General features: G+C 36.6%; 62 protein-coding genes and 6 tRNA genes (1 of these 68 only partly in view). 28 read left to right on the top strand and 40 right to left on the bottom strand.

Annotated features, from left to right (window positions below; translation table 11 throughout):
• Positions 1 to 167: the 5' portion of a hypothetical protein gene (locus BLS89_RS06670; protein WP_092736813.1), read on the bottom strand. Its footprint begins 70 nt before the window's first position; only the first 167 of its 237 coding nucleotides appear in the window; it begins with the start codon at positions 165 to 167; its stop codon lies off the left edge, out of view.
• A 348-nt stretch (positions 168 to 515) separates the two neighbouring features.
• Between BLS89_RS06670 and BLS89_RS06665 the strand changes: the two genes are divergently transcribed.
• The 4 genes from BLS89_RS06665 (at position 516) to BLS89_RS06650 (ending at position 4,270) form a co-directional block, all read left to right on the top strand.
• Positions 516 to 1,868, top strand: coding sequence for a tyrosine-type recombinase/integrase (locus BLS89_RS06665; RefSeq protein WP_092736811.1), 1,353 nt, complete (start codon positions 516 to 518; stop codon positions 1,866 to 1,868).
• A gap of 4 nt (positions 1,869 to 1,872) precedes the next feature.
• A complete protein-coding gene (locus tag BLS89_RS06660; protein ID WP_092736809.1) occupies positions 1,873 to 2,949 on the top strand; it encodes a Fic family protein in 1,077 nt (358 codons plus the stop codon).
• 95 nt (positions 2,950 to 3,044) lie between these two features.
• Positions 3,045 to 3,839 (top strand): hypothetical protein, encoded by a 795-nt coding sequence (locus tag BLS89_RS06655; protein ID WP_092736807.1) that lies wholly within the window; start codon positions 3,045 to 3,047, stop codon positions 3,837 to 3,839.
• Positions 3,840 to 3,988: 149 nt separating this feature from the next.
• On the top strand, positions 3,989 to 4,270 hold the full coding sequence (locus BLS89_RS06650; RefSeq protein ID WP_092736805.1) for a helix-turn-helix domain-containing protein: 282 nt from the start codon (positions 3,989 to 3,991) through the stop codon (positions 4,268 to 4,270).
• An 81-nt stretch (positions 4,271 to 4,351) separates the two neighbouring features.
• Here the strand turns inward: BLS89_RS06650 and BLS89_RS06645 are convergent, their stop codons facing one another.
• Positions 4,352 to 4,606, bottom strand: coding sequence for a helix-turn-helix domain-containing protein (locus BLS89_RS06645; RefSeq protein WP_092736803.1), 255 nt, complete (start codon positions 4,604 to 4,606; stop codon positions 4,352 to 4,354).
• A 148-nt stretch (positions 4,607 to 4,754) separates the two neighbouring features.
• Here BLS89_RS06645 and BLS89_RS06640 point away from each other — a divergent pair, with 148 nt between their 5' ends.
• The 5 genes from BLS89_RS06640 (at position 4,755) to BLS89_RS06620 (ending at position 7,750) form a co-directional block, all read left to right on the top strand.
• Positions 4,755 to 5,027, top strand: a complete 273-nt coding sequence (locus BLS89_RS06640) for a hypothetical protein (RefSeq protein ID WP_092736801.1) — start codon at positions 4,755 to 4,757, stop codon at positions 5,025 to 5,027.
• 12 nt (positions 5,028 to 5,039) lie between these two features.
• Positions 5,040 to 5,348 carry an SH3 beta-barrel fold-containing protein gene (locus BLS89_RS06635; protein ID WP_092736800.1) on the top strand — a complete coding sequence of 103 codons (309 nt, stop codon included), beginning with the start codon at positions 5,040 to 5,042 and terminating at the stop codon, positions 5,346 to 5,348.
• 7 nt (positions 5,349 to 5,355) lie between these two features.
• Positions 5,356 to 5,730: a hypothetical protein gene (locus tag BLS89_RS06630; protein WP_092736798.1), complete on the top strand. Its 375-nt coding sequence runs from the start codon at positions 5,356 to 5,358 to the stop codon at positions 5,728 to 5,730.
• A gap of 90 nt (positions 5,731 to 5,820) precedes the next feature.
• The gene (locus BLS89_RS06625; protein ID WP_245688907.1) at positions 5,821 to 6,333 is read left to right on the top strand and encodes a winged helix-turn-helix transcriptional regulator; all 513 of its coding nucleotides are present in this window, start codon (positions 5,821 to 5,823) and stop codon (positions 6,331 to 6,333) included.
• Between the two features lie 76 nt (positions 6,334 to 6,409).
• Positions 6,410 to 7,750 carry a hypothetical protein gene (locus BLS89_RS06620; RefSeq protein ID WP_092736796.1) on the top strand — a complete coding sequence of 447 codons (1,341 nt, stop codon included), beginning with the start codon at positions 6,410 to 6,412 and terminating at the stop codon, positions 7,748 to 7,750.
• 670 nt (positions 7,751 to 8,420) lie between these two features.
• Here the strand turns inward: BLS89_RS06620 and BLS89_RS06615 are convergent.
• The 3 genes from BLS89_RS06615 to BLS89_RS06605 all read right to left on the bottom strand — a co-directional run bounded on the left by BLS89_RS06615 (position 8,421) and on the right by BLS89_RS06605 (position 13,244).
• Positions 8,421 to 8,492, bottom strand: a tRNA-Arg gene (locus BLS89_RS06615).
• A gap of 5 nt (positions 8,493 to 8,497) precedes the next feature.
• Positions 8,498 to 10,258 carry a TonB-dependent receptor gene (locus tag BLS89_RS06610; protein ID WP_092736794.1) on the bottom strand — a complete coding sequence of 587 codons (1,761 nt, stop codon included), beginning with the start codon at positions 10,256 to 10,258 and terminating at the stop codon, positions 8,498 to 8,500.
• A 19-nt stretch (positions 10,259 to 10,277) separates the two neighbouring features.
• A complete protein-coding gene (locus tag BLS89_RS06605) occupies positions 10,278 to 13,244 on the bottom strand; it encodes a tetratricopeptide repeat protein (protein WP_092736792.1) in 2,967 nt (988 codons plus the stop codon).
• 451 nt (positions 13,245 to 13,695) lie between these two features.
• Here BLS89_RS06605 and udk point away from each other — a divergent pair, with 451 nt between their 5' ends.
• The 3 genes from udk to rsgA are packed head-to-tail and all read left to right on the top strand — an operon-like array spanning position 13,696 to position 15,638.
• Positions 13,696 to 14,319 (top strand): uridine kinase, encoded by a 624-nt coding sequence (udk, locus tag BLS89_RS06600; RefSeq protein ID WP_092736790.1) that lies wholly within the window; start codon positions 13,696 to 13,698, stop codon positions 14,317 to 14,319.
• On the top strand, positions 14,319 to 14,693 hold the full coding sequence (locus BLS89_RS06595; protein ID WP_092736788.1) for an FtsB family cell division protein: 375 nt from the start codon (positions 14,319 to 14,321) through the stop codon (positions 14,691 to 14,693). The genes udk and BLS89_RS06595 overlap by 1 nt, the downstream gene beginning before the upstream one ends.
• Before the next feature lie 12 nt (positions 14,694 to 14,705).
• On the top strand, positions 14,706 to 15,638 hold the full coding sequence (gene rsgA, locus BLS89_RS06590) for a ribosome small subunit-dependent GTPase A (protein WP_092736853.1): 933 nt from the start codon (positions 14,706 to 14,708) through the stop codon (positions 15,636 to 15,638).
• A 61-nt stretch (positions 15,639 to 15,699) separates the two neighbouring features.
• Here the strand turns inward: rsgA and BLS89_RS06585 are convergent, their stop codons facing one another.
• From BLS89_RS06585 to BLS89_RS06540, 11 genes are all read right to left on the bottom strand, one after another.
• Positions 15,700 to 16,239 (bottom strand): hypothetical protein, encoded by a 540-nt coding sequence (locus tag BLS89_RS06585; RefSeq protein ID WP_092736786.1) that lies wholly within the window; start codon positions 16,237 to 16,239, stop codon positions 15,700 to 15,702.
• A gap of 56 nt (positions 16,240 to 16,295) precedes the next feature.
• Positions 16,296 to 16,487, bottom strand: a complete 192-nt coding sequence (locus tag BLS89_RS06580; protein ID WP_092736784.1) for a hypothetical protein — start codon at positions 16,485 to 16,487, stop codon at positions 16,296 to 16,298.
• Between the two features lie 456 nt (positions 16,488 to 16,943).
• Entirely contained in the window at positions 16,944 to 17,594 is a 651-nt protein-coding gene (locus tag BLS89_RS06575; protein ID WP_092736782.1) for a metal-dependent transcriptional regulator, read from the bottom strand.
• Positions 17,595 to 17,776: 182 nt separating this feature from the next.
• The gene (gene cmk, locus BLS89_RS06570; RefSeq protein ID WP_092736851.1) at positions 17,777 to 18,448 is read right to left on the bottom strand and encodes a (d)CMP kinase; all 672 of its coding nucleotides are present in this window, start codon (positions 18,446 to 18,448) and stop codon (positions 17,777 to 17,779) included.
• A gap of 9 nt (positions 18,449 to 18,457) precedes the next feature.
• Entirely contained in the window at positions 18,458 to 19,456 is a 999-nt protein-coding gene (porQ, locus tag BLS89_RS06565; RefSeq protein WP_092736780.1) for a type IX secretion system protein PorQ, read from the bottom strand.
• 128 nt (positions 19,457 to 19,584) lie between these two features.
• Positions 19,585 to 19,821, bottom strand: coding sequence for a hypothetical protein (locus tag BLS89_RS06560; protein ID WP_143017740.1), 237 nt, complete (start codon positions 19,819 to 19,821; stop codon positions 19,585 to 19,587).
• Between the two features lie 32 nt (positions 19,822 to 19,853).
• A complete protein-coding gene (locus BLS89_RS10425; RefSeq protein ID WP_143017739.1) occupies positions 19,854 to 20,105 on the bottom strand; it encodes a hypothetical protein in 252 nt (83 codons plus the stop codon).
• Between the two features lie 134 nt (positions 20,106 to 20,239).
• Entirely contained in the window at positions 20,240 to 21,184 is a 945-nt protein-coding gene (locus tag BLS89_RS06555; RefSeq protein WP_092736776.1) for a transporter, read from the bottom strand.
• Between the two features lie 12 nt (positions 21,185 to 21,196).
• The gene (locus BLS89_RS06550; RefSeq protein WP_092736774.1) at positions 21,197 to 22,249 is read right to left on the bottom strand and encodes a cytochrome-c peroxidase; all 1,053 of its coding nucleotides are present in this window, start codon (positions 22,247 to 22,249) and stop codon (positions 21,197 to 21,199) included.
• Between the two features lie 71 nt (positions 22,250 to 22,320).
• Complete coding sequence (locus tag BLS89_RS06545) at positions 22,321 to 23,142, bottom strand: MbnP family protein (RefSeq protein WP_092736849.1); 822 nt, start codon at positions 23,140 to 23,142, stop codon at positions 22,321 to 22,323.
• A gap of 93 nt (positions 23,143 to 23,235) precedes the next feature.
• Positions 23,236 to 23,604 (bottom strand): hypothetical protein, encoded by a 369-nt coding sequence (locus BLS89_RS06540; protein ID WP_143017738.1) that lies wholly within the window; start codon positions 23,602 to 23,604, stop codon positions 23,236 to 23,238.
• Positions 23,605 to 23,782: 178 nt separating this feature from the next.
• Between BLS89_RS06540 and BLS89_RS06535 the strand changes: the two genes are divergently transcribed.
• The 4 genes from BLS89_RS06535 (at position 23,783) to BLS89_RS06520 (ending at position 24,758) form a co-directional block, all read left to right on the top strand.
• Positions 23,783 to 23,864, top strand: a tRNA-Leu gene (locus BLS89_RS06535).
• Positions 23,865 to 23,869: 5 nt separating this feature from the next.
• Positions 23,870 to 23,942 (top strand) — tRNA-Gly (locus BLS89_RS06530).
• 39 nt (positions 23,943 to 23,981) lie between these two features.
• Positions 23,982 to 24,065: transfer RNA gene (locus tag BLS89_RS06525), tRNA-Leu, on the top strand.
• A gap of 120 nt (positions 24,066 to 24,185) precedes the next feature.
• Positions 24,186 to 24,758, top strand: coding sequence for a YceI family protein (locus tag BLS89_RS06520; RefSeq protein ID WP_092736770.1), 573 nt, complete (start codon positions 24,186 to 24,188; stop codon positions 24,756 to 24,758).
• A 68-nt stretch (positions 24,759 to 24,826) separates the two neighbouring features.
• On the opposite strand, the gene BLS89_RS06515 is transcribed toward BLS89_RS06520, so the two are convergent.
• From BLS89_RS06515 to BLS89_RS06500, 4 genes are all read right to left on the bottom strand, one after another.
• Entirely contained in the window at positions 24,827 to 26,827 is a 2,001-nt protein-coding gene (locus BLS89_RS06515) for a S9 family peptidase (RefSeq protein WP_092736768.1), read from the bottom strand.
• Between the two features lie 73 nt (positions 26,828 to 26,900).
• Positions 26,901 to 27,680, bottom strand: coding sequence for a zinc ribbon domain-containing protein (locus BLS89_RS06510; protein WP_092736766.1), 780 nt, complete (start codon positions 27,678 to 27,680; stop codon positions 26,901 to 26,903).
• Between the two features lie 4 nt (positions 27,681 to 27,684).
• Positions 27,685 to 28,782: a Nif3-like dinuclear metal center hexameric protein gene (locus BLS89_RS06505; protein WP_092736764.1), complete on the bottom strand. Its 1,098-nt coding sequence runs from the start codon at positions 28,780 to 28,782 to the stop codon at positions 27,685 to 27,687.
• A 95-nt stretch (positions 28,783 to 28,877) separates the two neighbouring features.
• Entirely contained in the window at positions 28,878 to 29,882 is a 1,005-nt protein-coding gene (locus tag BLS89_RS06500) for a peptidylprolyl isomerase (protein WP_245688905.1), read from the bottom strand.
• A 513-nt stretch (positions 29,883 to 30,395) separates the two neighbouring features.
• On the opposite strand from BLS89_RS06500, the gene BLS89_RS06495 reads away from it, so the two are divergent.
• From BLS89_RS06495 to rpsB, 6 genes are all read left to right on the top strand, one after another.
• The gene (locus tag BLS89_RS06495; protein WP_092736760.1) at positions 30,396 to 31,523 is read left to right on the top strand and encodes a DegT/DnrJ/EryC1/StrS family aminotransferase; all 1,128 of its coding nucleotides are present in this window, start codon (positions 30,396 to 30,398) and stop codon (positions 31,521 to 31,523) included.
• Between the two features lie 12 nt (positions 31,524 to 31,535).
• Complete coding sequence (gene galE, locus BLS89_RS06490; protein ID WP_092736758.1) at positions 31,536 to 32,564, top strand: UDP-glucose 4-epimerase GalE; 1,029 nt, start codon at positions 31,536 to 31,538, stop codon at positions 32,562 to 32,564.
• On the top strand, positions 32,565 to 33,200 hold the full coding sequence (gene rsmG, locus BLS89_RS06485; protein ID WP_092736756.1) for a 16S rRNA (guanine(527)-N(7))-methyltransferase RsmG: 636 nt from the start codon (positions 32,565 to 32,567) through the stop codon (positions 33,198 to 33,200).
• A gap of 881 nt (positions 33,201 to 34,081) precedes the next feature.
• On the top strand, positions 34,082 to 34,537 hold the full coding sequence (rplM, locus tag BLS89_RS06480; protein WP_092736847.1) for a 50S ribosomal protein L13: 456 nt from the start codon (positions 34,082 to 34,084) through the stop codon (positions 34,535 to 34,537).
• Between the two features lie 5 nt (positions 34,538 to 34,542).
• A complete protein-coding gene (gene rpsI, locus BLS89_RS06475; RefSeq protein WP_092736754.1) occupies positions 34,543 to 34,929 on the top strand; it encodes a 30S ribosomal protein S9 in 387 nt (128 codons plus the stop codon).
• Between the two features lie 167 nt (positions 34,930 to 35,096).
• A complete protein-coding gene (rpsB, locus tag BLS89_RS06470; RefSeq protein WP_092736845.1) occupies positions 35,097 to 35,855 on the top strand; it encodes a 30S ribosomal protein S2 in 759 nt (252 codons plus the stop codon).
• Positions 35,856 to 35,931: 76 nt separating this feature from the next.
• Here the strand turns inward: rpsB and BLS89_RS06465 are convergent, their stop codons facing one another.
• The 6 genes from BLS89_RS06465 to BLS89_RS06440 all read right to left on the bottom strand — a co-directional run bounded on the left by BLS89_RS06465 (position 35,932) and on the right by BLS89_RS06440 (position 40,632).
• On the bottom strand, positions 35,932 to 36,789 hold the full coding sequence (locus BLS89_RS06465; protein WP_092736753.1) for a YicC/YloC family endoribonuclease: 858 nt from the start codon (positions 36,787 to 36,789) through the stop codon (positions 35,932 to 35,934).
• Positions 36,790 to 36,886: 97 nt separating this feature from the next.
• Complete coding sequence (locus BLS89_RS06460) at positions 36,887 to 37,687, bottom strand: enoyl-CoA hydratase/isomerase family protein (protein WP_092736751.1); 801 nt, start codon at positions 37,685 to 37,687, stop codon at positions 36,887 to 36,889.
• Positions 37,688 to 37,703: 16 nt separating this feature from the next.
• Positions 37,704 to 38,561 (bottom strand): glucose-1-phosphate thymidylyltransferase RfbA, encoded by an 858-nt coding sequence (gene rfbA / locus BLS89_RS06455; RefSeq protein ID WP_092736749.1) that lies wholly within the window; start codon positions 38,559 to 38,561, stop codon positions 37,704 to 37,706.
• The gene (gene rfbB / locus BLS89_RS06450) at positions 38,561 to 39,640 is read right to left on the bottom strand and encodes a dTDP-glucose 4,6-dehydratase (protein WP_092736747.1); all 1,080 of its coding nucleotides are present in this window, start codon (positions 39,638 to 39,640) and stop codon (positions 38,561 to 38,563) included. Before rfbB ends, rfbA begins: the two co-directional genes overlap by 1 nt.
• Positions 39,641 to 39,649: 9 nt before the next feature.
• Positions 39,650 to 40,195, bottom strand: a complete 546-nt coding sequence (gene rfbC / locus BLS89_RS06445) for a dTDP-4-dehydrorhamnose 3,5-epimerase (RefSeq protein ID WP_092736745.1) — start codon at positions 40,193 to 40,195, stop codon at positions 39,650 to 39,652.
• Complete coding sequence (locus BLS89_RS06440; RefSeq protein WP_092736743.1) at positions 40,195 to 40,632, bottom strand: adenylyltransferase/cytidyltransferase family protein; 438 nt, start codon at positions 40,630 to 40,632, stop codon at positions 40,195 to 40,197. The genes rfbC and BLS89_RS06440 overlap by 1 nt, the downstream gene beginning before the upstream one ends.
• Before the next feature lie 147 nt (positions 40,633 to 40,779).
• Between BLS89_RS06440 and BLS89_RS06435 the strand changes: the two genes are divergently transcribed.
• From BLS89_RS06435 to BLS89_RS06425, 3 genes are read left to right on the top strand one after another with little or no spacing between them, the layout of a single operon-like run.
• On the top strand, positions 40,780 to 42,117 hold the full coding sequence (locus BLS89_RS06435; protein ID WP_092736741.1) for a UDP-N-acetylmuramate--L-alanine ligase: 1,338 nt from the start codon (positions 40,780 to 40,782) through the stop codon (positions 42,115 to 42,117).
• A gap of 31 nt (positions 42,118 to 42,148) precedes the next feature.
• Complete coding sequence (locus BLS89_RS06430; RefSeq protein WP_092736739.1) at positions 42,149 to 42,799, top strand: hypothetical protein; 651 nt, start codon at positions 42,149 to 42,151, stop codon at positions 42,797 to 42,799.
• Positions 42,800 to 42,838: 39 nt separating this feature from the next.
• Positions 42,839 to 44,257, top strand: coding sequence for an L-serine ammonia-lyase (locus BLS89_RS06425; protein WP_092736737.1), 1,419 nt, complete (start codon positions 42,839 to 42,841; stop codon positions 44,255 to 44,257).
• Here the strand turns inward: BLS89_RS06425 and BLS89_RS06420 are convergent.
• The 6 genes from BLS89_RS06420 to BLS89_RS06395 form a co-directional block, all read right to left on the bottom strand.
• Positions 44,254 to 45,030 (bottom strand): alpha/beta fold hydrolase, encoded by a 777-nt coding sequence (locus tag BLS89_RS06420; protein ID WP_092736735.1) that lies wholly within the window; start codon positions 45,028 to 45,030, stop codon positions 44,254 to 44,256. The two genes, BLS89_RS06425 and BLS89_RS06420, sit on opposite strands and share 4 nt — an antisense overlap.
• A 16-nt stretch (positions 45,031 to 45,046) precedes the next feature.
• Positions 45,047 to 45,460: a type II 3-dehydroquinate dehydratase gene (aroQ, locus tag BLS89_RS06415; RefSeq protein ID WP_092736733.1), complete on the bottom strand. Its 414-nt coding sequence runs from the start codon at positions 45,458 to 45,460 to the stop codon at positions 45,047 to 45,049.
• A 57-nt stretch (positions 45,461 to 45,517) separates the two neighbouring features.
• Positions 45,518 to 45,589: transfer RNA gene (locus tag BLS89_RS06410), tRNA-Glu, on the bottom strand.
• Between the two features lie 17 nt (positions 45,590 to 45,606).
• Entirely contained in the window at positions 45,607 to 45,864 is a 258-nt protein-coding gene (gene rpsT, locus BLS89_RS06405) for a 30S ribosomal protein S20 (protein WP_092736730.1), read from the bottom strand.
• An 81-nt stretch (positions 45,865 to 45,945) separates the two neighbouring features.
• Positions 45,946 to 46,017: transfer RNA gene (locus BLS89_RS06400), tRNA-Glu, on the bottom strand.
• Between the two features lie 50 nt (positions 46,018 to 46,067).
• Entirely contained in the window at positions 46,068 to 47,375 is a 1,308-nt protein-coding gene (locus tag BLS89_RS06395) for an N-acetylmuramoyl-L-alanine amidase family protein (protein ID WP_092736728.1), read from the bottom strand.
• Positions 47,376 to 47,420: 45 nt separating this feature from the next.
• On the opposite strand from BLS89_RS06395, the gene BLS89_RS06390 reads away from it, so the two are divergent.
• The 3 genes from BLS89_RS06390 to BLS89_RS06380 are packed head-to-tail and all read left to right on the top strand — an operon-like array spanning position 47,421 to position 50,881.
• A complete protein-coding gene (locus BLS89_RS06390; protein ID WP_092736726.1) occupies positions 47,421 to 50,015 on the top strand; it encodes a putative LPS assembly protein LptD in 2,595 nt (864 codons plus the stop codon).
• A gap of 50 nt (positions 50,016 to 50,065) precedes the next feature.
• Positions 50,066 to 50,446: a RidA family protein gene (locus BLS89_RS06385; RefSeq protein WP_092736843.1), complete on the top strand. Its 381-nt coding sequence runs from the start codon at positions 50,066 to 50,068 to the stop codon at positions 50,444 to 50,446.
• A complete protein-coding gene (locus BLS89_RS06380; RefSeq protein WP_092736724.1) occupies positions 50,447 to 50,881 on the top strand; it encodes a hypothetical protein in 435 nt (144 codons plus the stop codon).
• 46 nt (positions 50,882 to 50,927) lie between these two features.
• Here BLS89_RS06380 and BLS89_RS06375 read toward each other — a convergent pair whose 3' ends face one another.
• The 8 genes from BLS89_RS06375 to BLS89_RS11210 all read right to left on the bottom strand — a co-directional run bounded on the left by BLS89_RS06375 (position 50,928) and on the right by BLS89_RS11210 (position 56,509).
• On the bottom strand, positions 50,928 to 51,398 hold the full coding sequence (locus BLS89_RS06375) for a DUF6702 family protein (protein WP_092736722.1): 471 nt from the start codon (positions 51,396 to 51,398) through the stop codon (positions 50,928 to 50,930).
• A gap of 45 nt (positions 51,399 to 51,443) precedes the next feature.
• Positions 51,444 to 52,157 (bottom strand): LOG family protein, encoded by a 714-nt coding sequence (locus BLS89_RS06370; RefSeq protein ID WP_092736720.1) that lies wholly within the window; start codon positions 52,155 to 52,157, stop codon positions 51,444 to 51,446.
• Between the two features lie 5 nt (positions 52,158 to 52,162).
• On the bottom strand, positions 52,163 to 52,882 hold the full coding sequence (locus BLS89_RS06365) for a nucleotidyltransferase family protein (protein ID WP_092736718.1): 720 nt from the start codon (positions 52,880 to 52,882) through the stop codon (positions 52,163 to 52,165).
• Complete coding sequence (gene coaBC / locus BLS89_RS06360) at positions 52,882 to 54,078, bottom strand: bifunctional phosphopantothenoylcysteine decarboxylase/phosphopantothenate--cysteine ligase CoaBC (RefSeq protein ID WP_092736716.1); 1,197 nt, start codon at positions 54,076 to 54,078, stop codon at positions 52,882 to 52,884. The genes BLS89_RS06365 and coaBC overlap by 1 nt, the downstream gene beginning before the upstream one ends.
• 288 nt (positions 54,079 to 54,366) lie before the next feature.
• Complete coding sequence (locus BLS89_RS06355) at positions 54,367 to 55,275, bottom strand: hypothetical protein (RefSeq protein ID WP_092736714.1); 909 nt, start codon at positions 55,273 to 55,275, stop codon at positions 54,367 to 54,369.
• A complete protein-coding gene (locus tag BLS89_RS10825; RefSeq protein WP_221403656.1) occupies positions 55,265 to 55,582 on the bottom strand; it encodes a hypothetical protein in 318 nt (105 codons plus the stop codon). Before BLS89_RS10825 ends, BLS89_RS06355 begins: the two co-directional genes overlap by 11 nt.
• Before the next feature lie 130 nt (positions 55,583 to 55,712).
• A complete protein-coding gene (locus tag BLS89_RS10820) occupies positions 55,713 to 56,384 on the bottom strand; it encodes a hypothetical protein (RefSeq protein ID WP_221403655.1) in 672 nt (223 codons plus the stop codon).
• Positions 56,381 to 56,509, bottom strand: a complete 129-nt coding sequence (locus BLS89_RS11210; RefSeq protein WP_262501482.1) for a hypothetical protein — start codon at positions 56,507 to 56,509, stop codon at positions 56,381 to 56,383. The genes BLS89_RS10820 and BLS89_RS11210 overlap by 4 nt, the downstream gene beginning before the upstream one ends.
• Positions 56,510 to 56,838: the final 329 nt, after the last annotated feature.

The raw sequence follows: 56,838 nt of genomic DNA, 5'->3' as shown, positions 1-56,838 counted from the left end.
TGGCGTTTTATCGTGCAGAAAGGATTTGCAGACACGCTTAGAATATTGGCACTTAGTATCTTATTGAGCTTTTCTTTTCGCCTGTTTTCCAAATAGCCCCGTACCAGCTCGGTACTCTCCCCTTTCTCTATATACAGCAGAATAATCTCATATTCGTCTATGTACATTTCGTTTTGCGGGTTATAACATAATTTAATTTTTTAGATTAAATGAATTTATACAAAATGGGGGTGAAAATGGAGGTGAAAGTAAAAAACCGCCCTATTTAAAGGCGGTTTGTAGCCCCATGAGGACTGTAAATAGTGCAATTTGGTACTTTTAGCAAAATTCCATTTTATGGGGTTTTTATCTTTGAGTGCCTTTCTATAAAGGGTTTTGGGTGTTTTTACCTCATCTTATTAAATTGTATAAGATTTCAGTATATTGCAGTTCGGTGGTTACAACGGTGGTTACAAGTTTTGGATTTGTAACCACCAAAGTATATCTTTGCTTTGTCAAATCGTAACTGCTGAATAATGGCAAATATCATTTTCTATTTAAGGGGTAATAAAGAGCCTAAAAAAATATATTTGAGGTATAGACCCAATAGGGATTTTAATTTATCTATATCTACGCCTTTCTCTATTCTTTCTGATAATTGGAATGACAAATCAAAAGAATGGGATACCTCAAAAATCATAAAAGGGGCTAAGACTACCGAAACAAAAAAACATAATGCAGAAATTGCTAATTTCAACAAACGCCTTAATGCCTTTAAGCTGGAAATATCCAATCTGATAGATGATAATTTGAATTTGTCATCTTTGGAACTAAAAGATTTTTTGAAAAAATATATCCTGATAAATTACTTCGGGCATAAAATAGATGCGGACAAAAAATATACTATCCCTATAAAGTTTGATAGTCTTATTGATTACTATATTCAATACAGAAGTATTGAGGATAAAACACAAAATAAAAAACCTATTTCTGAAAATACAATCAAGAAATACAAAGGGCTTAAAAATACTTTACACAAATTTGATAGGCAACTGAAAGTAACGGATATAAACAACGCCTTTCGTAATAAGTTTGTGGAATGGCTCAATAAACAGAGTTACTCTGTACAAACGCAAACTAAGTATTTGAAAGATATAAAAATGTTGTGCAGGTTTTCGGAAACAGAGCATAATATCAGCAAAGAGGTACTTAATTGGAAAATAAACCGCAACCCTGACAACATAACCAAAGGCTTGTATTTTAGCTTTATACAGTTATCTATATTGGAAAATTTACCCCTTACAGGCAGTTTGGACAACGCCAGAGATTGGCTAATAATTTCGTGTTATACAGCCCTGAGGGTATCGGAACTGCTGAGCCTTGATGTTAATAATATTATTGAGGTAGATAAAAGAAAGTATATCAAAGTAATAGAACGCAAAAATATAAATACCGCAACAGGCGGGGTAAAATACACACCTTTAATTCCTAAAATACTCAAAATAATGGACAAAAGAGGCGGTAAATTCCCTGAGGCAGTAAGTGAACAATACTATAACCGACAAATAAAAAAGGTTTGTAAGATTGCGGGGTTTGATAAAATGGTAGAAAGTGCAAAAACCAAAAACACAGGTAACGGAAATAGAAGAATAGAGGGCAAATATCCGTTTTATGATTTGGTAACTTCTCATATAGGCAGGCAAACTGCAGTAACGCTATTTAGCCAATATATAGCCCCTGAAACCTTACAACTGATGACCAACCACCAAAGTATGGAAATGCTGAACCATTACAACAAAACGGATATAGACACACGACAACAGCAAAAAGCGATAAAACTATATCAGGCACTAGAAGACATAGAGTTTAACCCAAATCAATTAAATTAATACTATGAATACGAAATTACCCCATTTACCGCCTCAGGAAGAAATAGAGACCTTAGTGGTACTAAAACAGCTTACGAAGTCACACCGATATTTAGCGGAACTCAAAGGGACGGTAAAGACCATTCCAAACGAGCATATCCTCATCAATACCCTTGCACTGCAAGAGGCAAAAGATAGTAGCGAAATAGAGAATATTGTAACTACGCACGACGACCTTTATAAGGAAAATATTTTAATAGAAACCAAAAACCCTGCTACAAAGGAAGTATATAATTACGCCCAAAGTTTGAAATTAGGCTTTGAAATCGTCCGTAAAGAGCAATTATTACTAAATAAACATATCATAGCTATACAGCAGAAATTAGAGCAAAATAAGGCAGGATTTAGAACGCAGGCAGGGACAAAATTGGTTAATTCGTTTGGTGAGGTGGTTTATATACCTCCGCAAGATAAAGACGAGATTTTAAGCCTTATGGCAAACCTTGAGAAGTTTATTAATGATAATGACTTTTCAGGATTAGACCCATTGACTAAGATGGCGGTTATACACTATCAGTTTGAGAGCATACACCCTTTTTACGATGGAAACGGCAGGACGGGTAGAATTGTTAATATACTATACTTGGTATTGCAGGGGCTTTTGGATTTGCCCGTATTGTATTTAAGCCGTTATATCATCAGAAACAAACAGCAGTACTACCAAGTCTTGCAAGGGGTAAGAAGTAATAACGACTGGGAAAGTCTTATCTTGTACCTCATCAAAGGCGTAGAGGTTACGGCAAAACAGACCATTGATTTAGTCCAAAATATAAAAACCTTAATGCAGGATACTAAACATAGACTTCGTGAGGATTTGCCTAAAATATACAGCCAAGATTTGCTGAACAATCTCTTTAAAAATCCATATACTAAAATAGAGTTTTTAGAAAAGGATTTAGGCGTAAGTAGAAGAACTGCACAAAATTATTTAGATGTTATTTCAGATATAGGAATATTAGAAAAGGTAAAAATAGGAAAGTCTAATTATTACATAAACAATAACCTTATAGATGTTTTAGCGGGAACAACTAACGGCAAATAATTGTGGTTTTTTGCCATAAGTGAAATTACACGGCAAATAATTATCTTTTTTTGCCATATGAAAATAAACTTGTCAAATCATAAAAATACGGAACTATGGATTTACCTTTTTATACTACTTTCAAAGGATTTAAGGATAATTACGATAAAGATTTAGAGGAATGGCTACAAAAATATCCTGACGGCGACAAAGACGATTTTTTACGAGAAGTAAGGGATTTATATTTGTCATTTTTATACAGAAGGGGGGATAGATATGTTTTAAGAGAAGTCCAATCAATAGGCAAAGAGGTTGGATTAAGTGTAAAGAGAACTAAAAACCCATATATAGAAAATTATAAAATCTATGAAGAGGAAGAGCCGCTTTATCTACTAGAGGTGGATGCGTTCAAGAGGCTAAAATACAGCTTACCCAAAATAGTAGAGTATGTAAATAACATTATCAATCTTAGAAAATCCCGAAATGTTCATTTTGTTGGATATGTAGACCCTGAAACAGGTGAGGTAATACCAGTAGAGGGCGACCCTCCATATACATGCCCGCCCCAAGTTCAGCAAGCTTCAAAAGAAAGTAATCCAATAACACCCGAGCCGACAATAAACAACAGGCAACCCGAAAAAATAACCATAAACGGTAGTTTGCAACTCATAGGGCATATATTTACAGAATTGATAGAAAAGGGCTATATAGAGCCTAAAAGAAAGAACGGTAAAGCCAATGCAAGTGCAACGGCAGAAATGCTACTCAACCACTTTAATTTTACCTATAACACCAACGGTACACAACCAACAAAGGAATATCTAAAAAAGACCCTATTTGAGCAAAATAAATTAAGTGCAGATAAAACAGACCTCATCAAAATACCTCATCTTAAAAAACTAATAGACTGATGAGGTTCTACCCAATGTTTAACCGTCTTTAAATAGGGCGGTTATTTTATTTTTAGGATACTGCAACGGACAAACTGGATACTATTCAGGATAACCACCGCCTTGTGCAACGCTATACCTTTGCCCCGTAATCATTAAACAAAATTATTATGGAAGCAATACAATTCATAGGAACGCACCCCGATGCATTGGTGCAGGAAATCAAAGAGGCTATTATCCCTGAACTGGAACAAAGACTATCAAAACAATTTCAACCTAAAGAACCCACCCAATACCTCACACGCAAAGAGGTATGCGAACTATTGGATATAAACCTATCAACACTGCACAGGTGGATGAAAAAGGGCAAAATAACGGCTTACGGTTTAGGAAACAGGGTGTATTTCAAACGCAAAGAAATAGAGGATACAATAAACGCAAACAGGATATAAAAAAGAGAAGCCTAAAAACTTCCCTTTTATTGTCAAATCGTAAAAATACCGATAGGCATTTTCTTACGGCAAATATAGGGATTATTTTTTGATATATCCGATAGAGCGATATGTATCACCTACTTTTTCAAATAGTTCCCTGTATTGGTTTGGTTTAGATGATTCTATAAGTTCCAATACATCAACATCTAAAACTGAAGCTATTTTTAAAAGTGTTTCAAGGGTAGGATTACCATTTATAGTTTTACTAAATCCTACTGGACTAATCCCTAACTTTTGGGCTATTTCACCCATTGATATGCCTTTTTCTTTAGCAATTTCTTTAATCCTTAACATAGTTATATGTATTTATAATCAGGTGCAAATATACATATAGCTATAAAAATATAAGATAAATTATAAATAAGAATATAAAAATATTTGCTTAATTAAAAATATATCTATAAATTTGCACAATAAAATTAAACATATACATATAAAAAATATGAAGCTGTACATAGACATCCCCAGCTTTATAAACTACGGCAAAGAAACGATAACGCAAACCTTTGAATGCGTATACCTACCCAATGGTTACACTGCAGATGTAGAATTAGAGGCGGTACTATACACCAGTAGCGAAGAATGGGGCAAAGAAACCACGCTATGGGGTTGGAAGATTACAGGAGCCAGTTTGTTTAACGAAGCAGGCGAAGAGATAGAGCCACAAAAGGCACTAATAGATGAGTTAATCACAAAAATAGAGGTAGAAATATAAAACAAAAGAAAAATGGAAAATTTCAGAACCCAAGTATTTAAAAGAGCCTACGAAATAAAAAGAGAAACAGGCAAAGTGTGGGCGGTATGTTTATCCAAAGCGTGGCAATTGTATAGCCTTGCTAAAAAGATGAAGAATAACATCATTACTTTCTACTACGAAAAGAAAGACGGCACACTAAGAAAGGCAAAAGGGACACTAAAAGATGAGGTAATAACCTACACCTCAAAGGGTGGGGTAAGTAGCCCAAAAGTATTCACTTATTATGATATAGAAGTGGGCGATTTTAGAGCCTTTAAAGTAGCGAATTTTATCAAATAATACCATTATGAACACAACCAACGCAGTAAATAGGCTTATAGAGTTACTAAGCCCATACACAAATGAAAAAATAGCCAAGTACAGAAAGGCACTACAAAGGTGGACGCTAACAGAGCAATTACCACCATTGGACTTTAGAGAAAAGTTACATAAGATATTCCCAATTCAAATTACCAGTTTAATATCAGAGATATATTACCCACTTATAGAAACTATACTATACACTAATGGCGATAAATATAGAGTAAAACTAAAGCCTGCTATCCATATACAAGACGGTACAGATATGATAATGATAGAGGGTAAACCTTATATGGTGGTAGAGCGTGTAAAACTCAATCAGATGTATATTCAGCCTTATGGAAAAAGAGATAAGCTATAACGAGTTTAGAGAAAGAGTAAAAGGAATTAAGATAAAGCCCGAATAAAACAAGGGCTTACGGCTGAGGTAGATATATGAAAAGTGAATTAAATGAATACACTTAAACCCAAAAAACCCAAGCCTTTTTTGAAAAACCCACCGAAACCCAAACAAAAAAACATAACCAAAACCATTACAACTGTGAACGCACAAAAAGAAGCTTATAAAGCAATCGTAAATGAACTTCCTGAGAGGATGTTGTCAGTATTAAAACTTATCGAAAAGTTAAACGGGTGTACTTATTCCGAACTTGCAAGAGTTTACGGCATAAGTGCCAATTTGGTCACCAACCGAGTGAGCGACTTGCAAAAGGTGGGGCTGATAAAGAAGATAGGAACTAAAGAATATAACGGACGAATGCAAACTATTTTCAAAGTATGTACTGCAGATGAGGCTCGAAAGATACAACAGGACTTGTACATAGAGTACAGGACTAAAAGAGAAGAATTGGAGAGGGATTTTTTAACCCTTGCGGATAAATCGGAAACCACCAAGGATTTAATCAAATCACGGATAAATTACTATAAAACAAAAATAGATTTGCTGATGAGGTTTGTGGTTTAATCATAGATGAGGTTAAGGGCTTATATATGGTTTTTAACCTCATCATCTTAACACAAACACCTAATAACACCGAAATATGATAGACTACATTAGAGCAAGATATGAACCCCCTTATAATCTACCTACCGAGATAATAGATTTTAGCACTCAGGTAAATGTCGCAACAGGCGAAACAGACGGTAAAATGATAGGCAGGTACAGGAATATGAAGATAATACAGTACCCGTCTAAACAGGTTTATATAGAGGGCAGTCTGCATAAGTTTTTTAACAATGCGGATTTTAACGGCAACGATTTTAATCGTGATGACTTAGCCGTATCACTTTATGAGATAGAGCGAGTATTGGGACTGATACCTCAACGCCTGAAATTAACCAATTTGGAATTTGGGGTTAATATTGTACTTCCGTTTAACCCTCAAAAGGTACTGAATAATCTTTTGTTCTACAGGGACAAAGAATTTACCAAGAGCATAACGGCAGGTAACTTTAGAGAAGTAGAGCAAACGCAGTATTTTATCAAGGTTTACGACAAATGGCTACAATATAATGAATCACCACTTATAAACGCTAAAAAGGGGCAAAATAACAATGATATAGAGGTAATCATAAGTAACACTATTAAACCTAACACGCTGAGGTTTGAGGTTAAATATAAGCGTATGCAGAGGCTTAATGATATGGGCGTGGTTTACTTGTCCGACCTCATCAAAGACAACACCACCGAAATACTAAAAAGAAAGTTATTAGAATGTTTTAACGGGTTGTACTTTTATGATTTTACTATAGATACAAAGAAAATGACCGAAAGAGAAAAGGCGGTTATAAAAGATTATTGCAATCCTAATTTTTGGAGCAATATTGAACACAAACAGAAAAGGCATAAGAAGAGAAAAGATTATGATAAAATCGTCGTGAAACATAGCCAAAATATCAAGGCAAAAATATCGGATTTAATCACTAAAAAATGGGACGAACTTTCCACCAAAAAGGGTGACCAAATTACACAAATTGGAAACCCCAAAAAGGTGACCAAATTACAACTAGTATATAGGCGAAATAAGTCACCTTATTCCTCACCTCAGGAGCAGGGTAAAAAAGAGGGGGTAAAATCGTCGGCGACGGCGACGGAAAAAACGAGGCTTTGTGAGGTGACGAAATTGGATATTTCTATGCAGAAGAAAGGGAGTAAATTTTTATGTTTCACGGGGCTGAAATATTATTGGAAAAACGAGCGTTCAGTTTTCGAGGAATTGGAGCGTAAATATTTGCCGGTTAAGAAGCGAGGAGTAAATTTGGAGGACAAGATGTACTACATAGCCCACAATATTCGGAATAGTCGTTTTAATGCGAAACATAACAGGCTGAGGTTTGAGAATAGAAATTACCCACCTCATCAGATGTTTTTTGATTTTTAGGGTGCAGTACCAAGACGATATATGCCATATTTAACTCATAAACCTATCAAAAATTGATTTAAAATTGTCTATAATAGGTTTTGTTGTGTGGAAAGAAATTAATGAAATTTAGAGGGTTTAAAATCGTTTTTAATAAATCAACTGCTAAGGCTACCTTTGGCAGTTTTTTTTATTTGGCGTTAAACTGTATCAGAAACTGCATCAAAAACCGTGTTAATATTTGATACAGTTGTAAGTAAAATTTAATCCATATTTTCAATATTAATTTAAAGTAATAGCGAGGGTAAAGTGTAATAAAGTGTAATGTTAATAGTTGTGTCCATAATACGGACGCAAATGGTAACGCCAAAGGTACGCAAACGATAACGCAAATACATTAATCCTGAGTTATAGTTTTTTATCTCAATCATTGCAAAGCGATAGAGGAAATATATAGCGATAAAATAATAATACTTTATGACACTCTAAAAAAAAGAGGGTAAATATGGGGTGAAATGGGGTAAATAAAACGCTATATTTCTATTACGCTACTTCGGGGTGTATTTTTTACACCCCATTTTTTGTTTGATAAAATGATATAAAAATAAGTAAAACGGGTCTCGGTGGTTACAACGGTGGTTACAAAATAAATAAAACAACACTTAACTATCTGATTGCTAAGTGTTGTTTGTAGCCCCATGAGGAATCGAACCTCAACCTAAAGAACCGGAATCTTTAATTCTATCCATTAAACTATAGGGCCGTTTATTAAAATGTAAGTTTTATCCCTCCCAAAACTTGTGCTCCCAAAACCTTGTAACAATTGAATGTTTGGTACTTGGTGTTGAGAAGATTGTTTCCGATGGCAAAAATACTAATATTTTTCGTTATTCTATAAGATGCGGATAAATTTAGATCTGCATAGCCTCCAATTTTTTTGTTGGTATTTTCTGTGGAGATGTAGTCGTTGGGGTAGAAGTTTTCTTGAGAAACCTCAAATGCATTTGTGGTTCTATCACTCACGAAAATGCCTGTAAATCCAAGTTTTAGCTTTTTGTCCAGAAGTGTATATTGGGCATTTATCGTGGCCTGTATCAGAGGTCTGTAATAAGGTTTCTCCTTATCGTTAAGCAAATATTGTTGGAATTTCAGTTCTCCGTTTAATATCATATTTTCCAAAGGGAATACAGATATTTGCCCCTCAATCTCGCTCAGAGAAGCATCTCTGTAATAGGTGGAGAAAGCATTGTTGTAGTCATACGCCAACCTATTTTCGTCAGTATTTCTGTTGATTAAACCAATGGAACGGAAGAACAGCATATCGCTAATTTTTCCAAATCCGGCACGAACATTATACTTGATAAATTGGTCATAATCTCCTTTTATACCAAAATAAAAATGGTATTTTGTACGGGTAGGATTAAGCTCCAAATCCGGTGTCAAGTAAGGGTTTTCGGATAACAAGTCCGTGTAAGTGTTGAGTTTCAATCCTCCGTCTATACCACCGAAAAATTGCAGCTCGTCGCTTGCAGAAAATAGAATTTCTGCTTTTGGGAACCAATAAACCTTTTGTTGATTGGTCTGAGACATTAGAAGAGAAGAACGCTTATTATTGTAAAAAACAACATCAGAGCCTAAGCTAAGGTAAGAACGGCCGCTAAAAAACTGCAACTTAGGTTCTAATGAGCCGCTAAAAGTGTTGTATTTGTGATGGTCTAATGCATCAAACTCCGTAACGATAGTGTTTGCACCAAACCCCAAGTAGGCGTTTATAGAGATGCTTTGTCCTAATGACAGATTAAGTTTGGACAAATTCAGTTTTATATCGGCTTGGCTTTCGGAGCTGTTGAGTTTATCTTTCAATACGGAAGATTTTACCTTTACATTATCCAAATAATTATCGGAATAAAAATCGTAATAGCCATTGATATGGAACTTAGAATAATTCTGTTCTATATTCTTTACCAAGTCAGAGGTAAATCCCGAGATACCGTAGTAGTTGTAATTGTTCAGGGTAGCTCCGGCATCTACATTTAGTTTTCCGAAATCTCCGAAATAATTGAGAAATGCAGATACATTTCCATACCTCTGATGAGAGTCCCAAGCGTAGTCCTTTTTCAGTCCGGAGGTAGAAAGATAATGTACCACTGCACCTAATTCTACTTTGTCATTGAGTATTCCGGAGATCGCACCATCTGTTAAAATTTTGTTGTAATTCCCATAGCCGATTCGGAAGTAATTTTTTTGGTAATTTTCGGAAAAGTCCGGAGAAACATCTGTGCCTTGTATTGTCGAAGGTTTGAAATCCGGTACCGGTGGTCTATTGACGATTTGATATTTGAGGGTTTCGTTGGATTTTTCTTCGGGTGGAAAATTTTTCTCCACGACTACGGAAGTTTTTTTCTTTTCAATGCGTTTTACCTCCGGTTCTCTTTTTTTATTGAGGATAAGCCTCTCTTCTTTTATCTGAGAGAATGCTAACGAGGTACCACCTGCCAAAAATATAATGATTATTCTTAAAGGATTCATATTGGAAATATAATATCTGTTACTTAATTTCTTTTTTTACGGATTGAGCTTCTTGCACCACATCAGGGAAATCTTTATAATTCGCAATGATTTGGTCGCAGGTGTAGCTCGCTTGGTATTTGTCTTTCAGGGCAAGATAGTTTTTCGCCATTATCACTAAAGCTTTAGCCCCCCAATATTGTTCAGACGAGTAATTGTTTGCCAAGCGGAAAATAGTCTCATTACTGCTCTTAAATGCTTTGACTTTGTTTTGATAGTAGGCTTTTGCGTATAGAGCTTCTGCTGCTACACTTGGGTTGGACGATTTCTCTAATGCCGAATAAGCCGTTTTGGCATCTTTGTCTTGTCCTTTTCTCATTAGGTTGCGGGCTTTGATGATTTTTGCTTGTTCCCGTACAGACTCCGAATTTTTAGAGTTAGACAATACGATATTCGCGTATGCCTCTGCCTTGTCCAAATCTTTTTTCTTCGCATAGTACTTCATTAGCTCTTGGTTTGCGAAAGATCTTATTTTGGCATCGGTAGAATTGGCTGTGCCGAGAAGATATGGCAGTGATTTCTCTGATTCTTTTTTCTTGATTAAAATTTGGGCAAGTCTTACTTGTGCATCTTCTTGATAATCGTTTTGTGCGGCTGCTACCGATTGGAACACTAGAAGTGCTTTTGTGTCATCATCATTTTGATAACAGCTTTCGCCTAACTCATATTGAGCTTGGTACCCCCTCTCGCCATTAGGGTTTTCGCTAAGGTATTTTTCGTAATAAGGTATCGCCTTTGCGTATTCTTTTTGGGCATAGAGTTGTTGGGCATTAGTAAGATTGATTTCATCAATATCCGATTGTTCTAAATTTATACCTAAGTTTTGGGCAAATGATTGATAGCCTGCGGTATCTCCATTTTTCGCAAATATGGAACGGGCAACTTGCACAATCTTACTGGCATAAGCCGTATTCTTATACTTTAATCCTAATTTTTTGAGTTCGGAAAGTGCCTTGTCATTTTGGTTTTCATCTGCTAAATTTTGAGCTTTGTAAATTTCGGCATTAGCAATGATATTTTTATCCTTAGCCTCTTTGATTACTTTGCTCAGATAGTCGTTAGATTCTTTATATTGCCCGTTTGCAGCGTATGCAGAGGCTGTTTCGTAGAGTGCTTCGTCTTTGTATTCGGATTTAGGATATTGGGCTAAAAGTTTCTTCAGTGTGGCTATTTTAGCCTCTGTGTCGCCTTTAAAACCTAAGGCTAAAGCTTTTTGGTAAAGAGTATAGTCATCTGCCGTATCTGCTTTGTCGTAGATAGAAATGGCTTCGTTGAGTTGATTGTTGGCGTAATGGGTATCCGCCAATCTAAGCTCGGCATCTTTCTTAAACTTTTCTTTTGGGTGGGTTAAATAATCTTTGAAATAGTTTTGAGCTTTTTGGAAATCCTTGTTTTTGAAATAAGCATAGCCCAAATCGTATCCCAGCTGTTCTTTTTCTTCATAATCTCCGCTCTGTAGTTTAAGACTTTCAAATGTCGCGATGGCTTTGTCGTAGTCCCCTTGTTGATAATAAGATTGCCCCAGCCAATACTTGGCTTTTAGCTCAAATTTTTTATTAAAATTATATTTAAGGCTTTTCTGGAAATAGGCTTCTGCCTCTTGATAGTTCCCTTTGTTGTAGGCTTCTACCCCCAGCATATAGGTAACCTCTTGCTCTATTTTTTGGGTTTCTTCCGTCGGTTTATCCATTTTTTTTAGGGCTTCTAAAGTCTGTTTATAATCTCCGGAATAGAGGTAAGACTTTGCGAGTAATTTTTTCATTTCCGCATTAGAAGAACTACGAGGATAGCGGTCTATAAACCCTTGGAGTACCTTAGGTGCCGCCTCGTAAGGATTCCCAATATCGTAACTTAGTTTGGCATATTTAGCTCCGGCTAATTCTTTGATTTGAGCATCGTAATTCATTTGATAAGCCGAACGGTACGCCGATAATGCTTCTTGCTTCTGATGGTTTTCTAAATAAGCATTCCCCAGTTGATAATAAGCATTTTGGGCTAATGCTGATTTCTCGTTCAGGATTTGGCTGTAATAATAAACCGCTTCTGTATAGCGTTGCAGTTGTGCCGTTACAAATCCCATTTCGTAGAGATCATTCATCGTAGGATTTTCCTTGGCGTCCAAATATTTTTTGAGATAAGGATAGGCAGAGTCGTAATCTTTTTTCATAAAATAGCATTCCCCTACGATTTTATTGACTTCTGCTCTGTATTCCGTGGTAAGCTGGTCATCTGCCAATAAATCTTGCCCTTCCGAAATAGCTCTATCGTAATCTTTTTGACTGAAATAAAGCTGTACATAATAAGGTTTTACAAGGTTCTTGTACTTTGGCCGAGTCTTTATCATATCAAAATATTCAAATGCTTTTGCATTATCCTGCTGCTGATAGTAGAGATGCCCCAGCATATAGGCTATATCGTTCTTTTCAGACAAATCAGCAGAACGATACGCTTCGTTGAGTGTTTGCGTAGCATTTTGTAAATCTCCGAGCATAAATTGAGCATAGCCTAATTTTAGTACATACTTAGTGTTTTCTTTTGAAGAAAGCCCTGCTTGGTTTACTTTTTTCAGAGAAGCAATAGCTTTTTGAAAGTCTTTTTTTCTAAGATAATAATCTGCCAGAGGAGCATTAGCTTGCTCCATAAAGGCGCTGTTGGGGTGGGATTTCATATATGCCTCCAATTGCTTATCGGCATAAGGTTGTCCAAGAATAACACCAATGACATTGTCAAAGAAAAGTGCTGCTTCTCTTCGGGTTTCACCGAGATTTTGATTATAGAAGTATTGTCTTGAATACTCATACTGAGAGGCATTATATACCTTTGTTTGGTAAAGGTTTTCGGCTAAATGATACCGAAAGTTTTCTTTATCGTTGAAATACAGAGACTGCTGTGCCTGAATGCTATAGCCGAAAAGTATCGTGGTGAGTAAAAGTTTATTTCTGTTCATTCCTAAAAATAATAGTCGTTCAAGGAGGATGTTAAATAATCAACGAAAATAATGAAAACTTATTGTTTGAGCAAATAATTTATTATTGTGGTGCACTATTGGTGGGTTAGAATAATGGAAGCAGTGTGGAGGTAAATAATAGAATTGCCTGTTCGGTATCAGAAATCTAGATAATTCCCACAATATCATTTTTCAACAATACTCTATGAGCCTTAGATAGAGGGCGTATTTTGCTCTTAGGGAGAACCTTCATAAAGAGCTAAAATCAAAACCTAAATTTAGGTTTATAGGAACGTTTGAATTTATTATAAAATTAAATAAAATTGATACAGATACATTCAAAAGAAATGTTTGTTTGTACAGAGGCTAAATAATGTGGGAATTCTATTTTTTTTAGTCGTAATATATTTTCTTTTGGATAAGAATATGTATCTTTGTCAAAACTAAAAATATGCTCGTTATCGGTATCGCAGGTGGGACCGGATCCGGGAAAACCACTGTAGTTAATAAGATCTTGAAAAACCTCAATGCAGAAGGAGAGGGGGTAAATGTACTCTCGCAGGATAACTATTATCACGACAATCAAAATCTATCTATGGCAGAAAGGGAAGCTCTCAACTATGATCATCCTAAGTCTATTGATTTTGAACTGCTTAGAGAGCATGTGAAGGCACTCAAAGATGGGCAAAGCATAGAACAGCCGGTGTATTCTTTTGTAACCCATTCGAGGACAGGAGGTTTTGTAAAAGTAGAGCCTAAAAATGTACTGATTGTTGAGGGGATTTTAGTTCTTACGGATAAGGAATTATTGAAAGAATTTGATGTAAAACTCTATGTTCACGCAGATTCAGACGAACGCCTTATCCGCCGTATAAAAAGAGATACCCAAGAGCGAGGTAGAGATTTGGAAGAGGTGCTGTACCGCTATCAAAATACGCTGAAGCCTATGCATCAAGAGTTTATAGAGCCGTCTAAGAATGTGGCAGATATCATTATCCCAAATATGAAACAAAATCCTGTAGCCATAGACTTTTTAACTACCGTTATCAATAACTCTCTGAAAAAATCACACTAATGGAAGAGCCTCTAAAAACTCCTAAAAAAGAGATTATCCCTATAAAGAAAAAATCTCTGGCAATGCGTTTTTTTATGAAGTATATCGTCAATAAATATACGATGACTATTTTGGGATTTATTGTCTGGATGATTTTCTATGACAATAATTCTTACCTTGTGATTAACGAGCTTAATGGTGCTATCAATAAATACGAGCAAGAAAGAGCCTATTACAAATCTGAATACGAAAAAAACGATTCTCTTTACAGAAAACTAATGTTCATAAAAAGTGAGAAAGAGCGTTTTGCCCGTGAGAACTACTTTATGAAAAAACCTGATGAACAAATATTCATCTTGGTGGCAGATAGTACCAATGTCAGTAAAAACAAATAATCATTGAAAACCATAAGGGGGCTTATCACAAAATCTACGGGAAGTTGGTATCAGGTATTGGATACAGAGCATCACACTTTCTATGAGGCAAGAATAAGGGGGAAATTCAAATTAAAGAAAACAAGACTCACCAATCCCATAGCTGTGGGAGACTGGGTGTCTTTTCAGCTTGAGCCGGACGGAGTAGCGTGGATTACCGAAATAGAACCAAGAAAAAACTACCTTATCCGTAAGTCTGTGAACCTCTCCAAAGAGGCACATATTATAGCATCTAATATTGATATTGCGTGTTTTCTTTACACCCTGAAAAGCCCTGAAACTTCACTCGGTTTTTTAGATCGTTTTTTAGTCTGCTGCGAGGCTTATAATATCAAGCCTTTGATTTTATTTAACAAAATAGATATTCTGGATGAGGAGGAGCTCAGCCTCATCGCCGATATACGAAAAGACTACGAAAATATTGGCTACCAAACGCTCGATATATCCTCTCGTAATGCAATAAATATAGAACTATTAAAATCCATACTGAAAGATAAAATCTCTGTTTTTTTCGGGCATTCCGGTTGCGGGAAATCTACGTTGGCAAATACATTGCAGCCCTCACTTAATCTAAAAACTTCTGAAATATCGGATTATCACCTCAAAGGGAAGCATACCACCACTTTTGCACAAATGCATTTTTGGGATTTTGGTGGGAGTATCATAGACACACCCGGCGTGAGAGAATTTGCGATGATAGATGTTCAAAAAGAGGAAATACAGCACTACTTTCCGGAGATATTTGAGGCTAAAGAGTCTTGTAAATTCCATAACTGTATGCACCTGAATGAACCTAAATGCGAGGTGATAACCAAAGTAGAGAACGGGACCATATGCACCAGCCGCTATGCAACCTACCTCAAACTATTAGAAGAAGCCGAAGAAGTAAAGTCTAACTTTTTTTAGACTTTATTTAAAATTTAAATGGTATCTAAAACAAGTTTTGTCCAACATTACAACATCAATCTTACAAGTGAAAAACGACTCCGATGTTTGGAATAAAGTCATTGCTGGATACACTTTTATTTTTGTTGTACAGTACATTATACATTCCTCCGATTTGAAGGTAAGCAGCAATGTCTATTCGCTGTATATAACCAGCCCCAAGATACAGGGCTGCTTTATCGTTATTGTATTTTAAGCCGGTTCCTTTATGTTTGATATTGATGAAATTTCCCTGAAATAAAGCCTGTGTATAAAAATGTCGAGAAATATAATAATTTACATAAGGTCCCACACCTAAAATCAAAGAATAAGAATTACTCTTCCCCCATAAAATATTAGTCGCAAGCCCTGCTTCTAACAAGTAGGTAAATCTATACCCTACTCGTGGAGAAGCGTAAATGGAATAGTTGCTGCTTCCAAATCTACTTCCAATACCTGTATATCCCCAAAAAGCCCACTTCCGTATAGAGGCAGGGCATTCTGCTAGTATAATTTTCTCTTTTTGTTGTGCTGAAATATACTCGAATATCAACAAAAATAACACATAAAATATCTTTTCCATTTTTATAGTATTTGAAATACACTCACTAAGGTATCATTTTAAATTATTTTATACAACTAAATTCCAACTAACCAATAAGCTATATTTGTAAAAGAGGTCTTTCCGTATGTAAAATTTTTCTTAGTTTTAGGTTTGAATAATTGAAAAATCAAATTTTTCTCTCTATTAGAAACATCATCTAATGCTCCTATTCTATTGATTCCACACTTTTCCAAAACTTTTATTGAGGTTAAATTTTTAGGTCTCATCAAGCCATAAATTTCTGATTGACATAGTTCTTTAAATCTCTAATAAATAGCAAGTGTAGCCTTTATCCCAAAATGGTTGATCAAAACGAAATCCTAAATTGAGTTTAATATTATTTATATAAAAGTAATTAGACAAATCATCAACCCCAATGATAATTTTAGTTTTTTTTCTTTTCGGTAATAGCTGAAGTGTCGTAGCTATATTTTTTTCAATGCTTTATCATTTCACGGAATATCTTTTATGCTGTATCAGAATCTATTATTCCGAAAGGATTGAAAATATTATTTTGGGGTTTAGAATTTATTTCATAGAAATGCTGTAATTGATTTTCTTTTAATTTATCTAAAGCAAGACTATCTGTGGTATATACACTTTCTATATTTATTGATTATCAAAGAACTAAAATAGTATTTGTTTTTTTATAATGAATATAACCCCAAAAAATATTTTAAAATTTAAACCTTAACCAATAGTTTATCACAAACCATTTTACTGAGATTGATTTCTTTACCGGCAATATCTACAGTGATAGATTGGTCAAATTTCTCTATTTTATTGATTTTTATACTAATACCTAAGCTTATCTTTCTGTTGTTTAGGAAGTTTAAAAAATCCTCTGTATCTACTGTTACGGAAACCAGCTCGTAGGTTTTGCCTTCTTTACATTCGCTAAGTTTTTTTAGATGCTGGTGGATGACATTTCCGTCTTTATCGGGGATGGGTTCGCCATGCGGGTCTATTTTAGGGTAGTTGAGAAGTTCGTCCATTTTATCAAAGAAAGCTTCGGAGTGGATATGCTCCAGTTGCTCTGCTATTTTATGAACATTTTCCCAGCCAAAGCCCATTTTCTCTACCAGAAACATTTCGGTAAGTCTGTGTTTCCGTACAATAATGGCTGCTTCTTTCAGCCCGAGTCTCGTTAAAACAATAGGTTTATAATTTTGGACAACTACCCATTCTTTCTGTGCGAATTTTTTCATCATACTATTCACGCTGGGCATTTTGATATCCAGATATTTGCTAAGTTCGTTTACGGTGATGGTATTATCCTCTTTTTTAAGATGGAATAATGCTTTTAGATAGTTTTCTTCTGTTAAAGAATTCATAACAAGGTTATTGTCTACTACAAATATATACTAATTCTAAATCTAAGAATATTAATTTTTGTTAAAAATTTTTTTTTCGGCACGATTTTTACTTTTATACAAACCGAGAATAGTAAAATTCAACATTCATATCAAAACAAGTTTTTTCAAAGAAAGCACACCGGTGAAACCGATGTGTTTTTTTATTGTATATGAGAGATGATCTCTGCTATACTTTGCTCTTTATCCAAATGGGTATTATCTATAAGTATGGCATCTTCGGTGCAGACCAATGGTGCGATTGCCCTTTCAGAATCTTTTTTGTCTCGCTCCAATAGATTGCGTTTCACTTCTTCCACAGAAACTTTTACGCCTGTATTTTTGAGTTCTAAGTATCTTCTTTTGGCACGCTCATCTGCACTTGCCGTAAGAAAAAATTTGAAGTCTGCATTCGGCAGTACCACACTTCCGATATCTCTACCGTCCATAATGACTCCCCCGTTTTCAGCGATTTTTCTTTGGGTATCCAGTAGGAATGCTCTTACTTCCGGTGTTTTTGCTATGTCGCTCACATTTTCGCTTACTTGTATTGTCCGGATTTCAGATTCTACATTTTTCCCATTGAGAAAGACTTCGGCTTTACCATTGCTGGGTTTCAGATTTATATTGATTTTAGGTAAAAGCATTGTTAATAAATTCAAATTAAGACTTCCGTCTCGGGTTTTACAATTCTGAAGCGTATACCATGTGATGGCTCTGTACAGTGCTCCTGTATCGATGTGGATAAGTCCGAGTCTTTTAGCTATTTCCTTAGAAATAGAACTTTTTCCGGTAGAGGAATAGCCATCAATGGCAATAACGAGTTTTTGTTTCATAATATACATTTATCTCCTATTTCCACTAAGCTGTATTAAATCCATAGTAAGTCCTATTTGGTTTAGGTTTGAAGAGTTATGGTATCTCGCGTGTGTATAATCAAATTTGAAATAAGAAATTCTAATCCCAAAGCCAAACGAAAGCCCTGTAAAACTTCTTTGGTCTTCTATTGTCAGTTCACTTCCTCGTTTTATATTATAGCCCAATCGGACATTGAAAGTATTCTCTGGAAACAGTTCTGCCCCAAAGGAGAAATGATCTGCTAATGTTTTTGTCCATCGGTTTTTTTGTCCGTTTTCATTGTATTTAGAAGAGATATTCCACTTTTGCAAATCATGGGCGGTAATGGTAAGGGCTACCGGAAAGTCAGGTAAAATTCTGGTATAGCCAGCATCTACTTTTACAGGCATATTTTCTCTTGTACCATTGTAGGTACGGAATTGATAGCCTAAGTTTCTAAAAACAAAACTAAAACTTTCCTTACGGTCTTTACGGTAGTAGGTCACACCCAGATTACCAGTGAGTGCCATAGAGTTGTATGTGTCTATTTTAGAGGTTATTATATTGATGTTAGCTCCAATAGTCCAGTCGTCTGAAAATTGGTAAGCATAGCCTAGCCCTAATGTGGTATCCATAGAAGAAAAATTACCATTTACATTACCAAACTCGTCGGTTCTTGGTATTGTTCCATAGTCTAAATACCGAGCGTTAAAGGAAAGCAAATGTCCTTCTCGAAGGTCTTTGGCGTAAGCTATTGTTCCGTAAGAGACTCCAGCGAGGTATTTTGTGTAGTTTATGGATATCCTGTTGTCCATATCCAAATTTAGTAGAGCAGGATTGGTAGCCGCAAAATTTTGGTCATAATCTCTCACAGATACGGCATCTCCTAAGGCGGCTTGTCTCGGTGAAAAAGGAAGGTTCAGAAAATTGTACACCGTAGTCCCATCTTGTGCCAAAAGCCTACAAGACAACATTAGCAAGACGATAAGCGGTATATTTTTTTTCATTTTCAAATGAATGAGGCTACAAATGTAATTGTTTTTAGCACTAAATAAAAATTTAAGTTCCCTATTTACAAAACACTTTTGCCCAAAACTAATATTTTGAGCAAAAATGAATTTATAAAAATAGTATTTTACTTAAGGGCAAAAAAGTCCTCTTTAATAGCTGATAATGAGTTTCTTTTGAAAATATAACAGCTGCCAGGATATTTGTTATCTCCCATTAAATCTTTACGAAATTTTTCTATATAAGCATCTCTAAATATACTGTGGTAATACTTGTTATCAACAGCAAAGAGCGGTGCATTTACATTTTGAGAAGTGGTAGCATACAAATCGCAATATCTCACCATAATTAGGTAGACTTTCATATCGTGTTCATTCGCATAGTTTACATAGTTGTTTAGAGGAACACAGCTGGGGGCGGTACAGCCCATTGGTAAAAAGTCACCACCAGAGAGCTGTCGCTTTTCTTAAGCTTACTTTTCAGCTGGACCACATTTATTTTGTAAACTTCATTATTAACCAAATGCGCTGTACTACTAAAATCGTGAACCAATTTTTTCTGGGTTAGCTTACCATAGTCATTCTTCAATCCGCAAATCGTACAACTTATGGTTGAAAGTAACGAGAAAGAAGCCAATGCCAATTTCAAAATTTTAGAAAAATAATTGTTCTTTATATTTGTAAATTTTAATGGATTTATTCCTTACAAATATAAAAATAATATAATGTTTGTGTTTAATAAAATTTAACGGTTTTTAATGAAGTTTAATTTTACACAAAATATTAAAGATTGAAATTAATATACACCGAGTTTCTGCCGCGTATTCTCACCCTATCTTCAGAGAGTTTGGATACGATAGGCATCTGGTTCTCCACGCCAATATTAAATTTGCCAATAGACATTTCTGCCCCCATCTTCCACAGAACAAGATAGCCACCTGTGTGAGAAAGTCTTTCGCCTACCTCTACATTAGGAAAATACCGTTCCGTAGCCATTCCTAAGCGGGGCGATATTGAGAAGTTGTTAAAATGATGGATGTAATACCCTGTAAGAGAACTATTCCACTGGTCTCCAAACCGATAGTATTTGCTGTTTTGATTTTTGAAAGTATAATCTGTGGATAGTGCTACTGCCCAACTATTTTTTGCATAAGTATAATTAATAATGGCTGCATAATCCCAGCTGCCGGTTCCTAGTTGGAAACTCGGATTGTAGCTCTCGGTTAGTTTTCGGTCAAATTTAGCTATGGGGATTTTTACACCAAGCCCTACATTCAGGCGATGGTGAGACATACTGTCTAACCTTAGCTTATAGATCGCCATAGCCGATAGATCTCCTATTCCGGAAATGTTTTGTTTAGGGTTGGTTTTACGCTCGTGGGCGTGATAAGGCAGGCTGGCATACGCATCCAAATTTTTGATAACAGGAAATCTTCCCCAAATCTGAATGGTATTGTAATATTCCGGCACAGAGTAATGCTTGTCATACTCATAGGCTTTGGACTCATATTTTTGAAACAAATACTTTACCCCTATAAACTGTGGATTCAGGATACTTTCAAACCCTGAAGACGCTCCTCCGATAGAGCATCCGCAGGCATCACATTGGATACGCTCTGCTTTTTTGTAATGTTCCAATATATAAGGGCGGTATATAGATAAGCTATCTCCGGCTTTCGCCAATGGAAGTAAAACGGAGGTTAAGATGATGATTAAAATAGGTTTCATTATTAAATAAATTTATTCTGCAAATGCAGGGTTGGAAATAAACTGAGGGTCATCTAAAGTAAGTAGAAAAGCAATAATGTCTTTTTTCTCTTGTTCTGTCATCGGTATGCCTACTCGTCCCGGAATTTTTTTTAGTAACGGATCGAGGTTCGGTGCGTCTTGTATTTGGTGCCCATTGTCGTTTGAATAAAAATCCAAAACAGCTTTTAGGGTAAAAAATCTACCATCGTGCATATATGGTGCAGTGTAGCCTAAATTCCGCAAGCTCGGTACTCGGAATTTTAGATAATCTTCTTTTTTGTCTGTTACCCTCTCTCTGCCGTTGTCTTTGTAATAAGCATTATAAGGCAATCCTGTATAGCGAAAACTTTGGTCTGTAAATAGTGCTGTACTATGGCAAGAGGTACATTTCTCATTAAAAAGTTTGTAGCCTTCTTGCTCTTGAGCCGAGAATTCTGCTTCGTGTCTCATCACTTTATCGTACTTACTGTCTGCCGATATGAGTGTTGCCATAAATTGAGTCAAGGCTTTAAATATCCGCTCCGGTGTAGCGGTTTCATCGCCATAAACGATTTTGAATAATCTTTTATAGTCTTTATCGTTATTTAATGTTTTTAGAATTGTACCAATGTCTCCGTCCATTTCCTCGTGAGTAGAGATAGGTACCAATGGCTGCTCTTCCAGATTAGTAATCGAGCCGTCCCACATATATTTGTTGAGGAATATCATATTTTGTACCGGTGGTGCATTTCTGATTCCTATTCTATCGTAGACACCATGACTTACCGGGTGCCCATGATGAGTGAAAGCATTTTCTTGAATATGACAAAACCCGCACGATACGATGCCGTCTGCAGACAAGCGTCCTTCGTGGAAAAGTTTTTTCCCAAGTTCTATGCCGTATTTGGTGGGATAATTTTTTTCTATGTCGTGCTGTATTTTTGGAAAATAATCAGGGATGCCAAGTTGTATTTTTGTATCTACCGGATAGTACACTTTTTCTTCTTTTCGGCACGATAGAAGCACGAAGAAGAGCAAAACTACTCCAAGAATATTTTTTTTCATTTTTTTATTTTTATCAAAGAGTAAAAATCTTCTGCCTATTTTTATCAGGCAGAAGATTTTATTACTGATGCTTAATTGGGGTTATTATGGGTATGATGTACAAAAAAAACTTCAGAAATATTCTCTATTGCCTTTTGAACGATAGGAGCTTTTGGTGTCATTTTATTGTCGTTGTCAGTATTTAAAATGATTTTGTTTTTGCCATCTAAGTATTTGGAAAAATCCGATACAATATGGACAATAGGAGAAATATTTCCACGCACTTTAGCAGTTCCTTTTATGTCAAGAGTTACGGTCTTGTATACATTAGGATACTCATCATTAGGTTTTCCCATATTTCCGATATGAGTCAAAAATTGTTTCTGTGTATTTTCTGTTGTAGTATATTCTCCTTCTATTTTTACGAAAACATATCCGGATTTCCAGTTCCATCTCATATCTTTAGCTTTGTCCCAAAACTCTCCTTGTTGATCTTGTCCCAATAAATATGCTTCTGGGGATACTCCTATACCGAACTGTACTTTTACATAATCGCCAGCAGGAATGTCTTTTAGCACAAAATCGTGAACGGTAGATATTCCCTCTCCGTTTCTCACAATGAAAGCTCCATTATTAGGGTCGTTCCAGTGGTATTTCACTTCTGTGCCATCAGCTTTTGTGAGAATTACATTACTAATGATATAATTGATTTTAGAGAATTGATAATTCTGTCCGCTAGAAGAGGTGTAGTTGTGTCCAAACAACAAAGACTCGCCTGCAAGCCTTGTGTCATCAAACTGTAATGTTACATTGTTCTTGTCATTGGTTTTAATTTTAGGTGAGCTGTCTCGGTTGCAAGATTGTACAACTAATAGAGTAGCCAATGCTACGAAAAGAAATTTTATGTTTTTCATTTTTTTAAATTTAATTTTAATATAACGATTAGAGCATTCCACAACGCAATGGAATACGAAAAGTTTGGATGCAAAATCCTTTGAAAATTAAATTTAAAAAATAGGAGGTTTGAATAGTCTTCCGTTATAATCGGCTGCAGTTAGTTTTTCTTTATAAAAATGATGAGCCGTGTTTTCTGCCACAGGTTCTTTGTTTTCAAAGTTATAATTATAGGTGGTCGTAGGTACTAAATCGAATGTTTTGTAAATACTTATGGCTTTAGGCGATTCTTTTTGTGTGTTTTCTAATTCTTTTCTTAGGCGGCATTTACCGTGGCAATGAGTTGTCGGAGTATTCTTATTGACACAATATTTCTTTTCTATATAATCTTGGTTGAGCTTAAAGTGGACAATAATAGCGACCTGCTGAAAGGTAATCATCAGCATAAGAAGAGTCATTAAAATACCAAAGCACTTTTTCACACTACAAATATAAGCATATACGCAAAATCTAAAATATGACAAGAATCACATTATATACATATTCAAGCTTTTATTTTAATAGCAAAGGGTAGGGGTAAAATATTTGATAAAAAATTTTGTCATTTAAAAAATAAGTTCTACATTTGCACTCACAAAAGATAAGCGAACTTATACAACTGCGGATGTGGTGTAATTGGTAGCCACGCCAGACTTAGGATCTGGTGCCGAGAGGCGTGGGGGTTCGAGTCCCTTCATCCGCACAATTGCGAAAATAGCTCAGCTGGTAGAGCACAACCTTGCCAAGGTTGGGGTCGCGGGTTCGAGTCCCGTTTTTCGCTCAAATAAAAATAGGAGCTCCGGCTTCTATTTTTTTTCCTGCCCTGGTGGTGGAATTGGTAGACACGCAGGACTTAAAATCCTGTGCCTCTTTTGGCGTACGGGTTCAAGTCCCGTCTGGGGTACAAAATCACTGTTAATTTTAATTAGCGGTGATTTTTGTTTTATAAACATTTTGACTTCTTTTTTACTTGGTCTAAAATTTGCATTGCTTTTGCAGAATAGAATTATAAAAAACAACTACAATGAAAAAATTAGCGTTATTATTCGTTTTAGCGAGTGGATTGGTGTTCTCTCAAACTAAAAGCCTCAAGGTGGTTTCTTCTAAAATTAATTGGTGGGGCTACAAAGTAGCCAAGACAGAGGCTTCTTCTCATCAAGGGACAATAGACCTCAGTAGCGGAACGGTTATCTTGAAAAACGGGCAATTAGCAGGAGGAAGTTTTGTTTTGGATATGAACTCTATCAATGCGACAGATCTGTCCGGAGAATATCAAACAAAACTGAATAATCACTTGAAAAATGGGGATTTCTTTGAGGTAGAAAAATACCCTACGGGGACTTTTAAAATGATGCTTTTAAGAAAAAACAATAAACCGGACTTCAATTATATTATTACGGGTAATCTTACACTAAAAGGCAGTACAAACGCCGTAACTTTTCCTGCAAAGATAGAGGTAAAAAATGGGGTTCTTACTCTTACTTCTGATAAATTCACTATTGACAGACAAAAATGGGGTGTTTCCTACAAATCTACGATGAAAGATATTGTGATAAAAGATGATATAGACTTACAGGTAACGCTTTCTGCTAAATAAAAAATCTTTATTTAAGATAAAAAAGGATAAAAATAAGCTGCCTCATCTTGGGGCAGCTTATTTTTTTATTAAAGTGTTTCTTTCAGCCATTTGAAAAACTCTCGCTGCCAGAGCAACCCATTCTGAGGATTCAGTACCCAGTGATTTTCATTAGGGAAATAAAGCATCTGTGTTTTAAGTCCTTTAAGTTTCGCTGCTTGAAACGCTTCTTGCCCTTGTTCATAAGGTACTCGGTAGTCTGTTCCTCCTTGAATAATCATAATTGGGCGATTCCAATTTTTCACAAAATTACTCGGGTTAAAATCTGTGTAAGATTTTGGCACAGGCGTATCATAAGGAGAGCCTCCTAAATCCCAATTGGCAAACCAAAGTTCGTCTGTCGTAAGATACCAAGATTTCATATCAAACAATCCGTCGTGGGCGATAAATGTCTTGAACCTATTTTTGTGAATTCCCGCAAGCATGAATACGCTGTATCCTCCATAGCTTGCACCTACGCACCCCATACGGCTGCCGTCTATATAAGGTAATGTTTTAGCGTAATCTGCGGCTGACAAATAGTCTTTCATAGGCTGTCCTCCCCAGTCTTTGGAGATATCTGCATTCCATTTTACTCCCCAGCCCGGCATTCCCCTGCGGTTTGGTGCTATCACTATGTAGCCTTGGGCTGCCATAAGGGCAAAGTTCCAGCGAACAGAGAAAAACGGTGTAAGAGCCGACTGCGGACCTCCCTGGCAATACAGCAGCGAAGGATACTTTTTGTGAGGGTCAAAGTTTGGTGGGTAGAAAAACCAAACACCCATTTCTTTGCCATCGGTAGTCTTTACCATTTTAAGCTCAGATTTAGAAGGAGTAATTTTAGCATAGATCTCCTTATTAACATTCGTAAGCTGAACCATTTTTCCGTTGTTCAAATTTACAGAATACAAATCCGTATTGTGATTGACATCCGTTCTGCCTACTACTAATCCGTTTTTATTCTGGGCATAGATGTTATTTACATCAAATTGCCCGTCGGTTACTTGCTTAATGGCTTTCGTTTTAGCATCTGCAGAAAAAAGGTGTTTCGTTCCGCGATAGGCGGCGGTAAAATAAATGGTTTTCCCTCCTTTGTCCCAAGAGAAATCACCATCTATACTTTCGTCCCAGTTTTTGGTAATATTTGTTACTTTTCCGGTGCTAAGCTCCATTATTTTAAGCTCATTTTTATCTGCTTCGTAACCGTCGGTTGCCATACTTAGCCAAGCCAAATGTTTTCCGTCAGGACTGAATTTTGGATTCATATCGTATCCTTTATTACTTTCAGTCAGATTTTTTACAGTACCGGAATTAAGGTTATACGAGAATATATCGGTGTTTGTAGAAATCATATACTTCACCCCGTCGTAGGGTTTTAGAACGAATAATATCTCGGAAGAATCAGGGCTGAAAGTAAAGTCTTCTTGTCCGCCACCCGGCTGTTGAGGGCAATCCCAAGGATTGCAGCCAATAATATCTTTTGCCTCATCGGTATTCTCATCTGCATTTACTACAAAAATATGATTGTATTTACCTTTGTTAAAATGATCCCAATGTCTGTGATTAAGGTCTGTAAAAACATATCCGGTAGTCTTCGGTAAATCCTTGTAGATATCTTTACCCATAATTTTGTTTATCAAAACCTCTTTACTAAATGCTATCTTCTTGCCATCAGGAGATACTATTGCGAGGTCTGCATCTTTGTCCAAAGTATAGAAAAGCGTCCAAGTTTTGCCCATATCTTTGGAGAGGTATATTTGATTTTCTTTTCTGGCGTAGATGCCGTTGCTATCCCATTGGAACGGAGTTTTGCCCTTTAAATTCAGATTGATGCTTTGGTTGTTTTTAAGATTGAGCAAAAAGTTTTCATGATTTGTTTTTTCTGTCTCTAAATTCACTTGTCCCACGCTGTATAGTAATGCATCTTGAGACGGCGATACCGTTTGTACATTTATTTTCTTTAATGTCCAGAGTATTTCCGGAGTCATTACATTTTGGGCATTCATCAGCATTGGTGCTGCTAAACCGAGTAGAGCGTATTTTAATTTCATAAGAGTAATTTTATGCTTCCAAAAATAAAAAAATCCGCTTAAATGAAGCGGACTTTTTATAAGTTTTTTATTCTTAAAACTTTATTATTTCTTGCATTTTAGCATTTTCTTCGCTTACCAAATCATCATCTACTAAGATTTTACCGGAATGTTCGTCTATAACGATCTTTTTCCTTTGAGCGATTTCTACTTGTTTCTGAGGCGGAATAGTAAAGTAAGATCCTTTCGGAGCACCTCGTTCTATACCTACTACAGCGAGTCCGTTAGAAGATCCGTTTCGGATTCTTTGATAAGAAGCCAAAAGTCTTTTGTCTATTTTCTTTGCAAACTCTTCGGATTTTTTAACCAAAAATTCTTCTTCTTTTTGAGTCTCGTTGATGAGATTATCCAGCTCGTTTTTCTTATAATTCAAATGACCGTCGAGCTCCGAAATTTTTTCTTTAAGGGCATTTAGAGATTCTTTTTTGTGCTCTATTCTTGCTTTGAATTCTTTGATTTTCTTTTCTGCTAATTGTATCTCAAGGTCTTGGTACTCTATTTCTTTTTCCAATGCACTGAATTCTTTATCATTTCTTACATTGTCCTGCTGGCTTTTATACTTTTCTATCAATGTTTTGGATTGCTTGATAAGCTCTTTTTTGCTAGTAACTTCGCCTTGCTGTTCTTTGATTTCGTTTTCAAATTTTTCCACTCTTTTGTTCAGGCCTTGTATTTCTGTTTCCAAGTCTTCTACCTCTATGGGTAGTTCTCCTCTGGTATTGCGGATTTCATCCAAACGAGAGTCTATAAACTGCAAGTCGTATAACGCTCTTAGTTTTTCTTCTACAGAGATGTCATCGGTTTTCTTTGCCATATCGTTATATAAAATAATTTACGGGGTTAGTATTTTGAGTCGTTTTTAAGACTGCAAAGGTAGTAAAATTTTCTGATAAAATTTCAAATAATTGTGTCATAACAAATTGCTCTGATTCGAAATGCCCAATATCACAAATCAACATTTTATCCTCTCCTTGATAAAACTCATGGTATTTTACATCTCCTGTAAGGTAAGCATCGCAGCCCTTTGCTAGAGCCGCCTTTATTCCGATGGTTCCACTTCCGCCTATCATTCCTACTTTTTTTATTTTTTTATTAGTCAAAGGACTATAACGAACGACTTTTAGATTAAATTTATTTTTGATCAACGACAAAAAATCCCACTCGTCCATTTCTTCCGGCAACTCGCCATATTGCCCCAGACCTAAATATTGATTTTCATTATCCAATGTGTAAATATGATAGGCTACCTCTTCATAAGGATGTGCAGATTTCATAGCCTCAATAACTGCGGGAAGCTTATAATCTTCAAAAATAACGGATAATGCAGACTCTTCCGTGGTTTCTCTTTCTCCGATAGTTCCGCAGTACGGATTTGCTCCTTTTTTAGGGCGGAATGTTCCATTGCCTCCGAGAGCGTAGCTGCACTCATCATAGAAACCTATATTCCCGGCACCTGCTTGAAATAGGGCTTCTTTTAGGACTTCTAAATGATCATTGGGTACATAGACTACCAGCTGTTTTAATGATTTGTTTTTAGGCATCAGCGTGCGTAGATTTTCAAGTCCAAGCTCTTTGCCGATTTGATGATTAACACCAAGAAAATCATTATCCAAAGCTGTATGAATAGCTATAATGGCTATTTTCTTTTCAATGGCTTTCAAGACTGCCCGCTCCACATAGTTTTTTCCTGTAATTGATTTTAGCCCCGAAAAGATAATGGGATGGAAAGCCAAAACGACATTGGCGCCTCGTGCTTCTGCTTCGTCTATAACCTCCTCCAAAGCATCATGGGCTATGAGAACTCTGGTAATCTCTCTCTCCGGAACGCCGCAGAGCAAGCCTACATTATCAAAATCTTCAGCCTGCCGGAAGGGGATCAAAGAATTGAGTTTGGAAATAAAATCATGTATTGTCATAATATGATTGTATGGTAATCTTTTTAATGATTTGAAATTTAGAAAACTAAAACGGTGAAACTTTTTGTGGTCCCACCGTTTTGATATTGTTTTTTTTATTTTACTTTCACCAATTCCACATCAAAGAGAAGCCAAGCATTTGGTGGAATAACGCCTCCCGCACCTCTTGCTCCGTAGCCTAATGCCGGCGGGATAAGCAGGGTGGCTTTTTCACCTTCTTTTAATAGCATTATACCTTCATCCCAACCTTTGATAACACGCCCTGTTCCCACAGGAAAATCTATCGGTTCGTGTCTTTTGTAAGAATTGTCAAACTCCATTCCGTTAAGTAGTTTTCCGGAATAATGAACTGCAACGACATCTCCTGCTTTTGGAGCTTTTCCTTCTGTCGTCTGTGTAATTTTGTAGAACAGTCCGCTTGGGGTTTGAGTCATTTCGCTCTTCATTCTTTCTAATTTCTTAGCTTCTTCTGCTGCTTTTTTTTCAAAATATGCTTGGTTGTTTTCTTGGATTTTAGCCTTGCCTTCATTGAAAGTTTTCGCTGCGTCATAATGTTTGTAGGCCTCTCCTTTTGTGAAAATTTCTACTTTTTCGATTTTCACATCTTGTTCCGGGCGATCTTGAGCCGCTGTTTTTACATTAGCAATAGCATCTATTACCTCTATTCCTTTTACCACTTTTCCGAAAATAGTGTGTTTCCCATCAAGCCAAGGCGTAGGTACATGTGTAATGAAAAACTGAGAGCCATTGGTATTAGGTCCGGAATTTGCCATAGACAGATAGCCTTCGGCATCATGTTTCAGGTCGTTTTTCTCATCGTCAAATTTGTATCCGGGGCTTCCCATTCCGGTACCTTGCGGGTCTCCGCCTTGTATCATAAAATTCTTGATAACTCGGTGGAAAATAAGCCCGTCATAAAATGGAACGCCTTTAGTCTTAGCTTTGTTTTCTATTTTACCTTGGGCAAGTCCCACAAAATTGGCTACCGTTACCGGTGATTCTTTATCAAAAAACTTGATAATCATATCCCCCTTAGAGGTTTCCATTTTAGCATACACGCCATCGGGCAGAGCTTCATAAAAAGATTTGTCTATATTCATTTTCTTGTATATTGGGTTACAATTAGTTAAAGTAAGTATTGCTATTGTAGCAAAACATAAAGATACGATTTTTTTCATTTTTATTTTAGTTGTCTTTCTTTAATTATTTTATAATTATTATGAGTTTGTTGTGCTTTCCAAAAGCAATAACCGCTGCTCTGTCTTTGCTCTGCGTGCGGATAAATCTTTTAAAACTGAAAACAAGCCGTAAAAAGCAAAAGAAATATAAAAAAGTCTCTGCTTTGCCGCACAAAAATAAGAAAAGATTTTTTATGACAAATTAATTCTTACGGTAAAATACGGAAATCGTATAAGATAGGGTGGTAAAGAAACTTGCGATGAATATTGTTTTGTTGTTAAAAAAAATAATGGATTGCAGATAAAAGGAAGTCGTTGATGCTTAGAATGAAATATTAGAGATACTTATTTTGTTCTGAAGAGGCAAGAGGCTAAACATTCGGATAACATTTTTTTTAATCGAGATTAATCCTTACCTTTACAGAAAAATTTTTTATGAAAAAAATACAAATGGTTGACCTTCAGAGTCAATACTTTAAGATAAAAAATGAAGTAGATAATGCAGTTCTTAATGTGATGGAATCTGCACAATTTGTGAATGGTCCGGAGGTAAAATTGTTCCAAAAGGAGCTGGAGGATTATTTGGATGTTAAACATATGATTCCTTGTGCCAATGGGACAGATGCTCTGCAAATTGCACTTATGGCTCTTGGTTTGCAAGAGGGCGATGAGGTAATTACTGCTGATTTTACTTTTGCCGCTACGGTAGAAGTTATCCATTTGCTCAAGCTGAAAGCTGTTTTGGTGGATGTGGATTATGATACCTTTACCATTGATCCTGAAAAAATCCGTCAAGCCATTACGCCGAAAACCAAAGCCATTATTCCTGTTCATCTTTTTGGGCAATGTACCAATATGGAGGAGATTCTGAAAATTGCCAAAGAACACAATCTCTATGTCGTAGAAGATAATGCTCAAGCGATAGGAGCGGAATTTACATTCTCGGATGGAACAGTGAAAAAGGCCGGAACGATGGGAACTATTGGGACGACATCTTTCTTCCCGTCTAAAAATCTCGGCTGCTATGGAGATGGCGGTGCTATTTTTACCAATGATGACGAGCTGGATTATAAGATTAGAGGAATTGTAAATCACGGAATGTATAAACGCTATTACCACGATGAAGTGGGGGTTAATTCCCGTCTTGATAGCATTCAGGCAGCGGTGCTGAGGAGAAAGTTGCCGTTCCTTAACCAATACAATGATGCGAGAAGAAAAGCAGCAGATTATTACGATAGTGCTTTTTCAGGGCATCCAAATATGTTGATACCTAAAAGATATGCGCAGAGTACCCATGTGTTCCACCAATATACATTGCGTATTCTCAATGGGAAAAGAAATGAACTGCAAGAGTTTTTGACTTCAAAGGAAATTCCTGCAATGATTTATTATCCTGTGGCTTTGAGGAAACAAAAAGCCTATTTCCAAGATAGCAAAGACGCGGATTTCATTAACACAGATAAACTTTTAGACGAAGTTATCTCTCTGCCAATGCACACGGAGTTAGATGCCGAACAACTCAAATATATCACAGAGTCGGTATTAGAATTTATGAATAAATAAGAAAAATATAAGATGGCTATTTTAGTTACGGGAGGATTGGGATACATTGGCTCTCATACGGTGGTAGAGCTTTTGAATAATGGTTTTGAGGTGGTTATTGTGGATGATATGTCCAATTCCGAAAAATTTGTTCTCGAAAATATTAAAGAAATAACGGGGAAATCACCTGTTCTTTATCCATTTGATTTGAAACGCAGAGACTTATTGGCTCAGGTTTTAGACGCCCACTATATTGAGGGATGTATCAATTTTGCAGCATTCAAAGCCGTAGGGGAAAGCCAAGTGAAACCGGTAGATTACTATGAGAATAATCTGTTTTCTTTGATTAATATTTTGCAAGAGTTCAAAGAACGGAATATTTCCAATTTTGTGTTTTCGTCTTCGTGTACCGTGTATGGGCAGGCGGACAAAATGCCTATTGATGAGGATACCCTGCTTAAAACCCCGGAGTCTTCCTACGGAAAAACCAAACAAATGGGAGAGGAGATTCTACGGGATTTCGCTAATGCTCATAAAAAAAAGGTAACACTGCTGAGGTACTTTAACCCAATAGGTGCCCACCCTTCTGCAAAAATAGGAGAGCTGCCGATAGGAATTCCTAATAATCTTGTGCCTTATGTAATGCAAACGGCGGCAGGAATTAGGGAGGAACTTCATGTTTGGGGTGCGGACTATCCTACACCGGACGGGACGGCCATAAGAGATTATATCTATGTTGTGGATTTGGCAAAAGCTCATGTCTTAGCCTTAAAAAAAATACTTAACAGCAAGGAGGAAACGCTCGTAGATGTCTATAACTTAGGAACAGGAAAGGGTTCGTCTGTATTAGAAGTTGTTCATGCTTTTGAGAAAGCTAATAATGTGAAAGTGCCGTATAAAATTTGCGGTCGTAGAGAGGGAGATATTACCATTGCTTATGCTGATGTGAGCAAAGTAGAGCGGGAGTTGGGCTGGAAATCGAAAACAACGCTGGAAGAGGCACTTAGGACGACATGGGAGTGGCAGAAATACTTAGAAACACGCAACGAAAAAGACTGTTAAATGGGGATAGACCTTATTACTAAGTATTTTCCAAACCTTACAGAAAGACAAAAAGGACAGTTTGTTCAATTAGAGACACTCTACAACGAGTGGAACGAGAAAATAAATGTCATCTCTCGCAAAGATATGGCGAGTTTGTACGAAAAGCATATACTGCATTCTTTGGGAATAGTCAAAGTAATGTCTTTTTCAGCTGGGACTAAGGTTTTAGATGTAGGTACAGGTGGCGGTTTTCCCGGTATTCCGCTGGCGATTCTATTTCCGAATGTCCATTTTACGCTGGTGGATTCTATTGGTAAAAAAATCAAAGTAGTAGAAGCGGTTGCTAATGGCGTAGGACTGGAAAATGTAACTGCTGTACATGGTAGGGCAGAGGGCGTAGAGGGGAAATTCCATTTTGTGGTAAGCCGTGCCGTTACGCAGATGCCCGTATTTCTCAGGTGGCTCAAAGGGAAGTTTGAGAAAGAGCAAATCAACTCTAAACACAATGGCGTATTGTATCTGAAAGGTGGTGATTTAGCCGAAGAATTAGCCGGGCTAAAGTGCGAGGTTTTCAGTCTCAATCATTATTTTGAGGAGTCTTTTTTTGACACTAAAAAGGTGGTGTATATTTCCAAAGGTAATTTTAAAAATTGATAGACCATTATTTTTGTTGTGCACTTTAGTAATTAATTTATTTATTATACTGAATTTAAAGATGTCATGGGATGAAAAAGCTTACACAAAATAAACTGATTTTACTTTCTCTTCTCACCTGATAGTTGCAGTTAATGTATACTACTCCCCAAATGTTAGACCGGAATTAATCAGATTTAAGTTGATTAGGATATTCAAAATTAAATAATTCTATTGATTTTTACTATTGATGCCTTAGTGTTTTCTATGATGGTATTTCTCAATGAAATTTTATTTTTTATGAATCAAAATTAAGCTTTTTCCAACTTAATTTGTGGTACGATTTTTTTGGAATAATATAAATCTAATCTCTAAGTTCAAATATAAAAGCGATATATGAGATAAAAGATTTATTTCTATTAAAAGGATTTTTTTAAGGTAAAAATGCGTAAACATTGGCACAAAGCGTGATAGAAATACTGTTGCCTCACAAAGACTCGGTAAAGTCCATTATCAGTGATAATGGTGTTGAGTTTGCCCATCATCAAAAGGTTGCAAAAAAAATGTAGTTTGAATTTTATTTTGTACATCCGTATAATTTATGGTAAAGGGAATTGAATGAATACAGCAATAAATGAGTCAGGTAATATATTTCGAAATCATCAGAATTTAGCACCATTGATGATGAATATATCAAAGAAATTCAATGTAAAATTAACTGAAGACCAAGGGAAAAACTTAAATTTTATAACTCCGAAAGACCTCTTTTATCAATGTGTCGTATTTGATGGTTGAATGTACCGAGAAGATTTAATCCGCAGAAAATTTTTCAATTAAAAAAATATTTGTACTTTTGCACTCCCGTATGGGGAAAATTATGTTTAATCGTAAACGATAAATTTGTGAATACATTAAGTTACAAAACAGTATCGGCAAACCAAGCTACCGCTAATAAAGAATGGGTTGTGGTGGACGCTGCCGGGCAGCCATTAGGACGATTAGCGTCTAAGGTTGCGAAGATTTTGAGAGGTAAGCACAAAACAAACTTTACACCTCATGTAGATTGTGGTGATAATGTAATTGTTTTGAATGCAGGGAAAGTAGAGCTTTCCGGGAACAAGTGGTCTGACAAAACATATATCTGGCATACAGGTTATCCTGGAGGTCAAAAGTCTATGACAGCTGAAGAGCTTAGAAAAAAGAACAGCTTGAGGATTTTAGAAAAATCTGTAAAAGGAATGCTTCCTAAAAACAGATTAGGTGCTAAAATTTTGAAAAACCTTTATCTATACGAAGGTACAGAGCATAAGCACGAAGCTCAGCAGCCAAAAGTAATTAACATTAACGAAATCAAATAAGATATATGTCAATAGTACACAAAATAGGAAGAAGAAAAACTTCTGTGGCAAGAGTCTATGTGAAACCAGGTACAGGAAATATTTCTGTGAATGGGAAAGATGCCAAAGAATATTTTTGCACAGATGTTTTGGTATATAAAGTGAATCAGCCTTTCTTGCTTACTGAGACTACAGGACAATATGATGTTAAAATCAATGTGTTCGGTGGTGGTATTACTGGTCAAGCAGAAGCTATCAGATTAGGGCTTTCCAGAGCATTATGCGAAATAAATGAAGAAAACCGTGCAATCTTAAAACCCCACGGGCTTCTTACAAGAGACGCAAGAATGGTGGAAAGAAAAAAACCAGGACAGAAAAAAGCGAGAAAGAAATTCCAATTCTCAAAACGTTAATATTTTTAGAAGTGAAGAAAATATTTTTATCAAATTATTTTTATTCATTATTCTGAATTTTAAAACTAAAAATTGCCCGTTATGTTTAGCATCCAAACAATTCTCCCATCTATAGAATTTGTTGATTGCTCAAGAAAGCGGAAAGTAAACTAACAAAAAAGAAAATAATGGCAAAAGCAAATGTAAAAGACCTTTTAGAGGCAGGAGTACACTTCGGTCATATGACAAGAAAGTGGAATCCGAATATGGCTCCGTATATCTTTATGGAGAAAAATGGTATTCACATTATCGATTTACACAAAACAGCTGTTAAATTAGAAGAAGCTTGTACAGCTCTTGAAAAAATAACTTCGGCTGGTAAAAAAGTTCTTTTCGTAGCAACTAAAAAACAAGCTAAAGAAATAGTAGCAAAACACGCATCTGATGTCAATATGCCTTATATTACAGAAAGATGGCCGGGAGGTATGCTTACCAACTTCGTTACTATCAGAAAAGCCGTGAAGAAAATGAACGCTATTGATAAAATGAAGAAAGATGGTACTTTCGAAACTTTATCTAAAAAAGAAAGATTACAAGTAGATAGACAAAGAGCTAATCTTGAAAAAAACTTAGGTTCTATAGCAGATATGGTGCGTCTTCCTTCTGCAGTATTTGTAGTGGATATTATGAGAGAACATATTGCTGTAACTGAAGCTAAAAAATTGGGTATTCCTGTTTTTGCAATCGTAGATACCAATTCTGATCCAAGAAAAGTGGATTATGTAATCCCTGGTAACGATGATGCTTCTAAGTCTATTGATATGATTCTTTCTGCTGTTACAGATGCTATCAAAGAAGGACAATCTCAAAGAAAAGCTGAGAAAGAAAAATCTAAAGAAGAAGCGAAAGCGACTGCTGATAAAGATGATGACTTTGATGCAGAGTAATAAATAGAATGTTTATATATTAAAATCCACTTCAAAGATGAGGTGGATTTTTTATTATGATAATCTTTATTGCTATTTATAAAATATTGAGAGTTTGTTCTTTGATTTTTTCTAAATCGTCTTTCATCATCACAACTAATTTTTGGATTTCACTGTGATTTGATTTTGAACCGAGAGTATTGATTTCCCTCCCAATTTCTTGAGCTATAAATCCCAATTTTTTACCATTGCACTGCTCATTTTCCATAACTTCTTTATAGTATTTCAGATGTTGGGCAAGGCGTGTCTTTTCTTCTGATATATCTAATTTTTCTATATAATAAACTACTTCTTGGTAGTAGCGTGTTTCATCTATTGATTCAAAGTCTTTTAATGCCTTTTCGTATTTTTCTTTAATGATACGGATTCGTTCGGATTCGTAAGGTTCTACTTTTTTTAAAAATTTACCGATATTCTCAATATTACTATCTAAATCTCTTCTTAAGCAGTCGCCTTCGGTTTTTCTGAAGTTATTAAACTGTGAAAGAGCCTCCTCGATGAGCTTTTTTAATACATTCCATTCCTCGCTGGAGAGTTCTTCGCTTTTTGTGGAAACAGCTTCCGGAAGTCTCATAGCTATTTTTAGATATTCGATATCTCTACCGTCTTTTGATATGGACTTTAGTTCAGAAACATAGCTTTTTACCATGTTGTGGTTAATGATTACAGAAGGATTTTCCTCCATATGCTCTATAGAGATGTAGCAGTCTGCTTTTCCTCTTACAATAGTCTCGCTAAGTATTTTTCTTATTTCAAATTCTTTTTCTTTGTAAAATAGTGGAATACGAATATTTAGATCTATATTTTTACCATTAAGCGAGCGAATATCGACACTTATTTTTTTTCCTTCAAAGTTTCCTTCGGCTCTGCCGAATCCCGTCATTGATATTATCATAATTAAAAAATATTTAACAAAGGTAAGGTAATTTTTTATATTATGTATTTTACAGCTTTGTTGTCTGGTGGTAGTAAAATTTAGAAATGTACTGAGATTATTTACCTTTAAAAGTAGGCGTTCTTTTATCTATAAAAGCAGCGATACCTTCTTGAAAATCTTCTGATTCTGCTGCTTCTTGTTGAAGTATTCCTTCCAGATCCAACTGCTCGTTCAGAGAATTATCATAAGATTTATTAAATGCTTTTTTAGTGAGAGCTAATGCCACGGTTGGCTTCATTGTGATTTGTTCCAAAACACTCATTGCTTTTACTTGAAATTCATCTGCCGAGAAAGTATCTGCTACAATTCCCATTTGCTTGGCTTCGTTTGCGGATAGCTTTTTCCCTGTGAAAGCCAAGTAAAATGCTTGTGCTCGGCTCATTAGTTTGGGTAAGAAATAGGTTCCTGCAGTATCCGGAATTAAGCCTAAATTAGAAAATGCTTGAGAAAAATAGGCGTTTTCTGAGGCTAATGCAAAATCACAAATTAAAGCTAACATTGCTCCTGCACCCACTGCAGGACCATTGACTAAAGAGATTACTGGTTTTTGGGCATTGATGATAACTTGGACTAAAGGATTGTAATAATCAACGACTATCCTTTGTATAAAACGCTCTTCGTGCTTTTCGTCTTTATAAGACAATGCCTCTTTAAGGTTTTGTCCGGAACAAAAAGCCTTTCCTTTTCCGGAAATAGCAACGCAGCGGACATTGAAATCTGCATTACAATCTTGTACAAATTTTTTTAATTCTCTGAGCATTGTCTTGGTAAGACTGTTGTAAGTCTCAGGCTGGTTGAGATAGGCAATTTGTAGCTGTCCCTCAAAGTGAGAATCTATTTCTATCTGTGTGTACATATATGATTTCTTGTTGTTAGAAAATATTTTTTAGATAATCTCCGTAACCACTTTTACCGTATTTTTCGGCTGCTTTTAGTACTTGTTCTTTGTTGATGAATCCTTTTTTGTAAGCGATTTCCTCGATACAAGAGATTTTGAATCCTTGGCGTTTTTCTAAGACTTTTACAAACTCTGAAGCCTCGTGCAAGGAGTCAAAGGTTCCTGTATCCAGCCACGCCGTTCCGCGAGACATTACGCCTACTTCTAATTCACCTTTTTCTAAGTAAATTCTGTTGATATCTGTGATTTCCAACTCACCGCGTGCAGAAGGTTTTAAGTTTTTTGCAAACTCCACCACTTGGTTGTCGTAGAAATAAAGCCCCGGAACCGCATAGCTGGATTTTGGATGAGTAGGTTTTTCTTCAATGGAAATTGCTTTTTGGTCTTTATCAAATTCTACAACACCGTACCGCTCTGGATCCGTAACTTTGTAGGCGAATACACAGCCTCCTTTTATATTGGTTTTACTCTCTAAAAGCTGGGACAGCCCTGCTCCATAAAAAATATTATCCCCTAATACCAAGGCTACGGAATCATTGCCGATAAACTCTTCTCCAAGTATAAAAGCTTGGGCTAATCCATCAGGACTTGGCTGTATTTTATACTCTATATGGCAGCCAATCTGAGAGCCGTCTCCGAGGAGCTTCTTGAAATTTTCTTGATCGTGCGGCGTGGTGATTATGAGTATTTCTTTAATCCCTGCTAATAGCAAGGTGGATAGTGGATAATAGATCATTGGTTTATCGTAAACAGGCATAAGTTGCTTACTCACAGCAATGGTAAGAGGATACAGACGCGTACCGGAACCTCCGGCTAATATAATGCCTTTCATTATTTATACTGTTTACTATAATATTCTTGATAAGCTCCACTAGTAACATGCTCTAACCATGCTTTGTTCTCCAAAAACCAATCAATCGTTTTGGCTAAGCCTTGTTCGAATGTTACACTTGGTTTCCAGCCTAAATCTTTGTTGAGTTTTGTGGCATCTATGGCATAGCGTTTGTCGTGTCCCGGGCGGTCTTTTACAAAAGTAATCAATCGCTCTGAATAACCTTCAGGACGACCTAATCGAGCGTCCATTTGTTTAATCAATTCCTTGATGAGGTCTATGTTTTGCCATTCATTCCATCCTCCGATATTGTAGGTTTCTCCGGTTTTGGCTTCGTGGAAAATTTTAAAAATAGCCTTAGCGTGATCTACGACAAAAAGCCAGTCCCTCGTATATTTCCCATCTCCATAAATAGGAAGAGGTTTTTCATTGATGATATTAAAAATACATAGTGGGATTAGCTTTTCAGGGAAATGATTTGGTCCATAGTTATTAGAACAATTGGAAATAATATAAGGAAGTCCATAGGTGTTTCCATAAGCTCTTACCAAATGATCACTGGCAGCCTTACTGGCGGAGTAAGGTGATTTTGGATCGTAAGGTGTTTCTTCTGTAAAAAAACCGGTTTCGCCCAATGCTCCATATACCTCATCTGTAGATACATGGTAAAATAGGTTTTGCCTCTCCTCATCGGGAAAGTTCCCGTGCGTATGTTCGGGATTCAGCGTCCAAAATTCTTTGCAAAGATTGAGAAGGTTAGCCGTTCCTATTACATTGGTGTTAATGAAGGCATTCGGATCTGTGATGCTTCTATCCACATGGCTTTCTGCGGCTAAATGTACCACAGCATCAGGGCAGTACTTTTCAAAAATGGCTCTAAGTTCTTCGGTATTTGTAATATCGGCTTTTTCAAAAATGTAATTAGGCTCGTTTTCAATATCTTTGAGGTTCTCTAAATTTCCGGCATAAGTGAGAGCATCTAAATTGATGATTTTTGTTTTTGGTAAGTATTTTACAAACTCTCGAACGACATGGGATCCTATAAATCCAGCCCCTCCAGTGATTATAATAGATTTCATAGTTTTTAATTAAAAATTTTTAGCTTTAAATTTTGGCATTGCTTTATCTTTTTCAGATAGGATGATATCATTAGGAGGTAGTTTCCAGTCTATTGCCAAATCAGGGTCGTTCCAAATAATACCTCCTTCGGATTCTTTGTTGTAATAGTTATCACACTTATATGAAAATATTGCGGTTTCACTAAGTACGGCAAAACCGTGAGCAAAACCACGAGGAATGTAGAGTTGGTATTTATTTTCTTCAGTTAGTTCTACTCCAATCCATTTGCCAAAACTTGGCGAGTCTTCTCTAAGATCTACGGCTATATCCCATACTTTTCCCTCGAGACAAGATACTAACTTAGCTTGAGCGTGTTCCCCTTTTTGCAGATGAAGACCTCTTAGTACCCCGTACGAAGATTTAGAAATATTATCTTGAACAAAATCTCCGGATAGCCCTGATAGTTCTTCAAATTTTCTCTGGTTATATTTTTCGTAGAAATAACCTCTCTCATCATTAAATATTGTAGGTTCTACGATAAAACAATCTTTAAGAATAGTTTCCTTTAGTTTCATTATTTGTTGTACTTTTGAGACTCTTGCTCGTAGATTGCTTTTTTCAGTGCCGAGCTGGAAAATCTATGGTCTCTCTTATTGTAATAGATTTCAATTCCTTTTTGTTCGCAGTAGTCTTTACCTGTAAAATTCTTATCGCGATAGTCATCACCGATAATCCGAATGTCAATAACAAAAGATTTTAAGATGTCCAATAAATCTTGTTCTGTATTATAAGGGACAATTTCATCTACTGATTTACAAGCTTTCAGCTGAATATACCGCTCAACTACAGACTGGGCCGGTTTGTTTTTTTCCGGTCTGTCAAGAGTAGGATCCATTTGTAGCCCTACGATAAGGTAATCGCATACCGCCTTGGCTTCTTCAAGCATTTTTATATGTCCTGCGTGTAACAGATCAAATGCAGAAAAAGTAATGCCTATCTTTTGTGTCTTCATATCTTTTTATATCAGTTATAGAGTACAAATATAATACTTTTCAAAGGATTTTCATATAAAATAGTATTTCTTAGTGGGCTAATTTGTCAAATCATTCGATGTTCAATATAAGGAAAAAATATTACCTTTGCTAAAACGATTTGAATTTTGAAAACACACTTCATTGCAATAGGGGGGAGTGCTATGCATAATTTGGCAATAGCACTAAAAGACAAAGGGTACGAAGTATCGGGATCAGACGATGCTATATTTGAGCCTTCTAAGTCGAGGTTGGAAAAAAAAGGTATTTTACCGTCAGAATTGGGATGGTTTCCAGAGAAGATTACTCAAGATATAGATGCGGCAATTCTTGGGATGCACGCCCATCAGGACAATCCTGAATTAGCCAAAGCTAAGGAACTGGGATTAAAAATTTATTCTTATCCCGAGTTTCTGTACGAACAAAGCAAAAATAAAACAAGAGTAGTGATAGGCGGTTCCCATGGTAAGACAACGATTACCTCTATGATACTTCACACGCTGCAATTCCATCGTAGAGAGGTAGATTATATGGTGGGTGCCCAGCTGGAAGGGTTTGATTGTATGGTGAAAATTACGGATGATAATGATTTTATGGTTTTGGAGGGCGATGAATATTTGTCGTCACCTATTGACAGCCGTTCGAAATTTCTATTGTACCACCCCAATATAGCGTTGATTTCCGGAATTGCGTGGGATCATATCAATGTATTTAAGACATTTGAGGATTATACCGTTCAGTTCAAAAAATTTGTAGAGACCATTACGCCCGGTGGTATTTTGGTTTATAATGAAGAAGATAAAGAGGTAGTTAAGGTGGTGGAAAATGCAGAGAATTATTTCAGAAAAATCCCTTATTGTACCCCTAAATATAAAATAGAAAATGAAACGGTTTTTCTTCAGACGGAAATGGGCGATATCCCTCTTTCTATATTTGGGCGTCATAATCTTCTTAATATGGAAGGTGCAAGGCTCATATGCCAGCAGATGGGTATTATGGAGGAAGAATTTTATGAAGCGATAATGAGTTTCAAAGGGGCTTCCAAAAGACTGGAAAAAGTAGAAAGGCTGGATGGCGGCATTTTATATAAAGATTTTGCCCACGCACCCAGTAAGGTAAGTGCTACGGTAAAAGCATTTGCAGAGCGTTTTAAGAAAGAGAAAACTTACGCATTTTTGGAGCTTCATACTTATTCTTCTCTTAATCCTGTTTTTTTGGAGCAGTATGCACACAGTCTGGATCTGGCAGATGAAGCAGTGGTCTTTTATTCGGAAGAAGCACTTAGAATAAAGAGAATGGAGCCTATCTCACCGGATTTGATTAAGGATAAATTTAAGAATTCTAACTTAAAAGTTTTTACGAATGCTGAGGATTTGCACTGCTATTGGCAATCTTTGGACAAAACAAACGGTGTGTTTCTAATGATGAGTAGCGGCAACTTCGGAGGATTGGATTTGGTGCATTAATCTTTTGCATTGTTTTTGCATAGGGAGTATTATGCCTAAAAAATTGTATATCATTAGTGGTCTCGGTGCGGGTTATGATGTTTTAGAAAAAATAAAATTTCCCGAAACGGTAGAACCGATATTTATACCTTGGCTGGTTCCCGAAAAAAACGAGAGTTTCCCTCATTATGTAGAAAGAATGGCTTCGGGGATTAATGGCGAAGAAGGATTTTTTTTAATGGGATATTCTTTCGGGGGATTTATTGTTCAAGAAATAGACAAGATAATACCCGCCGAAAAAGTGGTTATTTTGGCTTCTATAAAATCGGATAGTGAGAAACCTTTTTTATTGAAAATGTTCCAAAGAACAAGATTAGCACCGTTCATTCCTATTTGGATATTCAATGAGAAGTCTTATCGGTCTTATATTTGGTTTAGGAATTTAATTACGTCTAAGGGGATTAAAGTTATGCGATTTTTTAAGGTAAAAGATGCTTATTATCTGAAGTGGTCTATTGCTAAAATAGTGCATTGGCAGTTTAGTGCTAATCATAAAACAATACAAATATCAGGCGATAAGGATATCGTTTTTCCTATAAAAAACTCTAACCCGGATTATATCATCAAAGGAGGAACCCACCTTTTTCCGGCGATAAAGGCAAATGAGGTATCCCGAATTTTAAGTGAAATTTTCAGATGTTAGATAATAAAATTATCTTTGCCACCCTAAATTTGACAGAGTATGCAGTCTATAAGTGTTTTTGAAATTATAAAAATTGGGATAGGGCCATCCAGTTCTCACACTATGGGGCCGTGGAATGCAGCAGAATTGTTTCTTGCACTTATCCGCAGAACTCAGCCGTTGGAAAATGTGAAGGAGATTTTCGTAGAGTTTTTTGGCTCTTTAGCAAAGACAGGCGTGGGGCATGGTACGGATATAGCCGGAATTTTAGGACTTAGCGGTGAAGATTTCAAAACGATAGACACGACTAAGATTGATGAAAAAATAGAGAAAATAAAATTATCGAAAAGGCTGTTATTGGGCGGAGAAAAGGAAATCCCTTTCGTGTATGGTAAGCATCTTGTCCTTAATATGGAAAAAAATCTTGATTTCCATCCTAATGGAATGATTTTCAAAGTGATATTTGAAGATGGAACTGAAGTTGCCCAAGATTATTATTCCGTAGGAGGAGGTTTCGTAGCAACAAAGGAAGATAATACCCTTGAGCAGTCGTGCATTCGTACGCTTTACCCTTGCCATAAGGCAAAAGATATCCTTTATTATTGTGATAAATTAGGCTTGGATAGAATGTCTGATTTGGTTTATATCAATGAGGAATCTTGGAGAGACAGAGCAGAGACGGAAGCCGAAGCTCTTTACATCTGGAAACAGATAAAAGAATGTATTTATAAAGGGGTTAATAAAGAAGGGGTATTGCCCGGAGGGCTTAATGTAAAACGCCGTGCGGCAGGGCTTAATCAAAAACTTTTAGGCGGCAGAACCTATCAAAATATAGACCAATGGTTTGAGATGATAGCAGGCTCCGAAACGGATTTTGTTTCTACTACAAAGTGGGTATCTTGCTTTGCACTTGCTGTAAATGAAGAAAATGCCAGTTTTGGGCGGATTATTACGGCACCCACTAATGGAGCGAGTGGCGTAATCCCTGCTGTACTCATGTATGCACAGTCTTTTACGCAATTTAATACGAGTGATGATATTATTCGTTTCTTGTTAGTGGCGGGGGAGATAGGTACATTGTTCAAAAAAAATGCAACGATATCTGCAGCGGCGGGCGGTTGTCAGGCAGAAATAGGCGTATCTTCGGCTATGGCTGCGGCAGGGCTTACTGAGATATTGGGAGGAAATCCGGAGCAAGTATTGATGGCTGCAGAAATTGCAATGGAGCATCATTTGGGGCTCACTTGCGACCCTATCAAGGGATTGGTTCAGATACCGTGTATAGAGCGGAATTCTATGGGGGCGATAAAGGCTATTACAGCCGCAAACCTCGCTTTGGAAAGCGATCCTAAACACGCAAGGGTGAGCTTGGACGATGTCATAAAATCTATGTGGGATACTGCTCAAAATATGAATTCCAAATACAAAGAAACCTCAGAGGGCGGTTTAGCTATTTCTGTAAATATAGCGGAGTGCTAAACATTCCAAAGCAACTCTCTGTTAAGTATTGCGGCACATATTTCCGGGCGTTCCCAGTGTCCGTTGTGTCCGCAGTCTAAGATATAAGATTTTACAGAAGGTTTATCGGGGAGGTGGACTATCGTGCTATAAACTTTTACCGTCGTATCGTGTTTCCCTGCTAGAACCAAAACTTTGGCATCTAAATGTTTCAGTACTTTCCTTTTGTTGGTACGCTCTATCATCCCTTTTGTAGCGGCAAGGGTACCTTCGGGGGTAGTAGCAAGAGCTATATTTTTAGCTTTTTCTATTTTGTCTGCTAGTAATAATTTTTCGTTAGGGTTGAATAGATTGGCTACGCCGGCATTGACATAAGCTCTGAAGTTTTCTTTGATAATCCTAAAACTCTTTTTACGCATCTCTTTTTTGGCATCATCATCGGGATAGTAAGTGGAGAAAAACAGCGTGATACTTTTTAGTCTATCGGGGAATAATTCGGCAAGTTCAAGGGCTACATATCCGCCCATAGAGTGTCCCAAGATATGGCATTTTTCTATTTTCAGTGAGTCTAAAAGTATCTTTACTTCTGCTGCCATCATACCCATAGTGTGTGTGTCCGATATAATGGGCGATTTCCCGTGTCCCAACAAATCTACCTTTATGAGCCTGAACTTATCCGATAGAAAAGGCTCCATATCTTCCCATATACTTAGGTTTTCCATAAAGCCATGCAGAAGAACAAGGTTTTCGGTGCCGTTCCCTGATATTTCGTAATGGAGTTTGTTTTTGTCCATCTGTTTTGAGTTAATTTTATTTTTGGATTAAAGATAACATTGCCAAGCGGTAACTGTCTAATCCGAATCCGGAAATAATACCATTGGTATAGGGTGCCGTGACAGACTTTTGGCGGAATTCCTCTCTCTGATAGATATTGCTGATATGAACCTCTATTTTAGGTTTTGAGATGTTTTTTAGAGCGTCTGCTATGGCATAAGAATAATGCGTGTAAGCCCCTGGGTTTATGATAACGGCATCGTAATCGTTTTTTTGTAAGCAGTCTATGATTTTCCCTTCTATATTGGATTGAAAGTAAATGATTTCTGTGGAAGAGAACTCTTGGTTAAGTTCTTCCAAAATACTATTCATAGGTCGGGAGTCGTATATTTCGGGTTCTCGTGTTCCGAGTAAGTTGAGGTTGGGACCATTGATGATGAGTATTTTCATATTGTTGAAATTAGGTTTAATATAAAAACAAAAGTCATCCTAAATTGGATGACTTTGTAGCCCGTAGGGGAATCGAACCCCTCTTGCAAGAATGAAAATCTTGAGTCCTAACCGATAGACGAACGGGCCATAATAAGTTTTAATAATCAATAACCTAAGCTATTTACATGTTTTGTTAGCTTACTTTTCAAGTTTGAAGCCTTGTTTTTATGAATGATATTTTTCTTAGCCAATTTATCGATAAGAGAAATTACTTTTGGTAACTGCTCAGAAGCCACTTTTTTATCTTCTTCATTTCTCAATACTTTCACGGCTGTTCTTGCTGTTTTGTGATAGTATCTGTTACGAAGTCTTCTCGCTTCGTTTTGTCTGATTCTCTTGAGTGCTGATTTATGATTTGCCATAATTCTTAAAACTTGGGTGCAAAGATATGCATTTTTTTTAAACTACAAAATTTTTTCTAAAATTTTTTATTTGCTAATTTGTAGCCTATAGGGGAATCGAACCCCTGTTGCAAGAATGAAAATCTTGAGTCCTAACCACTAGACGAATAGGCCGTTGTTTTTTGGGACTGCAAAAATAAAAATATTTTTTGAATCAGCAAATTTTATTCAACTTTTTCTATCACAATATTGTTGATTCCTTTTTTGCTAAGAGTTTTCATCGTATCTATGGCATCCTCTATCTTTTTAAAATTACCATAGGTATAGTAGAATTTTCCGTGTTTTTTTGTTCTTTTTACTCCATTTAAAAGGTTTAGAATAAACGAGTCTGAACCTAATTTTTTCTCTGTTACGATCAATTCGAGAGTGTAGTAGCCGTTTGCTAAAGATTGATTAGGCATAAAACCTATTGCTACGGCATTTCTGAATCCTGCTCCTTTAGCTGTTTTTACATTGTTGTCTCTTATAGAGGCAAGGTTAGTCGTACCGTAGTAATACTTATAAAGGTCGTTTTCTTTCATTACAAAAATATAGTTAAGCCCTTTGAGCGCCACATCATTAGTGTTGAACCTCTCGGGAGTAGACATCAAAAGCACACGATAGTCATTCTTTAGAGGTTGCTCCTTAGGTTTTGTGGGAGTGTTGTTTGCAGAGTTAAAGCTACTATTTCTTGTCTCTTTTTTTTCGACAACATTTTTATATTTGATAATGGCTTCATAGATGCTTTTTGCGATTTCATTTTGTCCGTTTTCCGACGCCAGATAATGGGCTTCCGTAGGATTGCTGATGAATCCCATTTCTATAAGTACGGAAGGCATTGCATTGAGCCTTAGTACATGGAGGTTTTTTTGTTTCACCCCTCTGGAGAGGCGGTGGTCGTTATTTACGAAATTGTCTTCTACATAGCTTCCGAATAGTAAACTCGCTTCTAAATACTTACTTTGCTGAAGTTTCAGTGCAATGAGAGATTCCGGCGATTTTGGATCGTAGCTGGAGAATTTTTTTCGGTCTTCGGAGTCCAAATAGATTACATCGTTTTCGCGTTTAGCAACCTCCAAGTTTGTGTCGTTTTGATCTGGACCTTGCACAAAGGTTTCTGTACCATAAGGGGCTTTCCTTGCACCTGCACCATTGCAGTGTAGGGATATGAATAGGCTGGCTTTTACGCGGTTTGCGAGGTCTGTTCTATCACCAAGGGTAGGATAGACATCGGCTGTTCTGGTGTAGATGACTTTTATATCTTTGTTTTGTTCTAATAGTTTTCCCAGCTTCAGGGTTACTGCGAGCGTAACATCTTTTTCGTTGACCATTCCCAAATCCGAATAGTAGGTTTTTGTGCCGGTATCTTTACCACCGTGTCCGGCATCAAGGACGATGGTGAATTTTTTTTGAGCATTAAGCCCTATAAATATTATACATAGAACTAAAGTGAAAATTTTTTTTAAGTTAAATATACCTTTAAGTATGTTCATTTCTATAAAATTATTTAATTTTGACACCAAATATCCATAAAAAAATTGGCTAAAAACGGTTTCAAAAATACTTTACAAATTTTAATTATCCTAATTTTTAACAGTTTTTTTGCACAGCAAAAACTTGCAACTAAGAAAACTGCAAATGTAGGAACGGATGAGGTAAGCACCAAAGACTCTCTAAAATCCCAGAAAGAGGAGCTGGAGGGTACGGTGAAATGTAAGGCTCTAAATATGAGTAATGACATTCCAAAGAAAATGACTTTCCTCCAAAAAAATGCAGAAATCCAGTATATGGATATGACGATAGAAGCAGATTATATTTCTATCAATTGGGAGACAGGAGATATCTATGCGAGAGGAGAAATAGACAAAAATGGTAAAATCATAAAACCGGCAGCCTCTGTTCAGGCAGGACAAAAATACGAATACAATGAGGTGAAATTCAATTTCAAAACCAGAAAAGCCATCGCCTATAATGCCAGAACAGAAGAGCAGGAGGGAGTGATAGTTGCCCAAAAGACAAAAAAAGTAAATGACTCTGTCTTCTATATGAGAAATGGACTCTATACTACGGATGATTATTTCATTAAAAAGAAAGATACGGTATCCGATTATTATCTATTAGCCCAGAATATTAAATTAGTAAAAGGAAGAAAAAGTTCCAAAGTCATCACAGGTCCCATTCAGATGTATGTAGAGCGTGTGCCTACGCCTTTGGTTTTGCCGTTTGCTATTTTGCCTTTTTCGTCCAAGAGATCTGCCGGGCTTTTGATACCGAGCTTTGGAGAGCGTATAGATGTTGGTTTTTTCTTGAATAATTTAGGATACTATCAGCCTATAGGTGACCATTTTGATTTAAAGGTTTATACCGATTTTTATACGAAGGGAAGCTGGAATATTCGTCCGGAGTTATCGTACAGAAATAGATATAAATACTCTGGCAGTTTTTCTGCAGACATAGGGAATACCGTGAGGGGGATAAAAGGACTTAGCGATTACTCCAAATCGAGAACCTACCGTATCGCCTGGACGCACACGCAAGACTCTAAAGCCAATCCTTTCTTTAATTTTTCGGCATCTGTGGATATTGTCAGCAGTAAGTTTTATAATAATACCATCAATAATAATTATATATTTAATCAGAATGTCCTCAATACCCAGCAGAACTCTTCCATAAGTGTAACCAAGCGTTTTCTGAACCTGCCTATTACAGTTACGGGAAGTGCCTCTTATTCTCAAAATTTTGCAACAGGGGAGACTAATATCAGGCTACCTCAGCTCAATGTAGCGGTTAACCAGTTTTATTTATTCAATCCCAAATCGGGAGTAAGAGAAGGATTGTTGCAAAATATTAATGTCAATACAAGTTTGAATTTTAACAACTATGTGAATACCAACCAGAATGAAGTATTTACAAAGAGAATGTGGGACAAGATGCAGACCGGAGTCCAGATACCATTATCCATTAGTACAAATACCACCGTATTCAAGTATTTTACTTTTTCCCTGGGGGTCAATATGCAGAATGTCCTTACTACGAAAACTTTGCAGAAGTCTTATAATCCTATTCTTAATGTAGTGGAAAATACTTATAATAAAGGCTTGGCGGGGTATTCTACATTCTCTACTTCAGCAAGTTTGCAAACGGTATTGTACGGGCAAAAGAATTTTAGAAAAGGTGCTTCTATACAAGCCGTAAGGCATATGATTACCCCGAGTGTCGGATTTTCTTATACTCCTGATTTTGGGAATGCTGGCTGGGGGTATTACAAAAATTTCTATGATGCTTCGGGAGCACAGTCGCTGTATTCCATATTTGACGGAACCGTGTTTGGCAGTCCGTCCAGAGGGCTTTCCGAATCCATAAGTTTTAATATTAACAATAACTTAGAAATGAAAGTACGCTCTCGTAAGGATTCCTTAGGCGTGAAAAAAATTAAAATATTTGAAAACTTAAACATATCGGGGAGCTATAACTTTGCCGCACCCAAATTTAAGTGGTCTGTATTCAGTATCAGTACACAGTCTTCGTTCTTCAAAAACAAGCTTAATATCAATACGAGCTTGTCGTTAGACCCATATAAGATAGTCTATCATCCGGGGAGTGATGTCGGTGAGCGTTTGGAGCAGTTTGGCCATTTTAGCATTCAGAATTTTAATGTGCAAATGTCTTTTCCGCTTAATAATGAATTGTTTACAGGAGACGAGAAAAAAGACTATGCCAAGCTTTACAAGAAGAAAGGTGCGGTAATGGGCGAGGCTTATTATTTTGATGACGACGGCTACGCCCACTTCAGCCAGCCTTGGTCGCTCAATGTCAATTCTACCTACAGCTATACGCGTTCTCTCAGTCGATTTGGTTCTAAGGTGGCTACTGTAGGCATAGACGGCAGTATAGCCCTTACACCTTATTGGAATATTACAGGAAGCACTAATTATGATTTTATACATAAGGAATTGGCATATACGCGATTGGGATTTTCAAGAAACCAGAGAAGTTTCACGATTAATTTTAATTGGGTTCCTTTTGGGCGATACAAGGTTTATGACTTTTATATAGGTATTAAGGCAAATATACTGAAAGATGCAGTGAAGTACCAAGATAGAAGTTTTCCACAAACGAGTAATGATTTTTAGCTGAAATTCCAATAAAAAAATTATCTTTGTGTTATTATAATTTGATGGATATGAAAAAAATTATCTCAACACCAAAAGCTCCTGCTGCCATAGGGCCTTATGCCCAAGCAAATTATATCAATGGAATTTTGTACATATCGGGGCAGATACCGTTGAATCCGGAAACGGGGCAGTTAGAGGATGGGATAGAGGATGAAACCCATCAGGTAATGAAAAATCTGAAAGTAATATTGGAAGAAGCGGGACTCACTTTTTCCAATGTGGTCAAAACAACAATTTTCCTTAAAAATATGGATGATTTTGCTGTAATGAATGATATTTATACATCTTATATGGATATGGAGAATCTTCCGGCTCGGGAGACGATAGAAGTAAGCTGTCTACCAAAGAATGTAAGTGTAGAAATATCAATGATAGCACATAGGTTTTAGATGGAGTTTATAAGGAATACATTAGGAGTAATAGTAGGATTAGCAATGTCTTTTGTTATCATTACCGTGGGGGTCAGGCTAAATCCTTCATGGGTAAATTACGACTCTTTTTCGCCTTTTGAACATTGGGGGAGTGTCCTTTTTGCAGCGAAAGACCACCACGAAAATTATTTTTTCGTGGCATTGCTTATTTCTTCCGGTGTCGCCGCTACTATCGGCGGAGTGGTTACAGCTGTTATTGTTCCTCGTGCTAAAGTAGCTTATGCAATACTTATTGGTTTTATTTTGCTTTTTTTAGCAATGATAGATGTCGTTGTCTTTCCGTATCATCCTACTTTTTATAAGATTACGATTTTCCTTGTATTTTTTCCGTTCTCGTGGGTGGGAGGTAAAATCGTGGAGGTGATATTTGAAAAAAAGAAAATAAAAAAATAGGCTCCAAAAAATTCGGAACCTATTCTTACTAAATAATTATGAGAAATTAAAAAGAAACTTCGCTTACTTCGTCTCCTTTGGTAAAGGTCATATTTTTTTGATTGCCTTTGTAGGATATATTTACTACATTTAGTTGTTTAGGATATATGTCCAAAAGCAACGCGTTTTTAATCTTAATCGTACTGATGGAAGTTACATTTCTTACTTCATAGTTTATCCACACGCTTCCGCCTTGAGTCTGGCTTCCTGTAAAAACGAGGTTTTGGGAATTTCCGTTAATAGACACGCTCATTTTGCTGTTCACATATTTCTTTACTTCTGCCTCGAAAGAAGCGGTTTTAGGGTCTATATTTATTGCTTTAGAAACATGGTCTGTGTTGAGTTTTGTTGTGAATTTTAGGGTATTGGCACTTTCGTCATAATCTACCTTTGTCATAGAAGAGAAGAAATCCTTCACGGTAAAACTCATCGTTAATAATAGAGTTAAAATACCTATAATGCTTAAAAACTTTTTCATTTTCGTTTATTTTTTATAATCAATATCTCAAGTATTATGCCAAAATTAAAAATTTACACTGATAGAGTACTTGTCGTAGAAGGCTTTAATGTGTGCTACAGCATCTTCGGCGGTATCTACTACACGGAATAGGCTTAGATTTTCTTCTGCGATAAGTCCTTTTTTGAGCAGAGTGTTTTTGAACCAATCCAAAAGTCCGCTCCAGAATTCGGAACCTACCAGCACGATAGGGAAGTGGCCGATTTTTTTAGTTTGGATAAGAGTAAGTGCTTCCATCAGTTCGTCTAAAGTACCGAAGCCTCCCGGCATTACTATGAAACCTTGGGAATACTTTACAAACATAACTTTTCTTACGAAGAAATAATCAAAACTAAGCCCGAGATTTTTTGTGATAAAGGGATTAAAATGTTGTTCAAAAGGTAATTCTATATTCAGCCCAATTGATTTTCCATTGTTTTCAAAAGCTCCTTTGTTTCCAGCTTCCATAATGCCCGGTCCACCACCTGTGATGATGCCGAAGCCTAAGTCTGTTATCCTTTTTGCAATATCTGTTGCCATTTGGTAATATTCGTCTTCGGGTTTTAGTCTGGCAGAACCAAAAATAGACACGCAAGGTCCTACTTTTACCATTGTTTCGTAGCCGTTTACCAGCTCAGCCATTACTTTGAATACCATCCAGCTGTCTCGTGTGATGCTCTCGTCCCAAGTTTTAGGGCGGAATACATCGTTTATTTTTTCGTCGATTCGGTTGTTGTTCATTTTTTTTAATAATGGTTAAATATTTTTTCTGCTAAAGAAATGGCTTCGGGTTTTCCCACATCTATCAGCTTTGCACGGTGTTCAAACCCTATAATCAATCTGCCTGCCATCATATCAAGGTATTCTTCCATAATGGAAAATTTTCCTTTTCTTTTGATATGGTCAAAGATTTTGGAGGACACACAGTGAATGCCGCTAAACGCCAATTCTCTAAGGTTAGTATTTTTTTTTGTGAGTTTTTCTTCGCCTGTTTTTAAGTTTTTCCAGCCTCTCAGTATTAGCCCGTCATCAAATAATAGTTTTCTGGAGCTTTCTCTATCGGACACGGCAAGTGTCGCTACTTTATCATTTTTTTTGTGGTAAGAGATAAGTTCTGTAATATTTAAGTCTGTGAGAATGTCGGCATTCATTATCAAAAAATCTTGTTCCGACTCTAAGAATTTTTTTGCAAATATTAGTCCGCCGCCTGTTTCCAATAGTTCTTTTCTCTCGTCTGATATTTCAATATTGACGCCAAAGTTGTTGTTTGCCCTGAGGAAATTCTCTATCTGTTCGCCAAAGTGGTGTATATTAATGACAAAATTCTTGATACCAAACTTTTTCAAGAATAAGATATTTAGTTCCAATAATGGTTTGCCGTTGACCGGGGCCAATGCTTTTGGGTGATGGTCCGTGAAAGGGCGTAGGCGTGTGCCTTTTCCGGCAGCGAATATTAGAGCTTTCATTAGTGTTTTATATTTTTTTCAATGAAGTTTAGGATATCGTCAGCCACTTCGTTTTTGGGTTTTACAGGAAATTCGATTATATCACCTTTAGTAATGATTTTTATTTTGTTGGTATCACTTTGGAAGCCTGCACCTTTGTCTTTTAGGGAGTTTAGTACAATCATATCCAAGTTTTTTTTGTCTAATTTTGTTTTGGCATTAAGTTCCTCATTTTCCGTTTCCAAAGCGAATCCTACTAAATATTGATGGTTTTTTTTTTCGCCCATCGTTTTTAGGATATCCGGATTTTTTACTAATTCTATGGACAGCGTGTCATCGCTTTTTTTGATTTTTTCTTTGGAGGTTATTTTAGGTGCATAGTCCGCTACGGCTGCACTTGCGATGGCAATATCTACATTCTCATAAAACTTGAATACCGCTTTGTACATTTCCTTTGCGGAAGTTACTTTATGGATTTCTATGTTTTTATGAGATGCTTTTTCATTCGTAGGCCCCGAAACGAGGATGACTTTTGCCCCTCTTTCAGCACAGGTTTTAGCTATGGAATAGCCCATTTTTCCCGAAGAATGATTGCCAATGAACCTTACAGGATCTATGGCTTCGTAGGTAGGACCTGCGGTAATGAGTATCGTTTTTTGGTCTAAAGATTTTTGTTGATTGAAATGGGCATCCAGTATCTGAAATATGGTTTCCGGTTCTGCGAGTCTTCCTTCGCCGCTTAGTCCGCTGGCTAATTCCCCGTTTTCGACGGGAATGATGGTGTTTCCAAAGCTCTCGAGAGCCTCTATATTAGACAGGGTAGAAGGGTGTTTGTACATATCCAAATCCATAGCCGGAGCAATGAATACGGGGCACTTGGCAGAGAGGTAGGTAGCTAATAAAATATTGTCGCATAATCCTGTTCTCATTTTTGCCAATGTATTAGCGGTACAAGGGGCAACCACCATGGCGTCTGCCCAAAGCCCTAATTCTACATGGCTGTTCCATTCCGAATTAGAATTGTAAAAATCCGAGTACACAGGATTTTTAGACAATGTAGAAAGGACCAATTTTGAGGTAAATTTTTCGGCATAAGGTGTCATAATTACCTTTACTTCTGCATTAGCTTTCACCAAAGCTCTTACCAGATAATTGATTTTGTAGGCGGCAATTCCCCCCGTTATTCCGATTAGTATTTTTTTTCCGTCTAACCCCATAAGTATTAAATAAGCCACGAAATTAAGAAAAATTTCTTATTTCAAATTTTGCAGAGTCTGGCTTGGCTTAATAGACTGTTTTAATTTCTTGAAAACTTTACAGTTATAAAAAGTTTTTATAATTTTATAGTGCAGATGACTTGTGAAAGAATCCGTATGACGGGGAGATAGATATAAAGCCTGCAATGCCCTGAAAATCTCGGGCGAGTCCAATTAAGTTCGTGAAAATTACCACTACGGTGGGTGTCTCTATTAAGAGGACTGTTTTTCAGCTAAATACTTATCTTATTATTCTCTCAAAAAACCATACGCATATACTTTTGGTGTGATTTTTTCAGCTAAATTTTTTAAGTTTTCTTTTAGATTGTTCATCAGTCCGGTATATGCAGCGTCATCGCTTTTGGCATTCATTTTCCCTTTGTCGTTACGCCCTTGGAAATGAGCCCTAATGTCGTATAGACTTGCATTCGGATTGGCATCTGTTTGTGTATGGTAGTATTTCCAAAGTTCTTTTCCGGCATCAAAAACAGCTTGTGCTTCCGCCGAAAAGGAGATAGGAGCTTCGGGAATCAGGCAGGTGGGTTGTTCGTCTGATGATGAGGTAAACAGTTGGTTTTCTTCTTTTTTATTGCCTAATTTACCTTTTAAGAAATCCGTCATAAAATGGCTTTCAAAACGCTCTTTGGCATCTACTTCTTGTTCGGTAAAGGGTATCCAGTGGTTTATACCTTCTTGGGAAGAAATTCTGTTTTGAGAATGAAAAATCGTAAACGCCAAGCAATCACTTTGAAATTCTTTATCCGTTTTCCATCCGTCATTAGGGTAGAGGAATTGGTCACGATCGTTGAGCCAATCGGCTGCAATGCAATGACGAGCGGAAAAATAGATTATTACTTTGATTAAATTTTGCTTATCAATATTTAATGTTGACCTATATCTCCTATTACTTCTGTCGGATAATTTTACAATATATCTATTTATATTGACAGAACTCTGTCCTTGAAAATCATTAGATCCGCGACTACTGAGATGTCCAATTCTATTTTCATCATCCAATATTTCACTAAAAATCCATTTATTTATTCTTTCTACATCATCATAAGTATAATCCGCAAAACGAAATATCCAGTTTTGTAAAACGAAATATCCAAAAAAAAAGCCCCGTAAAAACACGAGGCTTTCATTATTATTCTCCAAGATACTTAAAGCTGCAAGTCGCTCTAAAATGACCGCCGTATCCGATATTTTTTCTCGCTATATCACTCTTGCTTGATTTACGGATACTATTCATATTTCTAAGCTTGTTGCTTCCGTAAAGAGATTGGTTGCTAAAACGCCATTTCTTGCTGTTAGACAAGGCTTTTATAAGTCTGGGGTGAGATGTCTTGAAATAAGTAGGATAACATTTTTCCGCCCTATTTTTGCCCTCTAAATACATCTGACAACATTCTTCTAAGAATCTTAAACCTATCCCTACCCCCTGCCATTCTGGTAATACTACCAAGCGGACTGCTCTGTATGCTTTTACTTGAAAGAAGGGTGTGAATGCTAAGTGACAAACGGGCTTTCCATCAATAATACCTATATAATATTCCCCAGCAATAGATAGAGAGCTTTTCAGATAATGATGCTCTTCAAATAGCAGCTTCCACCAAGTTCCGTTTGTTTTCCAAATTTCCAGCTTGATAGGTGGTCGTTTTGGGACTTTTTTTTACTTCCGACAATCTCGTATCATAAACCCAATCTGGTTGCAACCACTCTATAATATCGTAATGACAAGAAAGAAGCACTATTTGCCTTTTCTCTTTTCTTCTCCACGCTTTAGCAAACGCGGAGGCTCCTATCTTAGCTATTTGCCTATCCACCACAGATGTGAACTCATCTACTACTATTTTGTCTTTATCTTCACAAATAAGTCGCGCTAAGCCTGCTCTAAATTGCTCTCCGTTACTTAATACCTTGAATGGACGCAGCCACGCGGGTACATCTCCAAGTCCTACTGCAGAAAGAGCAGAGGTTACTTCATCCATTGATTTATCGGGAGCTATATCTTCAATAATAGGCAAATCATCATTCCATCCCTCTCTGAGATTTATAATGCCGTTTTCCCATATTTTTGAACCGATAGAAGTCTTACCGCTTCCGGAAGCTCCGACAATAAGCCCTATTTGCCAATCGCTATCCTCTATTGGTAGTTCTGCAATGTGTTCCCACTCGTGCCCGCTTTCCGCATTGAACAATGATTTTACTTTCTCTGCTCGAAAACTTTTGAAATTTTCGCAAGTGTGTTTTACTTCAATTCTCATACTGATACTATCTTTAAATCGTTAAACCCTAAATTCTTAAGTTGTTCAAAAACTTTCTTTTGCTCCTCCTCGCTACTACACTTCACGATGACAGCATGCTGTTCTTTGTAGTTGAATTTTGTCATTTCTATATTTAATTTTAATTAATTATCTTTGTCGCTCTCACATCTAAATACAAAAAGCACAAGGTAACAGAAGACCTTTGTCCTCCGTAGCCTTGTGCTTGTATTTTTTAAAGATGTGAGAGTTTTTAAAAAAGCGGAGGACTTTTTTTAAGCCTATCCTCCTTTTTGGCTTTAAAGGGCTTTTTAATCTCTTTTAAAAGCTATTCGCTCTCTTCGCGACTTTCCTCTTGTTTCGGATTAATGATTTCTAATATCGTCGCAAATGCCTCATTTACTATTTGCAAATCATTCACGTTATTCACTCCTTGTCCGTTGAGGTTAAAGCCCCC

Origin of the sequence: Riemerella columbipharyngis, from assembly GCF_900101995.1 — a bacterium.
Lineage (GTDB): Bacteria > Bacteroidota > Bacteroidia > Flavobacteriales > Weeksellaceae > Riemerella > Riemerella columbipharyngis.
The sequence above is the reverse complement of the archived record's forward strand: the minus strand, read 5'-3'. Positions and strand labels throughout refer to the sequence as shown.

Coding starts and splice junctions, on each gene's coding strand:
- BLS89_RS06380 (WP_092736724.1), top strand. CDS start 50,447: ATGGAGTTTATAAGGAATACATTAGGAGTAATAGTAGGATTAGCAATG.
- BLS89_RS10820 (WP_221403655.1), bottom strand. CDS start 56,384: ATGAGAATTGAAGTAAAACACACTTGCGAAAATTTCAAAAGTTTTCGA.
- galE (WP_092736758.1), top strand. CDS start 31,536: ATGGCTATTTTAGTTACGGGAGGATTGGGATACATTGGCTCTCATACG.
- BLS89_RS06630 (WP_092736798.1), top strand. CDS start 5,356: ATGAACACAACCAACGCAGTAAATAGGCTTATAGAGTTACTAAGCCCA.
- BLS89_RS06585 (WP_092736786.1), bottom strand. CDS start 16,239: ATGGAAAAGATATTTTATGTGTTATTTTTGTTGATATTCGAGTATATT.
- BLS89_RS06595 (WP_092736788.1), top strand. CDS start 14,319: ATGGAAGAGCCTCTAAAAACTCCTAAAAAAGAGATTATCCCTATAAAG.
- BLS89_RS06500 (WP_245688905.1), bottom strand. CDS start 29,882: ATGAATATAGACAAATCTTTTTATGAAGCTCTGCCCGATGGCGTGTAT.
- BLS89_RS06555 (WP_092736776.1), bottom strand. CDS start 21,184: ATGAAACCTATTTTAATCATCATCTTAACCTCCGTTTTACTTCCATTG.
- BLS89_RS06440 (WP_092736743.1), bottom strand. CDS start 40,632: ATGAAGACACAAAAGATAGGCATTACTTTTTCTGCATTTGATCTGTTA.
- BLS89_RS06550 (WP_092736774.1), bottom strand. CDS start 22,249: ATGAAAAAAAATATTCTTGGAGTAGTTTTGCTCTTCTTCGTGCTTCTA.
- BLS89_RS06545 (WP_092736849.1), bottom strand. CDS start 23,142: ATGAAAAACATAAAATTTCTTTTCGTAGCATTGGCTACTCTATTAGTT.
- BLS89_RS06510 (WP_092736766.1), bottom strand. CDS start 27,680: ATGGCAAAGAAAACCGATGACATCTCTGTAGAAGAAAAACTAAGAGCG.
- BLS89_RS06465 (WP_092736753.1), bottom strand. CDS start 36,789: ATGATAATATCAATGACGGGATTCGGCAGAGCCGAAGGAAACTTTGAA.
- cmk (WP_092736851.1), bottom strand. CDS start 18,448: ATGAAACAAAAACTCGTTATTGCCATTGATGGCTATTCCTCTACCGGA.
- BLS89_RS06650 (WP_092736805.1), top strand. CDS start 3,989: ATGGAAGCAATACAATTCATAGGAACGCACCCCGATGCATTGGTGCAG.
- BLS89_RS06425 (WP_092736737.1), top strand. CDS start 42,839: ATGCAGTCTATAAGTGTTTTTGAAATTATAAAAATTGGGATAGGGCCA.
- rpsI (WP_092736754.1), top strand. CDS start 34,543: ATGTCAATAGTACACAAAATAGGAAGAAGAAAAACTTCTGTGGCAAGA.
- BLS89_RS06520 (WP_092736770.1), top strand. CDS start 24,186: ATGAAAAAATTAGCGTTATTATTCGTTTTAGCGAGTGGATTGGTGTTC.
- rsmG (WP_092736756.1), top strand. CDS start 32,565: ATGGGGATAGACCTTATTACTAAGTATTTTCCAAACCTTACAGAAAGA.
- BLS89_RS06430 (WP_092736739.1), top strand. CDS start 42,149: ATGCCTAAAAAATTGTATATCATTAGTGGTCTCGGTGCGGGTTATGAT.
- rpsT (WP_092736730.1), bottom strand. CDS start 45,864: ATGGCAAATCATAAATCAGCACTCAAGAGAATCAGACAAAACGAAGCG.
- BLS89_RS06370 (WP_092736720.1), bottom strand. CDS start 52,157: ATGAACAACAACCGAATCGACGAAAAAATAAACGATGTATTCCGCCCT.
- BLS89_RS06635 (WP_092736800.1), top strand. CDS start 5,040: ATGGAAAATTTCAGAACCCAAGTATTTAAAAGAGCCTACGAAATAAAA.
- BLS89_RS06580 (WP_092736784.1), bottom strand. CDS start 16,487: ATGAGACCTAAAAATTTAACCTCAATAAAAGTTTTGGAAAAGTGTGGA.
- BLS89_RS06645 (WP_092736803.1), bottom strand. CDS start 4,606: ATGTTAAGGATTAAAGAAATTGCTAAAGAAAAAGGCATATCAATGGGT.
- porQ (WP_092736780.1), bottom strand. CDS start 19,456: ATGAAAAAAAATATACCGCTTATCGTCTTGCTAATGTTGTCTTGTAGG.
- BLS89_RS06385 (WP_092736843.1), top strand. CDS start 50,066: ATGAAAAAAATTATCTCAACACCAAAAGCTCCTGCTGCCATAGGGCCT.
- BLS89_RS06505 (WP_092736764.1), bottom strand. CDS start 28,782: ATGACAATACATGATTTTATTTCCAAACTCAATTCTTTGATCCCCTTC.
- BLS89_RS06640 (WP_092736801.1), top strand. CDS start 4,755: ATGAAGCTGTACATAGACATCCCCAGCTTTATAAACTACGGCAAAGAA.
- rpsB (WP_092736845.1), top strand. CDS start 35,097: ATGGCAAAAGCAAATGTAAAAGACCTTTTAGAGGCAGGAGTACACTTC.
- BLS89_RS06575 (WP_092736782.1), bottom strand. CDS start 17,594: ATGAATTCTTTAACAGAAGAAAACTATCTAAAAGCATTATTCCATCTT.
- rfbB (WP_092736747.1), bottom strand. CDS start 39,640: ATGAAATCTATTATAATCACTGGAGGGGCTGGATTTATAGGATCCCAT.
- udk (WP_092736790.1), top strand. CDS start 13,696: ATGCTCGTTATCGGTATCGCAGGTGGGACCGGATCCGGGAAAACCACT.
- BLS89_RS06375 (WP_092736722.1), bottom strand. CDS start 51,398: ATGAAAAAGTTTTTAAGCATTATAGGTATTTTAACTCTATTATTAACG.
- BLS89_RS06365 (WP_092736718.1), bottom strand. CDS start 52,882: ATGAAAGCTCTAATATTCGCTGCCGGAAAAGGCACACGCCTACGCCCT.
- aroQ (WP_092736733.1), bottom strand. CDS start 45,460: ATGAAAATACTCATCATCAATGGTCCCAACCTCAACTTACTCGGAACA.
- BLS89_RS06495 (WP_092736760.1), top strand. CDS start 30,396: ATGAAAAAAATACAAATGGTTGACCTTCAGAGTCAATACTTTAAGATA.
- BLS89_RS06515 (WP_092736768.1), bottom strand. CDS start 26,827: ATGAAATTAAAATACGCTCTACTCGGTTTAGCAGCACCAATGCTGATG.
- BLS89_RS06655 (WP_092736807.1), top strand. CDS start 3,045: ATGGATTTACCTTTTTATACTACTTTCAAAGGATTTAAGGATAATTAC.
- BLS89_RS06665 (WP_092736811.1), top strand. CDS start 516: ATGGCAAATATCATTTTCTATTTAAGGGGTAATAAAGAGCCTAAAAAA.
- BLS89_RS11210 (WP_262501482.1), bottom strand. CDS start 56,509: ATGACAAAATTCAACTACAAAGAACAGCATGCTGTCATCGTGAAGTGT.
- rfbC (WP_092736745.1), bottom strand. CDS start 40,195: ATGAAACTAAAGGAAACTATTCTTAAAGATTGTTTTATCGTAGAACCT.
- BLS89_RS06395 (WP_092736728.1), bottom strand. CDS start 47,375: ATGAACATACTTAAAGGTATATTTAACTTAAAAAAAATTTTCACTTTA.
- BLS89_RS06625 (WP_245688907.1), top strand. CDS start 5,821: ATGAATACACTTAAACCCAAAAAACCCAAGCCTTTTTTGAAAAACCCA.
- BLS89_RS06610 (WP_092736794.1), bottom strand. CDS start 10,258: ATGAATCCTTTAAGAATAATCATTATATTTTTGGCAGGTGGTACCTCG.
- BLS89_RS06560 (WP_143017740.1), bottom strand. CDS start 19,821: ATGAAAGTCTACCTAATTATGGTGAGATATTGCGATTTGTATGCTACC.
- BLS89_RS06460 (WP_092736751.1), bottom strand. CDS start 37,687: ATGTACACACAGATAGAAATAGATTCTCACTTTGAGGGACAGCTACAA.
- BLS89_RS06605 (WP_092736792.1), bottom strand. CDS start 13,244: ATGAACAGAAATAAACTTTTACTCACCACGATACTTTTCGGCTATAGC.
- BLS89_RS06620 (WP_092736796.1), top strand. CDS start 6,410: ATGATAGACTACATTAGAGCAAGATATGAACCCCCTTATAATCTACCT.
- BLS89_RS06420 (WP_092736735.1), bottom strand. CDS start 45,030: ATGGACAAAAACAAACTCCATTACGAAATATCAGGGAACGGCACCGAA.
- rfbA (WP_092736749.1), bottom strand. CDS start 38,561: ATGAAAGGCATTATATTAGCCGGAGGTTCCGGTACGCGTCTGTATCCT.
- BLS89_RS06660 (WP_092736809.1), top strand. CDS start 1,873: ATGAATACGAAATTACCCCATTTACCGCCTCAGGAAGAAATAGAGACC.
- coaBC (WP_092736716.1), bottom strand. CDS start 54,078: ATGGGGTTAGACGGAAAAAAAATACTAATCGGAATAACGGGGGGAATT.